Source organism: Variovorax beijingensis (assembly GCF_003951285.1).
Classification (GTDB): domain Bacteria; phylum Pseudomonadota; class Gammaproteobacteria; order Burkholderiales; family Burkholderiaceae_C; genus Variovorax; species Variovorax beijingensis.
On the sequence record NZ_RXFQ01000022.1, the window covers coordinates 55,480 to 107,851 of the forward strand.

52 protein-coding genes, 12 tRNA genes and 1 pseudogene (1 of these 65 cut by a window edge) are annotated in these 52,372 nt (G+C 67.8%); 33 read left to right on the forward strand and 32 right to left on the reverse strand.

The window, feature by feature from the left end; genetic code table 11:
- The 14 genes from EJO66_RS27830 to EJO66_RS27890 form a co-directional block, all read left to right on the forward strand.
- A protein-coding gene (locus EJO66_RS27830; protein WP_125966697.1) for a hypothetical protein crosses the window boundary here: on the forward strand, positions 1-183 show its 3' portion. The gene continues 162 nt to the left of window position 1, outside the view; 183 of the gene's 345 nt are visible here — the last part of the coding sequence; its start codon lies off the left edge, out of view; it ends in the stop codon at positions 181-183.
- A 238-nt stretch (positions 184-421) separates the two neighbouring features.
- Positions 422-498, forward strand: a tRNA-Gly gene (locus EJO66_RS27835).
- Between the two features lie 149 nt (positions 499-647).
- Positions 648-732: transfer RNA gene (locus EJO66_RS27840), tRNA-Leu, on the forward strand.
- A 79-nt stretch (positions 733-811) separates the two neighbouring features.
- Positions 812-888: transfer RNA gene (locus tag EJO66_RS27845), tRNA-Glu, on the forward strand.
- 78 nt (positions 889-966) lie between these two features.
- Positions 967-1,042: transfer RNA gene (locus EJO66_RS27850), tRNA-Pro, on the forward strand.
- A gap of 92 nt (positions 1,043-1,134) precedes the next feature.
- A tRNA-Ser gene (locus EJO66_RS27855) sits at positions 1,135-1,220 on the forward strand.
- Positions 1,221-1,243: 23 nt separating this feature from the next.
- Positions 1,244-1,319, forward strand: a tRNA-Asp gene (locus EJO66_RS27860).
- An 8-nt stretch (positions 1,320-1,327) separates the two neighbouring features.
- Positions 1,328-1,389 (forward strand) — tRNA-OTHER (locus EJO66_RS27865).
- A 56-nt stretch (positions 1,390-1,445) separates the two neighbouring features.
- Positions 1,446-1,522, forward strand: a tRNA-Arg gene (locus tag EJO66_RS27870).
- A gap of 7 nt (positions 1,523-1,529) precedes the next feature.
- Positions 1,530-1,614 (forward strand) — tRNA-Tyr (locus tag EJO66_RS32690).
- Positions 1,615-1,676: 62 nt separating this feature from the next.
- Positions 1,677-1,753: transfer RNA gene (locus EJO66_RS27875), tRNA-Asn, on the forward strand.
- Positions 1,754-1,762: 9 nt separating this feature from the next.
- A tRNA-Ile gene (locus tag EJO66_RS27880) sits at positions 1,763-1,837 on the forward strand.
- 8 nt (positions 1,838-1,845) lie between these two features.
- Positions 1,846-1,919, forward strand: a tRNA-His gene (locus tag EJO66_RS27885).
- A 130-nt stretch (positions 1,920-2,049) separates the two neighbouring features.
- Positions 2,050-2,613: an HNH endonuclease gene (locus EJO66_RS27890; protein ID WP_124961551.1), complete on the forward strand. Its 564-nt coding sequence runs from the start codon at positions 2,050-2,052 to the stop codon at positions 2,611-2,613.
- Positions 2,614-2,808: 195 nt separating this feature from the next.
- Here the strand turns inward: EJO66_RS27890 and EJO66_RS27895 are convergent, their stop codons facing one another.
- The 8 genes from EJO66_RS27895 to EJO66_RS27930 all read right to left on the reverse strand — a co-directional run bounded on the left by EJO66_RS27895 (position 2,809) and on the right by EJO66_RS27930 (position 9,639).
- Positions 2,809-3,240, reverse strand: coding sequence for a type II toxin-antitoxin system RelE/ParE family toxin (locus EJO66_RS27895; protein ID WP_125966698.1), 432 nt, complete (start codon positions 3,238-3,240; stop codon positions 2,809-2,811).
- A gap of 1 nt (position 3,241) precedes the next feature.
- Positions 3,242-3,553: a type II toxin-antitoxin system Phd/YefM family antitoxin gene (locus tag EJO66_RS27900; RefSeq protein ID WP_124961601.1), complete on the reverse strand. Its 312-nt coding sequence runs from the start codon at positions 3,551-3,553 to the stop codon at positions 3,242-3,244.
- 169 nt (positions 3,554-3,722) lie between these two features.
- The gene (paoC, locus tag EJO66_RS27905) at positions 3,723-5,933 is read right to left on the reverse strand and encodes an aldehyde oxidoreductase molybdenum-binding subunit PaoC (protein ID WP_125966699.1); all 2,211 of its coding nucleotides are present in this window, start codon (positions 5,931-5,933) and stop codon (positions 3,723-3,725) included.
- Positions 5,934-5,938: 5 nt separating this feature from the next.
- Positions 5,939-6,889 carry an FAD binding domain-containing protein gene (locus tag EJO66_RS27910; RefSeq protein ID WP_125966700.1) on the reverse strand — a complete coding sequence of 317 codons (951 nt, stop codon included), beginning with the start codon at positions 6,887-6,889 and terminating at the stop codon, positions 5,939-5,941.
- Complete coding sequence (gene paoA, locus EJO66_RS27915) at positions 6,886-7,527, reverse strand: aldehyde dehydrogenase iron-sulfur subunit PaoA (RefSeq protein WP_124961555.1); 642 nt, start codon at positions 7,525-7,527, stop codon at positions 6,886-6,888. Before paoA ends, EJO66_RS27910 begins: the two co-directional genes overlap by 4 nt.
- 229 nt (positions 7,528-7,756) lie before the next feature.
- A complete protein-coding gene (locus EJO66_RS27920) occupies positions 7,757-8,722 on the reverse strand; it encodes an AraC family transcriptional regulator (protein ID WP_124961556.1) in 966 nt (321 codons plus the stop codon).
- Between the two features lie 156 nt (positions 8,723-8,878).
- Positions 8,879-9,265, reverse strand: a complete 387-nt coding sequence (locus EJO66_RS27925) for an MAPEG family protein (protein WP_124961557.1) — start codon at positions 9,263-9,265, stop codon at positions 8,879-8,881.
- A complete protein-coding gene (locus tag EJO66_RS27930; RefSeq protein ID WP_124961558.1) occupies positions 9,262-9,639 on the reverse strand; it encodes a DoxX family protein in 378 nt (125 codons plus the stop codon). Before EJO66_RS27930 ends, EJO66_RS27925 begins: the two co-directional genes overlap by 4 nt.
- A 95-nt stretch (positions 9,640-9,734) precedes the next feature.
- Between EJO66_RS27930 and EJO66_RS27935 the strand changes: the two genes are divergently transcribed.
- Complete coding sequence (locus EJO66_RS27935; protein WP_125966701.1) at positions 9,735-10,115, forward strand: winged helix-turn-helix transcriptional regulator; 381 nt, start codon at positions 9,735-9,737, stop codon at positions 10,113-10,115.
- A gap of 33 nt (positions 10,116-10,148) precedes the next feature.
- Here EJO66_RS27935 and EJO66_RS27940 read toward each other — a convergent pair whose 3' ends face one another.
- Genes EJO66_RS27940 through EJO66_RS27990 form a run of 11 tightly spaced genes read right to left on the reverse strand, consistent with a single transcriptional unit; the run spans position 10,149 to position 21,318 of the window.
- Entirely contained in the window at positions 10,149-11,138 is a 990-nt protein-coding gene (locus tag EJO66_RS27940; RefSeq protein ID WP_125966702.1) for a Bug family tripartite tricarboxylate transporter substrate binding protein, read from the reverse strand.
- Positions 11,135-12,397 (reverse strand): SDR family NAD(P)-dependent oxidoreductase, encoded by a 1,263-nt coding sequence (locus EJO66_RS27945; RefSeq protein ID WP_125966703.1) that lies wholly within the window; start codon positions 12,395-12,397, stop codon positions 11,135-11,137. Before EJO66_RS27945 ends, EJO66_RS27940 begins: the two co-directional genes overlap by 4 nt.
- Entirely contained in the window at positions 12,397-12,942 is a 546-nt protein-coding gene (locus EJO66_RS27950) for a nuclear transport factor 2 family protein (protein WP_124961562.1), read from the reverse strand. Before EJO66_RS27950 ends, EJO66_RS27945 begins: the two co-directional genes overlap by 1 nt.
- A complete protein-coding gene (locus EJO66_RS27955) occupies positions 12,939-13,319 on the reverse strand; it encodes a VOC family protein (RefSeq protein WP_125966704.1) in 381 nt (126 codons plus the stop codon). The genes EJO66_RS27950 and EJO66_RS27955 overlap by 4 nt, the downstream gene beginning before the upstream one ends.
- A complete protein-coding gene (locus EJO66_RS27960) occupies positions 13,316-14,074 on the reverse strand; it encodes an SDR family NAD(P)-dependent oxidoreductase (RefSeq protein WP_124961564.1) in 759 nt (252 codons plus the stop codon). Before EJO66_RS27960 ends, EJO66_RS27955 begins: the two co-directional genes overlap by 4 nt.
- Positions 14,071-16,203: an acetate--CoA ligase family protein gene (locus EJO66_RS27965; protein WP_125966705.1), complete on the reverse strand. Its 2,133-nt coding sequence runs from the start codon at positions 16,201-16,203 to the stop codon at positions 14,071-14,073. Before EJO66_RS27965 ends, EJO66_RS27960 begins: the two co-directional genes overlap by 4 nt.
- Before the next feature lies 1 nt (position 16,204).
- Positions 16,205-16,966 (reverse strand): enoyl-CoA hydratase/isomerase family protein, encoded by a 762-nt coding sequence (locus tag EJO66_RS27970; protein ID WP_125966706.1) that lies wholly within the window; start codon positions 16,964-16,966, stop codon positions 16,205-16,207.
- Positions 16,963-18,075, reverse strand: coding sequence for an acyl-CoA dehydrogenase family protein (locus EJO66_RS27975; RefSeq protein ID WP_125966707.1), 1,113 nt, complete (start codon positions 18,073-18,075; stop codon positions 16,963-16,965). The genes EJO66_RS27970 and EJO66_RS27975 overlap by 4 nt, the downstream gene beginning before the upstream one ends.
- A 3-nt stretch (positions 18,076-18,078) precedes the next feature.
- The gene (locus tag EJO66_RS27980) at positions 18,079-19,239 is read right to left on the reverse strand and encodes an acyl-CoA dehydrogenase family protein (RefSeq protein ID WP_125966708.1); all 1,161 of its coding nucleotides are present in this window, start codon (positions 19,237-19,239) and stop codon (positions 18,079-18,081) included.
- A gap of 30 nt (positions 19,240-19,269) precedes the next feature.
- Entirely contained in the window at positions 19,270-20,205 is a 936-nt protein-coding gene (locus EJO66_RS27985; protein WP_125966709.1) for a flavin reductase, read from the reverse strand.
- Positions 20,206-20,226: 21 nt separating this feature from the next.
- Positions 20,227-21,318 carry an LLM class flavin-dependent oxidoreductase gene (locus tag EJO66_RS27990; RefSeq protein ID WP_125966710.1) on the reverse strand — a complete coding sequence of 364 codons (1,092 nt, stop codon included), beginning with the start codon at positions 21,316-21,318 and terminating at the stop codon, positions 20,227-20,229.
- Positions 21,319-21,420: 102 nt separating this feature from the next.
- Here EJO66_RS27990 and EJO66_RS27995 point away from each other — a divergent pair, with 102 nt between their 5' ends.
- Entirely contained in the window at positions 21,421-22,329 is a 909-nt protein-coding gene (locus EJO66_RS27995; protein WP_125966711.1) for a LysR family transcriptional regulator, read from the forward strand.
- A gap of 182 nt (positions 22,330-22,511) precedes the next feature.
- On the opposite strand, the gene EJO66_RS28000 is transcribed toward EJO66_RS27995, so the two are convergent.
- On the reverse strand, positions 22,512-23,645 hold the full coding sequence (locus EJO66_RS28000) for an ATP-binding protein (RefSeq protein WP_124961572.1): 1,134 nt from the start codon (positions 23,643-23,645) through the stop codon (positions 22,512-22,514).
- Between the two features lie 260 nt (positions 23,646-23,905).
- Here EJO66_RS28000 and EJO66_RS28005 point away from each other — a divergent pair, with 260 nt between their 5' ends.
- Complete coding sequence (locus EJO66_RS28005) at positions 23,906-24,067, forward strand: DUF2281 domain-containing protein (RefSeq protein ID WP_223262449.1); 162 nt, start codon at positions 23,906-23,908, stop codon at positions 24,065-24,067.
- 210 nt (positions 24,068-24,277) lie between these two features.
- Here EJO66_RS28005 and EJO66_RS28010 read toward each other — a convergent pair whose 3' ends face one another.
- Positions 24,278-25,159, reverse strand: coding sequence for an SMP-30/gluconolactonase/LRE family protein (locus EJO66_RS28010; protein WP_124961573.1), 882 nt, complete (start codon positions 25,157-25,159; stop codon positions 24,278-24,280).
- 138 nt (positions 25,160-25,297) lie between these two features.
- Between EJO66_RS28010 and EJO66_RS28015 the strand changes: the two genes are divergently transcribed.
- From EJO66_RS28015 to EJO66_RS28025, 3 genes are all read left to right on the forward strand, one after another.
- A complete protein-coding gene (locus EJO66_RS28015; protein WP_125966712.1) occupies positions 25,298-26,257 on the forward strand; it encodes a Bug family tripartite tricarboxylate transporter substrate binding protein in 960 nt (319 codons plus the stop codon).
- 95 nt (positions 26,258-26,352) lie between these two features.
- On the forward strand, positions 26,353-26,622 hold the full coding sequence (locus tag EJO66_RS28020; protein WP_124961575.1) for a ribbon-helix-helix domain-containing protein: 270 nt from the start codon (positions 26,353-26,355) through the stop codon (positions 26,620-26,622).
- Positions 26,619-26,915, forward strand: a complete 297-nt coding sequence (locus EJO66_RS28025) for a type II toxin-antitoxin system RelE/ParE family toxin (RefSeq protein ID WP_125966713.1) — start codon at positions 26,619-26,621, stop codon at positions 26,913-26,915. Before EJO66_RS28020 ends, EJO66_RS28025 begins: the two co-directional genes overlap by 4 nt.
- A gap of 78 nt (positions 26,916-26,993) precedes the next feature.
- On the opposite strand, the gene EJO66_RS28030 is transcribed toward EJO66_RS28025, so the two are convergent.
- The 6 genes from EJO66_RS28030 to EJO66_RS28055 form a co-directional block, all read right to left on the reverse strand.
- Positions 26,994-28,205 (reverse strand): CaiB/BaiF CoA transferase family protein, encoded by a 1,212-nt coding sequence (locus EJO66_RS28030; RefSeq protein ID WP_124961577.1) that lies wholly within the window; start codon positions 28,203-28,205, stop codon positions 26,994-26,996.
- Positions 28,206-28,303: 98 nt separating this feature from the next.
- Entirely contained in the window at positions 28,304-29,599 is a 1,296-nt protein-coding gene (locus EJO66_RS28035) for an aspartate carbamoyltransferase (RefSeq protein ID WP_124961578.1), read from the reverse strand.
- 76 nt (positions 29,600-29,675) lie between these two features.
- Positions 29,676-31,289 carry a GMC family oxidoreductase gene (locus tag EJO66_RS28040; RefSeq protein WP_124961579.1) on the reverse strand — a complete coding sequence of 538 codons (1,614 nt, stop codon included), beginning with the start codon at positions 31,287-31,289 and terminating at the stop codon, positions 29,676-29,678.
- The gene (locus EJO66_RS28045) at positions 31,286-32,287 is read right to left on the reverse strand and encodes an ABC transporter substrate-binding protein (RefSeq protein ID WP_124961580.1); all 1,002 of its coding nucleotides are present in this window, start codon (positions 32,285-32,287) and stop codon (positions 31,286-31,288) included. The genes EJO66_RS28040 and EJO66_RS28045 overlap by 4 nt, the downstream gene beginning before the upstream one ends.
- A gap of 48 nt (positions 32,288-32,335) precedes the next feature.
- Positions 32,336-33,151, reverse strand: coding sequence for an ABC transporter ATP-binding protein (locus EJO66_RS28050; RefSeq protein ID WP_124961581.1), 816 nt, complete (start codon positions 33,149-33,151; stop codon positions 32,336-32,338).
- Positions 33,152-33,168: 17 nt separating this feature from the next.
- Positions 33,169-33,939 carry an ABC transporter permease gene (locus tag EJO66_RS28055; RefSeq protein WP_124961582.1) on the reverse strand — a complete coding sequence of 257 codons (771 nt, stop codon included), beginning with the start codon at positions 33,937-33,939 and terminating at the stop codon, positions 33,169-33,171.
- A gap of 93 nt (positions 33,940-34,032) precedes the next feature.
- On the opposite strand from EJO66_RS28055, the gene EJO66_RS28060 reads away from it, so the two are divergent.
- Together EJO66_RS28060 and EJO66_RS28065 are read left to right on the forward strand one after the other, a co-directional pair.
- Positions 34,033-34,758, forward strand: a complete 726-nt coding sequence (locus EJO66_RS28060) for a GntR family transcriptional regulator (RefSeq protein ID WP_124961583.1) — start codon at positions 34,033-34,035, stop codon at positions 34,756-34,758.
- The gene (locus EJO66_RS28065) at positions 34,755-35,900 is read left to right on the forward strand and encodes a mandelate racemase/muconate lactonizing enzyme family protein (protein ID WP_124961584.1); all 1,146 of its coding nucleotides are present in this window, start codon (positions 34,755-34,757) and stop codon (positions 35,898-35,900) included. Before EJO66_RS28060 ends, EJO66_RS28065 begins: the two co-directional genes overlap by 4 nt.
- Before the next feature lies 1 nt (position 35,901).
- Here EJO66_RS28065 and EJO66_RS28070 read toward each other — a convergent pair whose 3' ends face one another.
- Positions 35,902-36,237 carry a cupin domain-containing protein gene (locus tag EJO66_RS28070; protein ID WP_124961585.1) on the reverse strand — a complete coding sequence of 112 codons (336 nt, stop codon included), beginning with the start codon at positions 36,235-36,237 and terminating at the stop codon, positions 35,902-35,904.
- Positions 36,238-36,404: 167 nt separating this feature from the next.
- Here EJO66_RS28070 and EJO66_RS28075 point away from each other — a divergent pair, with 167 nt between their 5' ends.
- Positions 36,405-36,668, forward strand: a complete 264-nt coding sequence (locus EJO66_RS28075; protein WP_124961586.1) for a type II toxin-antitoxin system Phd/YefM family antitoxin — start codon at positions 36,405-36,407, stop codon at positions 36,666-36,668.
- A gap of 4 nt (positions 36,669-36,672) precedes the next feature.
- Positions 36,673-36,999, forward strand: coding sequence for a CcdB family protein (locus tag EJO66_RS28080; RefSeq protein WP_124961587.1), 327 nt, complete (start codon positions 36,673-36,675; stop codon positions 36,997-36,999).
- Between the two features lie 68 nt (positions 37,000-37,067).
- Here EJO66_RS28080 and EJO66_RS28085 read toward each other — a convergent pair whose 3' ends face one another.
- Positions 37,068-39,212: a glycoside hydrolase family 3 N-terminal domain-containing protein gene (locus tag EJO66_RS28085; protein WP_124961588.1), complete on the reverse strand. Its 2,145-nt coding sequence runs from the start codon at positions 39,210-39,212 to the stop codon at positions 37,068-37,070.
- 134 nt (positions 39,213-39,346) lie between these two features.
- On the opposite strand from EJO66_RS28085, the gene EJO66_RS28090 reads away from it, so the two are divergent.
- Genes EJO66_RS28090 through EJO66_RS28105 form a run of 4 tightly spaced genes read left to right on the forward strand, consistent with a single transcriptional unit; the run spans position 39,347 to position 46,078 of the window.
- Positions 39,347-40,642, forward strand: coding sequence for a glucoamylase family protein (locus EJO66_RS28090; RefSeq protein WP_124961589.1), 1,296 nt, complete (start codon positions 39,347-39,349; stop codon positions 40,640-40,642).
- A gap of 8 nt (positions 40,643-40,650) precedes the next feature.
- Positions 40,651-42,039 (forward strand): glycoside hydrolase family 15 protein, encoded by a 1,389-nt coding sequence (locus EJO66_RS28095; RefSeq protein ID WP_223262450.1) that lies wholly within the window; start codon positions 40,651-40,653, stop codon positions 42,037-42,039.
- On the forward strand, positions 42,036-43,796 hold the full coding sequence (locus tag EJO66_RS28100; protein ID WP_124961591.1) for an ABC transporter ATP-binding protein/permease: 1,761 nt from the start codon (positions 42,036-42,038) through the stop codon (positions 43,794-43,796). Before EJO66_RS28095 ends, EJO66_RS28100 begins: the two co-directional genes overlap by 4 nt.
- Entirely contained in the window at positions 43,793-46,078 is a 2,286-nt protein-coding gene (locus EJO66_RS28105) for a CocE/NonD family hydrolase (RefSeq protein ID WP_125966714.1), read from the forward strand. Before EJO66_RS28100 ends, EJO66_RS28105 begins: the two co-directional genes overlap by 4 nt.
- Before the next feature lie 4 nt (positions 46,079-46,082).
- Here EJO66_RS28105 and EJO66_RS28110 read toward each other — a convergent pair whose 3' ends face one another.
- The gene (locus EJO66_RS28110; RefSeq protein ID WP_125966720.1) at positions 46,083-47,720 is read right to left on the reverse strand and encodes an alpha-amylase family glycosyl hydrolase; all 1,638 of its coding nucleotides are present in this window, start codon (positions 47,718-47,720) and stop codon (positions 46,083-46,085) included.
- A gap of 10 nt (positions 47,721-47,730) precedes the next feature.
- On the reverse strand, positions 47,731-48,036 hold the full coding sequence (locus EJO66_RS28115) for a LysR substrate-binding domain-containing protein (RefSeq protein ID WP_124961594.1): 306 nt from the start codon (positions 48,034-48,036) through the stop codon (positions 47,731-47,733).
- 37 nt (positions 48,037-48,073) lie between these two features.
- On the opposite strand from EJO66_RS28115, the pseudogene EJO66_RS28120 reads away from it, so the two are divergent.
- Positions 48,074-48,493: pseudogene (locus tag EJO66_RS28120) on the forward strand (transketolase C-terminal domain-containing protein); the annotation flags it as partial.
- Positions 48,494-48,587: 94 nt separating this feature from the next.
- Here the strand turns inward: EJO66_RS28120 and EJO66_RS28125 are convergent.
- Positions 48,588-49,472 carry an AraC family transcriptional regulator gene (locus EJO66_RS28125; RefSeq protein WP_124961596.1) on the reverse strand — a complete coding sequence of 295 codons (885 nt, stop codon included), beginning with the start codon at positions 49,470-49,472 and terminating at the stop codon, positions 48,588-48,590.
- A 136-nt stretch (positions 49,473-49,608) separates the two neighbouring features.
- Here EJO66_RS28125 and EJO66_RS28130 point away from each other — a divergent pair, with 136 nt between their 5' ends.
- The 4 genes from EJO66_RS28130 (at position 49,609) to EJO66_RS28145 (ending at position 52,357) form a co-directional block, all read left to right on the forward strand.
- Positions 49,609-50,361: an SDR family NAD(P)-dependent oxidoreductase gene (locus tag EJO66_RS28130; RefSeq protein WP_124961597.1), complete on the forward strand. Its 753-nt coding sequence runs from the start codon at positions 49,609-49,611 to the stop codon at positions 50,359-50,361.
- A gap of 15 nt (positions 50,362-50,376) precedes the next feature.
- Positions 50,377-50,778 (forward strand): VOC family protein, encoded by a 402-nt coding sequence (locus EJO66_RS28135; RefSeq protein ID WP_124961598.1) that lies wholly within the window; start codon positions 50,377-50,379, stop codon positions 50,776-50,778.
- A complete protein-coding gene (locus EJO66_RS28140) occupies positions 50,775-51,788 on the forward strand; it encodes a saccharopine dehydrogenase NADP-binding domain-containing protein (RefSeq protein WP_124961599.1) in 1,014 nt (337 codons plus the stop codon). Before EJO66_RS28135 ends, EJO66_RS28140 begins: the two co-directional genes overlap by 4 nt.
- An 86-nt stretch (positions 51,789-51,874) precedes the next feature.
- A complete protein-coding gene (locus tag EJO66_RS28145; protein ID WP_124961600.1) occupies positions 51,875-52,357 on the forward strand; it encodes a nuclear transport factor 2 family protein in 483 nt (160 codons plus the stop codon).
- Positions 52,358-52,372 lie beyond the last annotated feature (15 nt).

Here is a 52,372-nt window from a genome sequence, read left to right on the forward strand (position 1 = left end):
ACCTCGCTGAACAATCGACCCGCATCGGGCCGGACGTTCGTGCGCGTCTCGTTCTGTGGTGGCCGCAGCCTGACGTCATCCAAGCTGCATTCGCAGCTGAACTCCCTTCCCGCGATTCCGGCCAGCTTGTGGCTCGGACAGCACTACGAGGATCAGCCGCACCCGGGTGGAGGTGGCGCGTAAGCGCACACCTTCCAAGCTCTCTCACCAGAGGCCCGGATTCCCAAGTGGATTCCGGGCCTTTTTGTTTTCCCCGTGCGGATCGAACCGCACACAACCGCGAATGGCACCTGGTGCCAGCCGCCGCAGCAGTGATCGCGCTGCCGTGAACTCACCCGCCGAGTGGCGCCGGTGGGTGATCCTTAAAAATTTGCCGCGAGCCGCGCCCCTCACTGGTGGGGCCAGCGACTCGCAAAAACTTGCAGCCGTAGCTCAGTCAGGTAGAGCGCAACGTCGCCAACGTTGAGGCCGAGGGATCGAAGCCCTCCTGCTGCTCCATTTCGGGTGTGCCTTTGCAGCACCTCCAGAGGCCAACCGCGTCGGCGGCCTGGAGGGATGTGCACGGCCTGGACCCAACCATGTGCAGCGATGTCGACGTGGGCGCGCAAGCGCTCGAATCGCGTGAAGACACAACCGAAATGGAAACACCCCCGATGGCGGAATTGGTAGACGCACCGGACTCAGAATCCGGCGACGAAAGTCATGCAAGTTCGAGGCTTGCTTGGGGGACCACAGTAGCGGCGCTCGCCTTGTAAGCGAGAGGTCGTCCGTTCGATCCGGACTGCGGGCTCCATTCGCAGATTCAATTCATGTCGTATTCGTCTAGTGGTTCAGGACACAAGGTTTTCATCCTTGTAGACGCGGGTTCGAATCCCGCATACGACTCCACCACTTTCGCGCGGTAGGGAAGCGTGGCTGTTCCCGCGAGCTTCATCCGCTCGAGATCGCAAGTTCAATCATCAATTTCGGGGCGTGGCGCAGCTGGCAGCGCGGTTGCTTTGGGAGCATCAGGTCGCAGATTCGATTTCTGCCGCCCCGACCACACAAGAGCGAGACAGGGCGATGCAGATCGTTCTCTCGTGGAAACCGGACGCAAGAATTGGGCGTCGCCGGAACTCGTAACCGGACACCATTGGAGCATTGGCCGAGAGGTCCAAGGCAGCGGCATGCTAAGCCGTGGCCGCGCAAGCGGCCCGTTCGTTCGAATCGAACATGCTCCGCCGGTTTCTTCATCACATACAGTGATCCGTTAACTCAGCGGCCAGAGTGCCTCCCTGTCCAGGAGGAAGCCAAGGGTTCAACTCCCTTACGGATCGCCACCCACCACGCCGAGATAGCTCAGACGGTAAAGCGCGAGCGTCGCAGATTCGATTTCTGCTCTCGGCACCATCATCACGAGCGTTCGACTCGCTCCGCATCCGCCAATTTCATCGACCCATTTCCCTCCCGCGTTAGCTCAACGGATCAGAGCACTGGCCTACGAAGCCGGGGGTTGCACGTTCGAATCGTGTGCGCGGGGCCAAACACCTGGAGTGCGAGCAGCATGGGTGACTGCACTGGACTGTAAATCCGGCGTCCTTGACATACGGGGTTCGAAGCCCTGGCACTCCACCATCGTCACATGCGGGCCTGGTCGAGCGGTCAGGCTGCGGCCTTCCACGGTCTTTATCTTTTTTTCCTCGGTAGCTCAGTTGGTAGATGCACCGCACTGTTAATGCGGATGTCCCTGGTTCGAGCCCAGGTCGAGGAGCCACATGCCTTCAGCCGCATAGCTCAGTGGCAGAGCACCGTCTTGATAAGGCGGGGGCCGATGGATCGTTCCCATCTGCGGCTACCAGTTCAATGGTGCGCGTAGCTCAATGGCAGAGCCGCTGGTTGTGGTCCAGCTGACGACGGTTCGATCCCGTTCGTGCACCCCATCTCCTCACAAACTACCACCAGACCTCAGGGCCACACACCTCGCGGGTATAGCTCAGAGACAGAGCAACCAGCTGGTCCAAGACACAGGAGATTCCAACAAGCACTCGGCCATGAAAGGAGGCCGTCACCATGAAACTCCAAGTACTTCAGCTGGATATCCAGGGCACGCCTCAGGCATGGATTTCGCTCGAGCAAGCAGCATCGCACTACGCCACTGGCGCCGTCGTCTGGGAAGACGGCGCGGGCCCATTGGCCACGATGCGTGGCGGCTTCAACGTGGCGCGCGGCGTGGAGTCCCGCCTCGAGATTTCGCCCATCATCGCTCTCAGAGGCTGTGCAAAGGTCAACTTGTTCGACCACACGCCCGCCTTCAACCGGCGCAAGCTCTTTGTCCGAGATCGCTTCATCTGCGCTTACTGCGCCCAGCGATTCCGAGAGCAGGATCTGACATGCGAGCACATCCTTCCTGAGAGCCGCGGAGGTACCTGGGACTGGATGAATCTGGTGGCCGCTTGCCGCATGTGCAACTCCGAGAAAGCGGACCGGACGCCGGAGGAAGCCGGCATGAAGCTGGTCTATCTTCCGTATGTTCCCAGCAGGTGGGAGGACTTCCTTCTGGAGGGACGGAATGTGCGAGCCGACGTGCACGAGTGGCTGGCGAGTCGGCTTCCGACAGGCTCCAGGCTCAACTGAAGGACGAAGGGGTGCTCCCGCAAGGGAGCGCCCCTTTTTTGTTGGAGGGTCAGCCAGCAGATCGCGGGCGCCGCATCCAAGCCGTCCTGCAGCGCGTTGTGATCACCATCCAGCAACTGCGCCCGGAGCAGCCTCAGCGGCAGGCCCGCCGGGAGCTACACGAGCTCCCGACATGTGCAGCGTCATCCTTGGCGATCAGATGCCGGCTGAACTGCCAGGCCCATCGAAGCCGAGCTGCTTGTGGTGCTTGATCGCCAACAACTGAACAACGCCCCCATCACCCGGATCGCCATCGGACACAAGGTACAGGACCAGGTATTCGTCCATCACGTATTCGCGCACCTCGGCATCGGGGCGCAAGGCGGACAGCCGCAGGCCAATGCGCTCGAGAAGCCGCTTCGCCTCGACGGATTCGACGGCGCGTTTCAGGAAATGCCGGCCCATGCGAGGGTGTCGCTGCAGATTCGGAACCACGACATCGCTCAGCGCATCGAGCAGGCGCTCATAGCCTTGCGCGAAATCGTTGTCGAGCCAGAATGCTTCGATACTTTCGAGGCTCGACGCGAAGTTGCGCGCGTACTGCACGCGCGCCAGTGACGCCCCCTCTTCTTCTTCGCGGCCAGCCATTTCAGCCGGCAGTGCCGCCGGAACGCGCCTTGCGCTTCAGTTTCAGCTCCGCCAGGCCTTCCAGCGCGTCGACCGTATGGCCGGCCTGCACATCCGCCAATCCACGTTCGACCTCGTCCAGCAACAGCAGGTGGATGCGTGCACGCTCCAGCCGGTGATAGTGGTCCAGCCGTTTGGCATCGATCACGGCCACGGCCGGTTCGCCGTTCTTGGTGATGATTTTTTCCGCGCCGTTCTGCACTTCCAGCACGAGTTCCGAAAGGTGGGTGCGCGCTGTTGAAAACGGAACAATGTCGCGAACCGAAATAGACATGCGAATCTCCGAGAGCTGAAAAGTGCTCATTATTCTGCTCATTTTAGAGCGCTCTCAGCACTTGCCGCCCATGCAAAGCCAATGCAGCATCTTCTCGGCCTCAGGAAAGCCACCTGATCTGTTGAATATCGGCCATTCGCGATCGATGGCACGCCTGCCCTGCTTCGCCTCACACCACCGGCGGCAACCGATCCAGCAGCTTGTCGAGCGTGATCGGATAGCTGCGCACCCGAACGCCCGTGGCGTTGTAGACCGCGTTGGCCACCGCGGCGGCAACGCCGCACATGCCGAGCTCCCCCACGCCCTTGGCCTTCATCGGCGACGAGATCGGGTCGGTCTCGTCCAGAAAGATCACGTCCTGGTGGGGAATGTCGGCATGCACCGGCACCTCGTAGCCCGCCAGGTCGTGGTTGACGAAGAAGCCATGCCGCTTGTCGAGCGCCAGTTCCTCCATCAGCGCCCCGCCGACGCCCATCGTCATGGCGCCGATCACCTGGCTGCGCGCCGACTTGGGATTCAGGATGCGCCCCGCCGCGCACACCGCGAGCATGCGCCGCACGCGGATCTCGCCGGTGGCGGCATCGACGCCGACCTCCACGAAATGCGCGCCGAAAGTGGACTGCTGGTACTTCTTGTCGAGGTCGCCGTACTCGATGCCGTCCTCGGCCATCAAGCCCCCCGCACCGGCCGCTTCGGCGAGCGGCACCGCACGCTCGCCGGCGCGCACCATGCCGTCGGCAAATTCCACGTCGACCGCGCCGAAGCCCAGCTTGCTCGCCACGGCCTCGCGCAGCTTCATGCACGCCGCATAGACGCCCGAAGTCGAGTTGTTGGCGCCCCACTGTCCGCCCGATCCGGCCGACACGGGATAGGCCGAGTCGCCCAGGCGCACGAGCACCCGGTCCAGCGGCACGCCCATCGTCTCGGCCGCGGTCTGCGCAATGATGGTGTAAGAGCCGGTGCCGATGTCGGTCATGTCGGTTTCCACCGTGACCATGCCCCGGTTGTCCAGCCGCACGCGCGCGGCCGACTTCATCAGGAGGTTGTTGCGGAACGCCGCGGCCACGCCCATTCCCACGAGCCAGTGTCCGTCGCGCTGCTGTCCCGGTGCCGCGTTGCGCCTGCTCCAGCCGAAGCGCTCGGCGCCCGTGCGCAGGCATTCGATCAGCCTGCGCTGGGAGTACGGACGCTCCGGTTTCTCCGGATCGACCTGCGTGTCGTTCCGCACGCGGAATTCGACCGGGTCGAGCGCAAGCTTCTCCGCCATCTCGTCCATGGCGATCTCCAGCGCCATCATGCCCGGCGCCTCGCCGGGGGCGCGCATGGCGTTGCCCTCGGGCAGGTCCAGCACGGCCAGCCGCGTGGTCGTCAGGCGGTTGGCACCGGCGTACAGCAGCCGGGTCTGGTTGACCGCGGTTTCCGGCTGTCCGCCCGGCAGGTCGCCGGACCAGCCTTCGTGCGCGATGGCGGTGATCTTGCCGTCCCTCGCGGCGCCGATGCGGATGCGCTGGATGGTCGCGGGCCGGTGCGTGGTGTTGTTCATCATCAAGGGCCGCTGCAGGGCCACCTTCACGGGCCGCTTGGCCGCCCGCGCGCCCAGCGCGGCAAGCATCGCGTCGGCGCGCACGAACAGCTTGCCGCCGAAGCCGCCGCCGATGAAGGGCGAAACGAGCCGCACGTTCGCCTTCGGGATGCCGAGCGTCTTGGCGACATCGCCGACGCCCCAGGCAATCATCTGGTTCGAGGTCCAGATGGTGAGCTTGCCGCCCTGCCACTGCGCGATGGAGGCGTGCGGCTCCATCATCGCGTGCGATTCGTCGGGCGTGGTGTAGGTGGCGTCGAGCTGCACGGCGGCCGCGGCGAACGCGCCCGCGAAGTCGCCCGTCTTCGTCTGCGGCTCGCCCGCAAAAGGATTGGGTGCGGGCATCTGCGCCGCATCCTTTTCGGCGGCCAGGTCGAACCGGCCCGGCGCACGCGTGTACGCGATGCGCACCAGCTGCGCCGCGGCGCGCGCCTGCTCGAAGGTGTTGGCCACGACGAGCGCCACGGCCTGGTGGTAGTGGTCGATCTCGGGGCCGCCCAGGAGCCTGGCCGTATTGAAGTCGCCCTTGCCGAGCTTGCCGGCATTGCGCGCGGTGACGATGGCCAGCACGCCCGGCGCGGCGCGCGCGGCGGCCAGGTCCATCGAGGCGATGCGGCCTTTCGCGATGCCGGCGCCCACCACCCAGCCGTAGGCGGCGTCGGGCACCTCGGTGTGGCGTTCGTAGGCGTAGCGTGCGGTGCCGGTGGTCTTCATCGGGCCGTCGATGCGGTCGGTCGGCTTGCCGATGATCTTGAGCTGGTCGATCGGATTGGTCGTGGCGGGCGTGTCGAATTTCATGCTGCTCAGCTCCTTGCTTGCGCCAGTGCCGCGGCCAGCGCGCGCTCGGCCAACGGCAGCTTGAATGCGTTCTCGTGCGTCGGCTGCGCGCCGGCCAGCAGCCGCGCAGTCACCGCCTTGGCGCCCTGGGGCATCGCGGCCTCCACGGCCTCCACGCGCCACGGCTTGTGCGCCACGCCGCCCAATGCAACGCGGCCCGAGCCGTCGCGCTGCACGACCGCCGCCACGGACACCAGCGCGAAGGCGTAGGAGGCGCGGTCGCGCACCTTGCGGTAGATCTGCGTGCCGCCGATCGGCTTGGGAAGCGTGACGCCGGTGATCAGCTCGTCGCGCTCCAGCGCCGTCTCGATGTGCGGCGTGTTGCCGGGCAGGCGGTGGAAGTCGGCAATCGGGATCACGCGCGTGCGGCCGTCGGGGCGCACCGTCTCCACCGCTGCGTCGAGCACGCGCATCGCCACGGCCATGTCGCTCGGATGGGTCGCGATGCAGGCCTGGCTTGTGCCGACCACCGCATGCTGGCGCGTGATCCCGCCGATGGCGCTGCAGCCGCTGCCGGGCTGGCGCTTGTTGCAGGGCTGGTCGGTGTCGTAGAAGTAGGGGCAGCGCGTGCGCTGCAGCAGGTTGCCCGCCGTCGTGGCCTTGTTGCGCAACTGGCCGGAGGCGCCGGCCAGCAGCGCGCGCGACAGCACGCCATAGTCGCGGCGCACGCGCTCGTCGGCGGCCAGGTCGGTGTTGCGCACCAGCGCGCCGATGCGCAAGCCGCCCTCGGGCGTCGGCTCGATCCTGTCCAGCGCCAGGCCGTTCACGTCGACCAGGTGCGTGGGCGCCTCGATCTGCAGCTTCATCAGGTCCAGCAGGTTGGTGCCGCCCGCAATGAACTTGGCGCCGGGGCTGCGCGCGACCGCCGCTGCGGCCTGCGCGGGCGACTGCGCTTTCTCGTAGGTGAAAGGCTTCATGTGCGGCTCCCGGCCACTTCGGTGATGGCATCGACGATGTTGGAGTAGGCGCCGCAGCGGCAGATGTTGCCGCTCATGCGCTCGCGCAGTTCCTCGGCCGACAGCAGCGGACGCGCGGTGAGATCCGCGCTCACGTGGCTCGGCACCCCGCGCTTGATCTCGTCGAGCACGGCGACCGCCGAGCAGATCTGGCCCGGCGTGCAGTAGCCGCACTGGTAGCCGTCGTGCCTGACGAAGGCGGCCTGCAGCGGATGCATGTTCTGCGGCGTGCCCAGGCCCTCGATGGTGGTGACCTGCCCGCCGTCATGCATGACGGCGAGCGTCAGGCAGGAATTGATCCGCCGGCCGTCGGCAATGACCGTGCAGGCGCCGCACTGGCCATGGTCGCAACCCTTCTTGGTGCCGCTCAGGTGCAGGTGCTCGCGCAGCGCATCGAGCAAGGTGGTGCGCGTATCGAGCTCGAGCGAATGAACCTGCCCGTTGACGGTCAGCGACAGCTTCGCGCGGGGTCCTGCCGCTGCAGCTGCTTTGGGGGCGGCGGCCTCGGCAGGCGCCGAAGACGAAACCGCCGCAGCGGTGGCGGCGCCGGCGATGAGCGCGTCGCGCCGCGAGATCAAGGGAATCGTGGGACTGTCCATGTCGGCTCCTGTTGTTCGAAGTTCGGGGGCATCGATCGGCCATCGTTTCCTTTCTGATATCACGCGCCATCGGCGGTCGCAATAGGAGAACGGATGCCATGCACCTGCGAACAGTTTCATCGTGTCTTCGGCTCCTCATTCTTCCGGCCCCGCGTGGGGATTGATAGGGCATTCCGCTGGTTTTCTTGCCCGATCCGCTGAAGCCGCAACCTCGTGAGAACGGAAGTTCCTATGCCGGGCTCGCCAGCGCGTGCCTGGGCGCATCGGTGCCCCTGGCGGCCCCTCGCAGCACCTCGATGTCCCGCTTGGGCGGCGCACCGAACAGCCGGCTGTACTCGCGGCTGAACTGCGAAGGACTTTCATAGCCGACCCTGAACGCCGCACCCGCTGCATCGAAGTGCTCGCTCAGCATCAAGCGTTTCGCTTCGTTCAACCGCAGCCATTTCTGGTACTGCAGCGGGCTCATCGCGGTGAGCTGGCGAAAGTGGTGGTGGAAGGTGGGCGCACTCATCTGTACGCGCGCTGCGAGTTCCTCGATGCGAAGCGGCAAGGCGTAGTTCAGCTTCAGCCAGTCGATGGCTCTCGCGATCCGGTAGCCCTGCCCGTCCACCGAGGCGATCTGCCGCAGCCTCGCGGCCTGGTCGCTCATCAGCAGCCGGTAGTGGATCTCGCGCTGGATCAGCGGTGCGAGTACGGGAATGGCATGGGGCTCGTCCAGCAGTTCGAGCAGGCGCGCGAACGGCGCCAGGATGGCAGGGGTGGCCGCACCGATGCCCACCCCCACGCCGACCGGGCGATCGCGCGGCGGCGGCAGGCTGCCCTGCGCGATCAGCTCGGCCAGTATGCGCACGTCCAGCTTCAGGACCAGGCCCAGGCAGGGCTGCCCGGGGCTTGCCACCTTCACCTCCGAATTGGCGGGCACGTTCAGCGAGGTGACGAGGAACCGCGAGGTGTCGTAGGGATAGGCCTCGCCGCCCACCCACATCTGCTTGGCGCCCTGGGCAACGAGCACGATGCTCGGCTCGACCATGCAGACGACGGGCGGGGCGGGGCATTCGCGCCTGAAGAAGGCCAGGCCCGCGATCGGTGTTTCGAAGTCGCCCGCGCCCGGCGTGCGCACGCCGATGATCTGCGCCATCGCCTCCTGCGGCGGCCCGCACTGAACAGCCGTGTCCTGGTGTCTGATGGATGCCATGCTGCCTGGAGCCTCCGCGGAAGACTCTAACGCGCCAGCCAAGCCTTCATCTCCAAAAGAGGGACAAAGCCATAGGATCAGGCAAGAAATCCAGCGAAATACGCAACCGGTTGCCTGTTCATCCGTCGAATCCCCCCCTGAGCGACATGTCGTCCGTCAAGAGACGGCTTTCACCATCAGCCGAACTGACGCCGAGACCAGGGCCAGGTAGGTGAGGATCATCCCCAGGCCCCGCAGCGCCGCGACATCGCGCAGCATGCCGATCGCATGCAGCAACCGTCCAAAGCCAAGCACGCCGCCGATCGCCACGACCATCCAGGCCGGGGCCGCTTGCGCTTCCAGCAGCCCCAGGGCGAAGAGCGCCAAGGGCACGTATTCCACGAAGTTGCCCTGCGCCCTGATACGCCGGCGCAAGAGCTCGTCGGCGCCCTCTCCCACCAGGACGCCGACCTTGATGCGACGCAGCGTGACGGGAACGGAGAGAGCGACCAGCGCGACAGCAAAGGCCGCCGTCCACAGTGAAGTGATGGGGAGGAAGGTCATGGGGCGTAGGGCGAGGGAATGCCGCGCGCGATGTTCTGTGTCGCGAACGAGACGACCAGCAGCACCAGGCCCAGCGCCGCGGGCAGCGCATCGGCGGGCTTGCGCACGCCCAGGTGCGCCGATGCCGACAGCAGCAGGTGATAGAACATGCCGGCGTAGGCCAGGTCGCTCAGCGCCACGCTGGCGCGCGACAGGATGGCGGCCACCGCCAGCACCTTCGCGCCAGTGAGGATCGGCACGAGATAGCCTGGATAGCCAAGACCGGCGAGCGCCTGGCGGACCCAGGCCGTCCTGGCAATGTAGGTGGCGGCAGAAGCCAGGTAGAGCAGCGACAGCAGCGCCGTGCCGATCCAGTATGCGTAAGTTCCAGTCATGAGGTTTTCCTGTGCGAGCGTGATTGCATCGGCTTGCAGCAAGGATGTCGCCTAACATCGAGATCCACAAGTAGGATGAAAAAACGGCTCTTAGTATGGAAAAGCAGACCAATGGCACCGGCAAGCCCGACATGCACGAGGAAATGCGCCGCGCATTCGCCCTCCTCTCGGGCAAATGGAAACTCGAGATCATGTGGCTGCTCAACCAGCGGATCTACCGCTTCGGAGAGCTGCGAAAGGCCATTCCCGGCATCACCCAGCACATGCTGACGGCGCAGCTGCGCGAGCTCGAGAAGGATGGCCTGGTGTCGCGCACCGTGTTCGCGGAAGTGCCGCCCCGCGTCGAATACGAGATGACGGACAAGGCGCGCGCGCTCGGGCCGACGATGCAGGCGTTGGCCGCGTGGTGGCAAGCCTATGGAGACGGCGTGCCGAAGCGGGCGGCCTTGCGCGGGCGCAAGGCCGCAACCAGGTAGTTCAAGCGCCGCGGCAGGCGATGCCGCCAACGCTCAGTCGCGCTGCAGCTTCGCGACCTTGGCGAGAGACTGCCAGGCTGCGAGGTCGCGGCGCACCGTGGCCGCGAACTGGTCGGCGTCCTTGATCGGCGGGCGCGGCATGTTCTGCACGGCGAACTTCTGGATGATCTCGTCGGCCGAGAGGATGCGGTTGATCTCCTGGTTCAGGCGCACGACCACCTCACGCGGCGTACCGGCCGGCGCGAAGACGCCATACCAGCCGTCCGCGTCGAAGCGGTAGCCCTGCTCGGTCAGCGTGGGCACATCGGGCAGCGCCGGCCCGCGCGCCGAGCCCGTGCAGCCCAAGGCCCGCAGCTTGCCGCTTCGGATATGGGGCACCGGCGACGCGATGTCGACGAAGCCCACGCCGATGCTGTTGCCGAGCAAGTCGCTCAGCAGCGGCGAGACGCCCTTGTAGGGCACGTGCACCATGTCCATGCCGTACTGCGCCTTGAGGCTTTCCATCACCAGGTGGCCTGTCGATCCGCTGCCCCAGGAGCCATAGGCCAGCTTGCCGGGGTTGGCCTGGGCATGGCGCACCAGATCCGCCAGCGTCTTGATGGCCGTGGCCGGGTTCGCCACCAGCAGGATGCCTGCGGCGCCGACCTGCGCAATGGGCAGCAGGTCCTTCTGGGCGTCGTAGGGCATCTTCGGCTGGATGACCGGGTTGATGGCAATGGCCGAGGACGGCGACAGCAGGAGGGTGTAGCCATCGTGCGGCGCCTTGGCGACCGCGTCGTTGCCGATCAGGCCGTTGGCGCCCGGCTTGTTGTCCACGACCACCGGCTGCTTGAGGGCCTGCTGCAGCGGCACGGCCAGCAGGCGCGCGAAGATGTCCGAACCCGCGCCTGCGGGCCCCGACACGACCATTCGGATGGGGCGTGCCGGCCAGGTGCCGGCTTCGCTGGCCCGCAGCGGCGCTTGCAGGGCGAGCAGGCCTGCGCCGGCCAGCAGGCTGCGACGGGAAATGACGTCCTCGATCATGCTTGGGTCTCCTTGTTTTTTGTCCAGGGTTCGGCCGCACCGCCGGGCCGCAGCACCTGCCCGGTCAGGAACTGCGCGCGTGGGCCGGCCAGGTAGCCGAGCAGGGGCAGGCAGGCATTGGGCGCCAGGTCGGGCGGCAGTTCCAGCGCGTTGATGCGCAATCCGCGCGCACCCCATTCGGCAGCCAGCGTGGCCACCAGCATGCGGGCCGCATCGGCGTCGCCGGCCAGCTCCCAGGGGAGTTCCGGTGCGGGCCGGGGCAGCAGCAGCGTGAGGCTGGCCAGCGCCGCATGGCTCGACCGGAAGCAGCGAGCCGCGTGGAGCACGGCATCGAGCTGCGCGCCGGGCTGCGCATTCATTGCGCGGCCGTCGATGGCGGCCGGGTAGCCCTGTCTGCCGGGGCGGGCCGCATGCGAAAGCGCCCACGCTTCCAGTGCGGTCCGCCAGGCCGGCTCGCGCACCGATTCCCAATGCGTTCGAAGCGGCGCCTCGAACGGCAGGGGCGCATGCTCGGATGGCGGCAACGGCTGGCTGCCTCCGCAGACGGAGGAGCCGCCATCCAGCACCAGCAGTTGCCCGGTGAGCACGCGCGCACCCGGGCTGGCCAGGAAGCACAGCGCCTCGGCCATGTCCTCGGGCTCGGCCATCCGGCCCATGGGGATCTTCGACACCGCCTGCGCCGGGTTCAGCCGGCCGCCATCGATCAGGCGCTGCACGAGTTCGGTTCGCACGAAGCCCGGTGCCAGTGTGGTCACCGTCCAGTCGGGCCGGGCTTGCGCCAGCGCCCGGCCCTGGGCAATCAGTCCGGCCTTGCTGGGGCTGTAGAGCCCGCGCCACGGAATGGCCCGCAGGCCCGCGCCGGAAGCCAGGTTGACGATGCGCGCACCTGGCTGCAGCAGCGGCGCACAGGCCTGCACCATGCGGGCCGGAGCCGCCAGGTTGAGTGCCAGAAGGCGCGCGGCCGTGCCGTCGTCGTGGCCGGACGTGGCCTCGGCGCCGCCGGCCGACAGACCCGCGTTGTTGATCAGCGCATCGAGCGGCGGTATCTCCTGCCCCAGGCGCTCGATCCGGGTGGCATCCGTCAGGTCGGCCACCAGGCTCAGCGGCCGCTCGGCCTCGGCGGGCCAGAGGGCTTCGAGGCGCCGCAGCGCACCCGCATCCGCATCGACCAGGACGCAACACCATCCCGCGCGCGCAAGGCCGAGCGCCGTGGCGCGACCGATGCCGCCGCCGGCGCCGGTGACCAGGGCGGTCGCCATCACGAGCCCCGCACTTCGCGCAGCAGCGCATACACGGCGTCGTGCGGCGCCGCGCCGCCGACCGGCTGTCGCGCGCCGAACAGGGCGGCATCGCCCTGCGTCAGCTCGGGCCGCGTGCGCTCCTCGATCCAGTCATAGATCACCGTGCGCGCGGCCACGCGCCATTCGCCGCCACGGCGCTCGAAGCGGTCCGCGTAGCGGCCGCACAGGAAGGTCTCGCGATCGGGCTGCGCGGCCGTGGCCTGCAGCGCGAAGAAGCTGCTTTCCACTGCGGCAGCATCGCCGTGCAGCTCGATCAGCACGTTGCTGATCTGGTGGACGCGGCGGCCGCCCTGCCGCAGCTTTTCGAGCGCCTGAGCGATGAAGCCGGCAGCGCTGCCGTTCCAGGCGCCGTGGCAGTCCGTGGCGTCCTCCCAGTAGGCCGAACGCAAGGCCTGCTCGTCGCAGCGGTCGATGCCGCGGCAATAGCGCAGCAGGCAGTCGCGGATCGCCTCGCGGTCCAGCAGCTCCTGCAGGGTTGCCGGCCCTTGCGCAGCGGCACTCATGCGGCCGCGGGCGCGGCGCGCCGGAACAGCTGCACCAAATTGCCCTCGGGATCGCGCAGCGACAGCACGGCGCCGTGGCCGCTCATGTCGCGCAGGCCCAGCACCTGCCCGCCGGCCGCGCCGATGCGTTCCGCCGCGCCCTCGAAGTCGTCCACCTCCAGCACCATCACCAATCCGCTGGTGGCGGGCGCCGCCTCCTCGGGGCAGGCCAGCGCCACGTTGGTGCCGCCCACGCCGTACTGGATCCAGCGGTCGCCATCGCGGAACTTCATCGGCAGGCCCAGCGCGCCTTCGTAGAAGGCATGCAGGCTGGCCGGCTGCTTCGCCACGACGAACACGTTCTGCACCCGCCTGGGCGGTGGAAGCGCGCCGCTCACAGCGATGTCTCCGAAGCGCCGCCGTCCAGCCGCAGCACATCCGCGTTGAAGAAGCGCGAAGCGTCGCCGGCCAGGAAGCAGATGGCGTCGGCGATGTCTTCGACCGTGCCCAGCCGCCCGAGCGGCGTGCGGCCGATGCGCCGCGCATCGAGCTCCGCATTGCGGTGCTTGGCGGTGCCTTCGGTGGGCACCGCGCCGGGCGCGACCGCGTTCACGCGGATGTTGCGCGCGCCCAGGTCGGCGGCCGATGCGCGCGTGATGCCCAGCACGCCGGCCTTGATGCCGCTGTAGACCACCGAGCGCATCGGCGACTTGAAGGCCGCGATGGAGGCCACGTTGACGATCGAGCCGCCGCGCTCCGGATCCATCGCCTCGGCCGCGGCCTGGATGCCCCAGATCACCGACTTGAAGCCGATCTCCACCATGCGGTCCATGACCTCCGGCGTGATCTCGGCCAGCGGCTGGTAGCGCACCCAGGCGGCGTTGTTGACCATCACATCCAGCCGGCCCGCATCGCGCGCGAACTGCGCCACGGCCTCGCGCATGCCGTCGCGCGTGGACACGTCGCAGGGCAGCCCGATGGCCTGGCCGCCGAGCGCGCGGATCTCGGCCACGGCCTCTTCCACGAATTCAGGCTTCAGGTCGTTGATGCCGACGGTGGCGCCCAGGCGGGCCATGGCGCGTGCGGTGGCGCGGCCGATGCCGTGGCCCGCGCCGCTGATGAAGGCCGTGCGGCCTGACAGGGACATGTTCATTGCTTGCCTTTCATGGCGTGTTCCTCGGGCACCAGCAGCGCATCGAGCGCATGCGCGCCGCGGCCCTGTTCCAGCACCACCAGGGGGTTGATGTCGATCTCGCAGACGCTGTCCGCATGCCGCACCGCGAAGCGCGACAGCGCCGCGATGGCCTTCGCGGCCGCCTGCACGTCGGCCTTGGGGCGGCCGCGCGCGCCGTCGAGCAGCGGGAAGGCCTTGAGCGACTGCAGCATCGCCGTGGCCTGGGCCTCGTCGACGGGCGCGGGCTGCAGCGCCACGTCCTTGAAGACCTCGGCAAAGATGCCGCCCAGGCCAACCATCACCATCGGGCCGAACACCGGGTCCTTCCTGGCGCCCAGGATGAGCTCGACGCCGCCCTGCACCATCTGCGCGACCAGCACGCCGGCGATGCGGGCGCCGGGCGCCTTCAGCGCCACGCGCGCCAGCAGCTGCTCGTATTCCTCGCGCAGCTGCGCTTCGGAGCGCACGCCGACGAACACGCCGCCGACCTCGGTCTTGTGCGCGATATCGGGCGAAACGATCTTGAGCACCAGCGGAAAACCCATCGCGCGCGCGGCGGCGAGCGCCTCGCCGAGGCTGTGCGCGATCGCCTCCCGCGGCACGGGCAGCCCCGCCTCGGCCAGCACCGCCTTGGCACTGGCCTCGGTGGCGAAGGCCTCGGCGGCCAGCGGCACGCGTGCGATGGCCGGCGCAGCAGCCCGTGCGGGATCGCGCGCGCCGAAGCGCAGCAGCGCAGCCAGCGTCGCGCAGGCCGCATCGATGCCCTCGACCACCGGAAAGCCCATCGCGTTGAGCCGCGTGCGCACGTCGTCGGGGGCCCGCGCGCACAGCAGGATCAGGCGCGCGGGATGATCCTTGCGCACCTGCGCCAGCGCCTCCAGGAACACGCCGCGCAGACGGGGCACGTGGAAGGCGTTGGCCGACTGCAGGATCAGCGCGTCGCAGCTGTCGTCGCGCGCCACGGCGCCGAGCATCTGGGCCAGCACCTCGGGCCGGCTCGACACCTGCGCCGTCATGTCCACCGGATTGGACGGCGCGGCGAAGGGCACCACGGAGAGGATGCGCTCCTGCGTCTGCGCCGCGAGCCTGGGCAGCGCCAGGCCCTGCGCGCTGGCCGCATCGGCCAGCAGCACGCCGAAGCCGCCGGAGGCCGTGAGCACGGCCACGCGGCGGCCGCCGGGCACGCGCGCCGGGCCGACCACCGACAGCGCATGGCCGACCTCGAGCAGCAGCTCGATGCTGGGCACGCGCAGCGCGCCGCCCTGGCGCAGCACGACATCGAACACGGCGTCCGAGCCGGCCAGCGCGCCGGTGTGCGAGGCCGCGGCCGCGCTGCCCGCCTCGGAGACGCCGACCTTGAGCACCACCAGCGGCTTGCCGGCCTCGCGCGCCATCGCCATGGCCTGCATGAGCTTCGCACCGTCGCGGCAGGTTTCCATGCAGCACAGGATCACCGAGGTGCCGGGATCGGCCGCCAGCGAGGCGATCGCGTCGGCAATGTCCACGTCGCATTCGTTGCCCGTGGTCAGCATGCGGCTCACGCCCAGGCCGCGCTCGCCGGCCAGGCGCAGGGTGAAGCTGCCGAGGTTGCCGCTTTGCGAGACGATGCCCACCGAGCCCGCCGCGGGAAAGGACGATTCCAGCGCCACCGAGAAGGTGGCGATGCTCTTGTCGGGCACGCCGATCGCGCCCAGGCAATTGGGGCCGACGATGCGCATGCCGGTGGCCCGCGCCACCTCGCCGATGCGCGCCTGCAGGCGGCTGCCCTCCTCGCCCATCTCGGAGAAGCCGGCGGACAGGATCACCGCGGCCTTCACGCCGCGCCGCGCGCAGTCCTGCACCGCGTCGAGCACACCCGCGGGCGGCACCGCGATCACCGCGAGCTCGGGCACCTCGGGCAGTTCCGCCAGGCTCGCATAAGCCCGCAGCGACTGCACCAGGCCCGCCTTGCGGTTGATCGGATAGATGCCGCCCGCATAGCCGTACTTCTGCAGGAACTGCAGCGGCCGGCCGCCGATCTTGGTGACGTCATCCGAGGCACCGAAGATGGCGATCGAGCGCGGCTTGAACAGCGCGTCGAGGCCATGGCCCACTTGCATTGCAGGCATCTCAACGCCCCTTGTAGACGGGCTTGCGCTTTTCGAGGAAGGCCTTGCGGGCTTCCTGCGCATCCTCGGTCTTGGCCAGCGCCATGGTGATGTTCTGCTCGAAGCGGTAGCCGTCGCGCTGCGGCATCAGGTCCATCATGTTGGCCGCCTGCTTCGCATAGGCAATGGCCAGCGGCGCCTTCGAGGCGATCTCCTGCGCGATCTCCATGGCCAGCGACATCAGCTGCCCGGCGGGCACCACCTCGTCGAGCACGCCGCGGCGGTACAGCTCGGCGGCGGGCACCTTCATGCCGGTGAAGAACATGCGGCGCGTGAACGAGCGGCCGAACATGGTGCGCAGCATCGAGACGCCGCCGGCCAGGCCGACGTTGATCTCGGGCATGGCGAAGGTGGCGTCCTCGCTCGCCAGGAAGATGTCGCACGCGGCCATGAGCCCGAAGCCGGCGCCCAGCGCAGGGCCATTGACGGCCGCGATCACGGGCTTGCTGCACTCGCGGATCGCATTGCCCGTTTCGCGCGTCCAGCGGTTGTGGTCGAGGAAGTCGCCCGCCTTCTGGGCATCGGGCCGGTCCTTGAGGTCCGCGCCGGAGCAGAAGAACTTGCCCGTGCCCGTGAGGATCGCGACGCGCACGTCGGCGCGCTCGGAGACCTCGTCGAAGATTTCGATCAGGCGGCGGCGCGTGGCGCGGTCCAGCGCATTGACCGGCGGCTTGTCGAGCCGGACGACGGCGATGTATTCGGAGACTTCCAGTTCGATGCTCATCGCACACTCCCGGTCTGGTTGGAAAAGGAAACTTGCACTGCCGGCACGTGGGGCGCCAGCAGCCGCGCGGCGTGCAGCAGCCGGTCGCCGTAGCGGAACTCGGAGGCAATGAGGCGCTGCGCCGTGCGGGTGGCCAGCACCTCCTCGCTCACGCCCATGCCGCCGTGCATCTGGATGGCCGATTCGGCGCAGGCGCGCGCCGATTCGGCCAGCGACACCTTGGCCAGGCGCAGCGTGCGGCGCAGGTCGGCCGCGTTCTGCTCGTAGGCATGGAAGCAGTGGATCACCAGGCCCTTGGCGCCCAGGTACTTCACGTACATGTCGGCCACGCGATGGCGCAGCACCTGGAAGCTCGCGAGCGCCACGCCGAACTGGCGCCGCTCCCGCAGGTGGAGCACGGTCTGGCGGACCAGCGTGGCCAGCGCCGCCACGGTGTCGGCGGCGGTCAGCAGCAAGGCGGCGTCGGTCGCCTTGGCGCGCGCCTCGCGCACGGCAGCGCCGCGCGCGATGCAGGCGCCCTCGGGCACCGCGAGCCGCTCCAGCGCGAAGTCGGCGCCCAGGCGGCCTTCCATCGTCCGGTAGCGGGCCTTCGGCTTGCCGATGCGCTCTGCGTCGACCAGGAAGAGGGCTTCGTCGCCGTCTTCCAGCTGCGCCGGCACGAGGTAGTGCGTGGCGGGCAAGGTCAGGTCGACGCCCTGCACCACGCCGCTCAGCGCGTAGCCGATGTCCAGGTGCCGGGCCGTGATGGCAGGGTCCTCGGGCGTGGCGGACAGCGCGGTCATCGGCGCGATCCGCGCGCTGCCCTCGGCCACCGCCTCCAGCCAGCGATGGGCCGTGTCGGCGCCGGCCGCCTGCAGCAGCAGCGGCACCACGGCGCAGGTCTCGACCACCGGCAGCTGCACGCCATGCGTGGCCAGCCCCTCGACGATGGAAGCGAGGTCATGGAGGCTGCCGCCGACGCCGCCGGCCTCCTCGGGCACGAGGGTCGCGGTCCAGCCCAGCTCGCGCACGGGATCGCCCTGGATCTGTTGCGCGGCATGGTCCTCGGCATAGCGGCTGGCCGCATCCAGCAGCATGCCGGGAAACAGCGACGGGAAAGAGGTGGACATGGCTCAGGCTCCCAGCAGTTCGTTGGCGACCACGTTGCGCTGCACCTCGGAGGTGCCGCCGGCGATGGTGCGGGCGCGCGTGAACATGTAGTTCTGGATCCAGGTGGCGTCGGGCACGTCCGCCCCGGCCTCGGCGAGGAAGCGGTGGGCCGCGTCGGGGCCGACCGCGTCCAGGGCGATGGTCGTCAGGCGCTGCGCCACGTCGGCGCAGGTCATCTTGATGACCGAAGGCTGCACGCCCAGCGGGCGCTGGTGGATCAGGTCGTCGGTGGCCTCGGCCATCATCACGCGGGCGCCCTTCACATCGGCCTCGCACAACAGCAGCTTGTGGTGCAGGCCGCTGAAGTCGCGCCGGCCCGCGGCCGCGCGCGCCGCTTCCTCGACCAGGCGCGTGACCTGCCGGCGCATGAGCTCCAGCCGCGCCACGTTGGCCGGCGGCAGGCGCTCGCGTTCGAGCAGGAACTTGGCGCAGGTCCAGCCCTTGCCGACCTCGCCGAGCAGGTTGTCGGCGCGCACGCGCACCTCGTCGAAGAAGACCTCGTTCAGGTGATGCCAGCCGTCGATGGTCTTGATCGGGCGCACGGTGATGCCCGGCGTGTCCATGGGCACCAGCAGCAGCGAGATGCCCTCCTGCTTCTTCGCTTCCCTGGAGGTGCGCACCAGCATGTAGATCATGCTGGCCTCGTGGGCATGCGAGGTCCAGATCTTCTGGCCGTTGACGACCCACGCGCCGCCCTCGAGCCGCGCGCTGGTGGACAGCGAGGCCAGGTCGGAACCCGAGCCGGGCTCCGAATAGCCCTGGCACCACCAGTCGGAGCCGTCGAGGATGCGCGGCAGGAAGCGGGCCTTCTGCTCCGGCGTTCCGAAGCGGATGATCACCGGGCCGATGTGGCCCAGGCCGTGGTGGTAGAGCGGCGGGCAGTCGTTCTCGGCCATCACCTCCTCGAAGATGAGGCGCTGGCGGATGTCCCACCCGGTGCCGCCCGCTTCGCGCGGCCAGCTCGGCGCGCCCCAGCCGCGGGCGTTCAGGATCTGCTGCCAGGCCTGGTATTCGCGCTTGGTGATCTTCTGGCCGGCCGCGACGACGGCGCGGATCTCGGGCGGGCAGGCTTCGCGCGCGAACGCTTCGAGTTCGCGCCGGAAGCCGGCGTAGTCGATGGACATCTTGTCTCCTGTTGGAAATTGGAAAAGGGCTCAGCCCTTGCGCAGCTGCGTGATCAGTTCGTCCAGCGCGGCAGCGGCGCCGTCGGGGTCGCGCCGGCGCAGTTCGTGCGCGACCTTGCGGCGCAGCGGAAAGAGGTCCGGGCGCGGACGCACCGAGAGGACGTGCGTCATGCGCTCGCGCAGCACGCTGGTCATGGTCTGCGCCATCAGCGTCAGCGCCTCGTTGTGGCCGGCGGCCGCGATCGAAGAGAAGAAGGCGCTCGCGGAGGCGATGCGTTCCTTCAGCGGTGCGTCGTCCGGATGCGCCTCGATGGCATCGGCGGCCTCGCGCACCGCGTCCAGCTCGGCCTCGGTGGCGCGTTCGCTCGCCAGGCGCAGCAAGGTGCCGTAGAGCGTGCGGTAGGCCTCGTCGATGTCGGCGTCTCCGAGCCGTCCCTCCACGACCAGCTTGCGCAGCGACTCGGCCAGCATCATGTAGGCGCCCTTGTAGAACACCAGCGCCTGGTCGGGCACGCCGGCGCTCAGGTGCCGGACCTCGCCGATGAAGATGGTGTGGTCGCCGGCCTCGTGGGCGGCATGGGCGCGGCATTCGAAGCTGGCCAGGCAGTCGTCGATCAGCGGCATGCCCAGCCGGCCGGCGCGCCAGGCCACGCCGTCGAACTTGTGCTCGATCCTGCTGGAGGCGAAGCGGCCCGACAGCGCGTCCTGCTGCTGCGAGAGGATGTTGATGACGAAGCCCTCCGCGGCCTGGAAGGTCGGCAGCAGGCGGCTGGCATTGCGCAGGCTGAACAGCACGAGCGGCGGATCGAGCGACACCGAGCTGAACGAATTGCAGGTCAGGCCGGCAGGCTGGCCGTCCGGCGTGCAGGTGGTGATGACGGCCACGCCGGTCGGAAAGCATCCGAGCAGCTGGCGCAGTTGCGCGGGCTCGATGGCGCAGCGGATGTCTTCGGCGGCTTCGGACATGGCGTCTCCTCGCGCTCGGCCTCAGGCCGCGGCAAGCTCGGGCCGGGCCGCGGGCCGGTGCGGCGGGTCGTTGGCGATCTCCTGCTGCACCGCCGGGATGATGACCTTGCCCCAGGTCTCGAGCTGGCGCAGCATCGCCTTGTGGTCGAAGTCGCCCATCTGCGTCTGGAAGCAGTAGTGCACCGGCTTGAGCGTGCGGATCTCGTTGACCACGCGCTCGATCACCGTGTCGACGCTGCCCACGGGCAGCAGTGCGCGCATCTCGTCCAGGCTCGGTTCGCCCTCGACGATGCCTTCCTCGACCTGGTAGTCGTCGGCGATCTGCGCGGTGCGGCGCTTCAGGCTCACGGCGATGCGGCGCTGGTAGCGCGCGCACTCCAGGTAGCGCTCCACCTCGTCCTTGTCGTTGCTGGCATAGGCCGCGCGCAGCAGGCCGACCTGCACGCCGGCCGGGTCCTTGCCCTCGGCCGCGGCCACCTGGTCGATCAGCGCGCGGGTGCCGGCCAGCTTCTCCAGCCCGCCGTCGCCGCCCGAGACGAACACATGGTGGCCGGACTTCACGGCGCGCGACAGGAAGGCCGGGTCGACGCTGGTGATCCACATCGGCGGCGTGGGGCGCTGCACCGCGCGCTGGCTGATGGCGCTCATGGGCTGGCGGTAGTACTCGCCCTCGTAGCTGAACTTGGGCTGCGTGAGGCCGGCCTCGAGCATGTCGAGCATCTCGAAGGTGCGGCCCTTGGCGGATTCCAGCGACACGCCGAAGCGCTCGAACTCGAAGTGCTGGTAGCCCGAGCCGATGCCCAGGTTCAGCCGGCCGTCGGACAGCTGGTCGACCATCGCCACGTCCGCGATCAGGCGCGCCGGCGTGTACAGCGGCGCGACCACGATGCCGGTGCCCAGCCGGATGTTGCGGGTGACCGCGGCGCAGTGCGCGATCATGGTCAGCGGCGAGGAGCACATGCCGTAGTTGCTGAAGTGGTGCTCGGCGTACCATGCGGCACCAAAACCCAGTTCGTCCGCCAGGCGAGTCTGCTCGACGGCGTCGCGCAGGATCTGGTGGGAGGTTTTGTGCTTGTTCCGCTGCTGCATCAGAATGAAGATTCCGAAATCCATCGCTGTGACTCCTGGTTGGCTGGTTTTGATCGAGGTCCATCGTAGGAACTCGGGGTCCCTGCGGATCACCGGCGAACGCACACCTTCTTTGCGTCTTTCGAAATGAAGGCCCTCGATTCGCTGCGCATCTTCGTGGCCACCCAGAAGAAGGGCAGCCTCTCGGCCGCGGCCCGCAGCCTCAGCCTGTCGCCGGCCACCATCTCGCGGCGCATCAGCGCGCTGGAGGAAGAACTGGGCGTGCAGCTGGTGGACCGCACCAGCCGCAACCTCAAGGTGACCGAGGCCGGCCAGGCCTTCCTGGAGCGGGCCGAGGCGGTGCTGGAACTCATGAGCGAGGCCGAGCAGGTGGTGCACAACGCGCGCCAGCGCCCCGAGGGCCGGCTGCGCGTGCATTCGCGCACCCACATCGGCCTGCGGGTGCTGGCGCCGCTGCTGCCGCGCTTCGCGGAGCTCTACCCGGACATCCGCGTCGAGCTCGAGCTCTCCGAGCATCCGGTCAACCTGGTCGAGCACGACTTCGACGTCGACATCCGCACCGGCGAATCCACCGATTCGGGCTTCGTCATCAAGCGGCTGCTGTCGAGCGACGAGGTGCTGGTGGCCAGCCCGGCCTTCGTGAAGACCTACTCGCGCATCCGGCATCCGAGCGACCTGCCCCAGGTGCGCTGCCTCACCTACCGGCGCGAGCGCGAGGTCATCACCTGGAAGTACATCGACGAGGCGGGCGAGCAGCAGGAGCTGGTGATCCAGGGCGTGCTGAGCGCCAACAACGGCGAGCTGCTGCGGCTGGCCGCGATCGGCGGCATGGGCGTGGCGCTGCTGTCGGAAGCCACCGTGCGCGGCGACCTGCAGGACGGCACGCTGGTGCGGCTTTTGCCCGACTACCGCTTCGCGGTGCGCGCTTTTTCCAACGGCGTCTTCGCCGTGTTCCGGCAAAGCCGCGTGCTGCCGCTGAAGGTGCGTGCCTTCGTCGACTACGTGGCCGATGCGCTTCGAAGCGAGAAGCGCTAAGTCTCAGGTCCCTGGCCGCGGCGCACCGGGCGATCGCATTGCTGCGCCCCCCGTTTGCTTCTGCATCCACCCTGCAGGTCTTCCCATGGCCCCCCCCATGATTGAAGGTGTTGCGACGACCGGTCGAGTACATCTTGCGAGCCGCGATCGGAATGGCAGCTCGAGCTGCCGTCGCGCTCGGGCTAGGGATTGGCGGGCGCCAACGTTCTGACCCAGCGCTCGAACGCCGCGCTTTCGAACGTATGCACACCGCCTGGCGCCTTCGAGATGATGGTCTTGGACTTCAAGTTGTTGAGCGAATACTGCACGTCGGACGGCGCGAGCGAAGGAACGCCGAGAGCCTTGGCAAGCTTCGCAAGCGCCGCCTTTCCGAATGGTTTGGCATGCGGGTCGTTGACGAAGAGCAAAAGCAGCTGGCGCTGCATCGCATCGAGCGACGCCCAGGTTCCCTCGTGGTTTTCCTCCTTGTCCTGCTCTGCCTTTTCGGTTGCCACTGCGCGCTCGAAGGTGAGCGATGGGTCCATGAGCATGGCCACGACCACCGAGAGGAATGGCTCGGGCTGCTGGTGGAATTCTTGGAAGGCCGTCCACCCTGCGGCGACGTCCAGGGTCCGTCCGCTGGCGACCTGGAATTTCCTTGCGACGAATTCGACCAGTTCTCTGCCAAGCAGCGGGAACTCTTGAACAGCAGCGCCCACGGAGAAGAGTGGCGCGGTGCTGTTGGAGAAGACATTGGCGAGCTGCGTGCGCGATGAGCCGGTGAATACGACTCGCAGCTTGTCGCTGTTCTTGGTGATGGCGGTGCGCAATGCCATTGCCATCAGCTCATTCTCCTTGTTCCGTGCAAGTTCCTGAGCTTCATCGACCAAGAGCAGAAGCTTCTTCTTGGAAACAAGCCTGACAACGAGTTCTTCGATACGCAGGGCGAGTTCAGTGGCTTCCTTTTTCGCGTCGCCCAGCTCAACCTCGATGGCGCCCTTCAACTCACCCGCGCCGCCGGATGCCTTGACCTTCTTGACCGGCTCATGCAGCTTGTGGAGCGCCCTTTGTGCCAACGTCCTCGGCATGAGCGCTTCCTCCAGTCCCCGAACAATCGCGATGCCGGGGTTCAACCTCGTCTGCCAAAGGTCCACGTACGCGACGGTGAAGCCGGCAGCATCGGCTGCTGGCGTGAGGTCTTTGCGCAGGAACACCGTCTTCCCAGTGCGCCGGGGCGCGAAAATGGTCGTGCTCACAACCGGCCCGGCTTGCAGCAGGGCCAGATAGCGCTTTGCGAGTTCCGGTCGGGGACAGTGCCAAATCTGGTTCAGCTCCATACGAAAAATTATAGTCCATCTTCATAATTATTGAAATCTGGTTTAATTTTTCGTAGTACTCGCGCTGCCTTCGTTCATAGGACGGGACGTGTCCGATGCCGCACGCCGCCAACGTTCGCCCCGGCTGATGGGGCTTGTCTCAGACATCCATGCGCTGTCTCGGACATTCATGGCAAAGAACAGCAGGCTTTGAGCAAGCTGAACCAAGCCGTGGTGCCACCGAAAATTTGGCCGTTGCATGTCCGACAGAGGAAACACACATGACGGCCATCGAGACTCGCCTGATCGCGCGCCTGAAGCAACTGCCGGCCAACCGCGTGGCCGAAGTGATGGACTTCGTCGAGTTCCTGGTCGCACGCGAGGAGCGCGCGGCGGCCGCTGCGCGCCTGGCTGAAGCGATGACCAAGCTCGCGATGCACTGAACCTGGCCCCGCTGTCGGAGGACGAGATCGACGAAGAGGTGCAGGCCGCCCGACAGGCACGCCGCCAAAGCGCCTGAGGACCGGGCGCCGTGCGCTTCGTCTTCGACACCCCACCGCTCGTCGCGGCCATCATCTCCGCCGGCCTGCCGCGCCAACTGCTGGACGTGAACGTCGTCGAGAGATCCTGCTTGTAACTTCCAGCTCAGCGCGCTAGCAGCCTCCGAAGCGGTTGGGCAGGCGCCCGGGCGCGGGCAGCCCCTCGATCCGGAACAGCCCGCCGTCGTGTGTCCTGTGCCCCTCGAGGCGCGCGCTGCGGGAAATGCTGGTCAGGTAGATGCAGTCCAGGCGCGCCCCGCCGAAGCAGATGCTCGTCGGATAGCTCGCGGGCAGATCGATCAGGCGTTCCAGCCTGCCGTCGGGTGCAAGGCGCGCGAGCCTGGCGGCGCGGGTCAGCACGGTCCAGACGAAGCCCTCTGCATCGACCGTCGCGCCATCGGGGCCCGAATCGAATTCATGCGTCCGCGCGAACACGCGCTTGTGGCGCAGCGGTCCTTCGGGGTCGTAGTCGTAGGCCCAGATGGTGCGCTCCAGGCTGTCGGCCAGGTACAGCACGCGGCCGTCCGGGCTGAAGCAGGGGCCGTTGGCAAAGCCGATGTCGTCGGCCAGCTGTTCCACGCGCCGGTCGGTGCGCAACCGGTAGAGACCCCCGATGACCGCCTCGCCGGGCTGGCGGTCGACGTGCATGGTGCCGGCCAGAAAATTGCCGGCCGCGTCGCACTTGCCGTCATTGAAGCGCACCTTCGGGTGGTCCACGGGGATGCGGGCCAGCGGCTCCAGTGTGCGCGTGGCGAAGTCGTAGCGCGCGAAGCTGTTGCGCAGCGCCACCACCACGGCCGCGCCGCGGCAGGGCGCGATCGAGCCCACGGGCGCCGGCAGCTGATGCCGCTCGGGCTGCCCGGCTCCGGCCTGCAGCCGCCACAGCATGCCGCCCAGCGCGTCGATCCAGCTCAGCGCCTGCGCATCGGCATCCCAGCAAGGGCTCTCGCCCAGCTGGTCCCGGGTCGTTCCGATTCTGGTGATCTCCACGGTCATCGGCGAAGTGTGCGGGACTGGCTTGCGCCCTGCCGGCGCTTCCCGCAAAGCTGCTTTTCATTTCGTGCAGCGCCGCGCCAAGGGCGGCCACCTAGACTGGCTCCAGAGCCCGATTCCGGGCCGGAACAGGAGACAAGAATGAGCTATCGCAAACTCGTGATCGGGCTGGCGCTGGGTGCCTGCGCACTCGTCGCGCCCGCATTCGCCCAGCAGGTCACGCGCATCGTCGTGCCCTTTGCCGCCGGCGGCGGCACCGACCAGTACTGCCGCATCCTGGCCCAGGAACTCAACAAGCAGGGCCTGAACGTCATCATCGAGAACAAGCCCGGCGCCAGCGGCATCCTCGCCGCCGACTACGTCGCGCGCGCCAAGCCCGACGGGCAGACGGTGCTCGTGTCCTCGCTGGGCACGCTCGCGAACAACAGCGTGCTCTACGACAAGCTGCCCTACGACCCCGCGAAGGACTTTGCCGCCGTCACGCAGATCGCCTACCAGCCGGCCATCGTCGTCGGGCGCGCCGACCTGCCCTACAAGAGCATCAAGGAAATGGTGGCCTATGCCAAACAGAACCCCGGCAAGATCAACCGCGGCTCGCCGGGCGCGGCCATCCTGACCAACCTCGCGCCCATCGCCTTCGAGAAGGAACAGGGCTTCAGCACGCTGCACATTCCCTTCAACGGCGACGCCCCAGCCGTGCAGGCCCTGCTGAGCCAGCAGATCGACATCCATGGCACCTCCATCACGGGATCGCTGCCCCACGTGAAATCGGGCAAGCTGCGCGTGCTGGGCGTGATGGATTCGAAGCGCCTGCCGCAGGTGCCCGAGGCGCCCACCTTCAAGGAGCAGGGCTACGACATGGAAGCCACGCTCTGGTATTCGCTCTCGGTGCCCGCCGGCACGCCGCGGCCCGTGATCGAGCGCCTGAACAAGGCCGTCAACCAGGTGATCGCCGACCCCGACTTCGTGGCGCGCGCCCGCGCCATCGGCATGGAGCCGCGCGGGGGCACGCCCGAGGACCTCGACAGGTTCATCAAGGCCGAGGCGGACCGCTGGCTTCCCGTGCTGCGGGACCTGAACCTGCCGAAGCAGTCGCATTAAAGGGTGCTGTCCAAGACAGCCTTCGCGAGGCCTCCCAACGTGATCGCTCGGTTTTTGGCAGGATTCAATCCTACTGCTCTGACCGAAAGCCCACCATGCGAACGACGCAGCAACTGAGCATCACCCTGCCCAACGAAATGGCCGATGCGGTGAAAGCCAAGGTGCTCGCTGGCGAGTACGCCTCCGAAAGCAAAGTCATCCGCGCTGGCTTGCGGGCGTTCCTGGCGCGTGATCGTGCCGTCGAAAGCTGGCTGCACCGGCAGGTCGGCCCAGCCTACGATGCATTGAAAGCCAATCCATCCCGCGCCGTCACTGCTGACCAGGTGCGTGCCCGCTTGGCCGCTGAGCACGCCAAGGCGCGATGAGTTATCGCGTCGTGTTCTCTCCCGAGGCCGAGGCCGAGGAACAGCCTGCGGCCTTGTACAGCTGCATCGCTGCCGCAGCTTCCCCCGAGATTGCTGCGCGGTACACCGAGGCCATCGTGGCTTACTGCGAGGGCCTGCGTGCCTTCCCCCACCGTGGCATCAGGCGCGACGACGTGCGGCCCGGCCTGCGCATCGTGGACGCCGAGCAGGTGTCCATCATCGGCGTGTTCTATGGCGGCCAGGACTGCGAAACTGTCCCGGAAGAGGACTGCGGGGACGACCTGGAGCATTGAGCGCCTTGAAGCTGCAGCAGACACGGGCACCATCCCCGCCGCTGCCCTGCAGAAACCGAAAGAGGCCATGGATGCCCTTCATTGGATGACGCTCCTGCGCGCCAGCGATCCGAACCGGCCCTCCCCCATGTCCAGCAGTTCGCGCAGCACCTCGCCCGTGTGCTCCCCCAGGTGCGGCGGAGGATGGCGCACGTCCGAGCGCACACCGTCGATGACATAGGGCGGCGCATGGACGGCCTGCGCGCCGGCCTCCGCGTCCTCGAACCGGTGCCAGACGCCGGCCTGCGCCGTCCGGTCGGACTGCAGCGCCTCGTACAGGCCCAGCACCTCGCCGCACGGAATGCCGGCCTTGTTCATGCGCGCGAGCAGATCGGCGCGCGGGAACTGCGCGATGCGGCCGAGCAGGACGGGCAGCAGCTCGTGCCGGTGCTTCGCGCGCTCGGTGTTGGTGGCGAACTTCGGATCGGCCGGCAGCTCGGGGCAGAGGATCACCTCGTCGCAGAACTTCCTGAACTGGCCGTTGTTGCCGACGGCAATCACCAGCGGGCCGTCCGCGGCCTCGAACACGCCGTAGGGCACGATGGACGGATGCGAGTTGCCGAACTTCGCGGGATCGCCCTTGTGGAGCCAGGCGGTCAGCCCGTAGTAGGACGTGATCATCATGCCGCTGTCGTAGAGCGACATCTGGATGTGGCGGCCCTCGCCGGTGCGCGTGCGCTCGTACAGCACGGCGAGGATCGCCTGGGCCGAGTACATGCCGGTGAACATGTCGACCGCGGCAATGCCGAACTTCAGCGGCCCCTGGCCCTCCTCGCCGTTCATGGCCATGAGGCCGGTCTCGCCCTGGATCACCAGGTCGTAGCCCGGCCGCGCCTTCTCCGGGCCCAGCACCGAGTAGCCCGAGATCGAGCAGTAGATGATCTTCGGGTTGAGCTTGCGCAAGTCCTCGTAGCCCAGGCCCATCTTCTGTGCGCCGCCGTACTTGAAGTTCTGGATCACCACGTCGCACTGCGCCGCGAGCTCGCGCACGAGCGCCTGGCCGTCCTCGTCCTGCAGGTCCACGCAGATGGAGCGCTTGTTGCGGTTGCAGCTGTTGAAGTAGGAGGTGTTGTGGCGGCCGATGCGCACGCCCCAGTCGCGCGTGTCGTCGCCGCGCTCGGGATGCTCGACCTTGATGACGTCGGCGCCCAGGTCGGCCAGCGCCATGCCGCACAGCGGGCCGGCCATCACGCGCGACAGGTCGAGCACGCGCACGCCGGCCAGGGGTTGCATGGAAAGGTGGTTCTTCATTCGGGGTCCTCGGGGCGCCCGCCCGGACGCCAGAACACCCAGTCTAGGAGCGCACCCCTGCCGCCATGCATCGGCGCATGAAAAGGTGCTTTGTAGTTTCAGTCGAGCCCGTCGAAGTCCGCGTCGTCGGGACCGATGTGCGCGGGCGAGCGCCAGCTCGCATCGCGCATCGAGCGCGCGACCTGCTGCTCCACGCCCATCAGCACCGCGAAGATCGCCATGCGCACCGGGATGCCGTTGTCGGTCTGCCGGAAGATCGCCAGCCGCGGATCGTGGTTGAGGTCCACGCTCAGGTCGTTCGCGCCGGGGCGTCCGTCGCGCGGCAGGGGGTGCATCAGGATGGTGTCGGGCTTGCAGGCCGCATCCACCAGGGCCTTGCACACCTGGAACTCGGGCGTGTAGCCCTCCAGCGTTTCTCCGTTCGCGAACCGCTCCTTCTGCACGCGCGTGGCGTAGACCACGTCGGCGCCGCGCAGCCCCTGCGCCAGCGAGGAGGTCTGCTCGACGACATGGCCGTTGCGCGCGACCAGCTCGACCAGGTAGGCCGGCATCTCCAGCGAGGGCGGCGCAATCAGCGTGAACTTCAGCCCGCGGTAGAGCGCCAGCAGGCGGATCAGCGAATGCACCGTGCGGCCGTACTTGAGGTCGCCGACCATCGCCACGTGCGTGCCGTCGACCAGCTTGCCCATGCGCGAGAACTCGCGCTGGATGGTGTACAGGTCGAGGATGGCCTGGCTCGGGTGCTCGCCGGGACCGTCGCCGGCGTTGATGACCGGGATGTTGGTGGCGCGCGCGAACTCGGCCACCGAGCCCTGCTCGGGATGGCGCACCACCAGCGCGTCGACATAGCCGCTCATCACGCGGCTGGTGTCGTAGATCGACTCGCCCTTGGCCATCGACGAGAAGGTGAAACCCGTGGTGTCGCACACGGTGCCGCCGAGCCGGCAGAAGGCGGCGCCGAAGCTCACGCGCGTGCGCGTGCTGGCCTCGAAGAACAGGCTGCCGAGCACCGCGCCTTCCAGGATGCGCGTGACCTTCTGCCGGCGCGCGATCGGCTGCATCACGTCGGCCACGTGGAACAGGTCCTCGAGGCTGCCGCGGTCGAACTGCGCGACCGACAGCAGCTGCGGCTTGCCTTCGGCCGCAATGCGCTGGGCGAGCGGGCGCTGCCCTGCGCCCACCGGGCCGGCGCCGGTGTCGAGCGCCTCGCGCTGAAGAATCTCGGCAACGAACTTGCCGACCATCTCCGGCATCGCGCGCGACTCGCTCGAATCGGACGGCAGCAGCCAGGTGTCGAGCGCACGGCGGCGCACGCCCAGCCGCTCCGAGAACGCATCGCGCGTGAGATTGAGGCGGCGCATCGCGTCGCGCAGGAGGTCTTGCTGTTGGCTCATGCGTTGAATATACGCTATGCGCACAAAACCTTGAAGAAAAATACTCAATGCGTATATTTTGACCGAGCCATGCCGATCACTTGCCCTCCAGCACCAGCGCCGCCCCCTTCTCCGCGATCATGATCGACGCGGCATTGGTGTTGGTCGACACCATGGCCGGCATCACGGCGGCGTCGATCACGCGCAGCCGCTCGATGCCGCGCACGCGCAGCTGCGGGTCCACCACCGAGAGCGCGTCGCCGCCCATGCGGCAGGTGCCCGCGGGATGGAACACGGTGCCGCCCTTGTGGCGCGCGAAGGCCTCGAGCGCGGCGTCGTCGGCCGCATCGCGCCCGGGTAGGTATTCCTCGTCCGTGACCAGGTCGCGGAAGGCCGGCTGGCGGTAGATCTCGCGCAGCATCCTGAGGCCCGCCACCAGCACCTTGGCATCGTGCGGATCGCTCAGGTAGTTGGAGACGATGCGCGGCGGCGCCAGCGGATCGGCCGAGCGGATCTGCACCGTACCGCGCGACAGCGGCCGGCACTGGGTGGCCGAGGCCGAGAAGCCCGAGAAGCGGTGCAGCGGATCGCCGGGCTTGTCGACCGACAGCGGCATCACGTTGAACAGCACGTCGGGGCGGCCGCCCTCGGCATGCGGGCTGCAGACCATGCCGCCGACCTGTCCCGCGCCCACCGTGAGCGGGCCCCGCTGGCGGAACAGCCACTGCGCGCCCATGGCGGCCAGGGCGAGCGGATTGCGCACCTGGTCGTTCAGCGACATGCGCTTCTTCAGCTTGACGATCACCCGCGCCTGGTAGTGGTCCTGCAGGTTCTCGCCGACCTGCGGCGCATCGGCATGCACGGCGATGCCGTGGCCGCGCAGCAGGCCGGCCGCGCCCACGCCCGACAGCTGCAGCAGCTGCGGCGACTGCAGCGCGCCGGCGGCCAGCAGCACCTCGGCGTCCGCGCGCGCGCTGCGCAGCTCGCCGTCCCGCAGCCATTCCACGCCGACCGCACGGCCCTGCTCGATCAGCACCCGCGTCACGTGCACGCCGGTCAGCACCGTGAGGTTCGCGCGGTTGCGCACCGGGGCCAGGAAGGCCGTGGCCGCATCGCAGCGCCAGTGGCCGCGCAGCGTCAGCTGGTAGGCGCCCAGGCCCTCGGTGCGCGCGCCGTTGAAGTCCGGGTTGCGGCCGTGGCCGGCCTGCACGCCCGCCTCGATCCACGCGGCGCAGTAGGGATGTTCGTTGCGCAGGTCCGAGACGCACAGCTCGCCCGAGCCGCCGTGGTATTCGCTCTCGCCGCCCTGGTAGCGCTCGGACTTCTTGAAGTACGGCAGCACCTCGCGAAAGCTCCAGCCCCCGGCGCCCGCCACGGCGGCCCAGTCGTCGAAGTCGGCATGCTGGCCGCGGATGTACAGGAGCCCGTTGATGGCGCTGGAGCCGCCCAGCACCTTGCCGCGCGGCCAGACGATGGCGCGGTTGCCCGTGGCCTCCTGCGGCTCCACGGCAAACTGCCACGAATAGCGCGGGTCGTAGATGGTGCGGAAGTAGCCGATCGGCATGCGCAGCCAGAAGGCGCCGCCCTCGCCGCCCGCCTCGAGCACCAGCACGCGGCAGCGCGCATCGGCGCTCAGGCGGTTGGCCAGCACGCAGCCGGCCGAACCGGCGCCGACGATGATGTAGTCGTAGCCGCCGGCGCCCGCCGTCATGCCTTGACGGTCTCCAGGAACGGCTTGGCGTCGAAGTACTGCTCGGCCTTCAGTGCGCCCTGGATGTTGGCGTTGGCAACGAAGAAGTCCGTCACCTGCTGCAGCCACTTGGCGACCGTGCCGTCCTGGTAGCGCGTGCGCCATTCGGCGTTGGTGTAGTACTTGGAGGCCTTGAACTGCTCCTTGAAGTCGGCCAGCGGCACCTCCTTGTACTGGGTCTTCTGCAGCATCTCGGCCGCCGCGTCGGGCTTGCCGGTGACCACGTCGTTGACCTCGGCCCATGCGGCGATCAGCCTGGTGATGACCGCGCGGTTCTTGTCGTAGTAGTCGTTGCGCGCGGCCCAGCCGCCCATGATGGCGGCCTCGGGGAAGAAGGCCGAGGCGTCGATCAGCTTGCGCGCGCCCGGCAGCTTCTGGCGGATCACCGAATCGAAGGGCACCCACAGCGCCACCGCCGGCACCGCGCCGGAGATGAAGGACGTGACGGCCTCGGTCATGCGCTGGTTGACCAGCTTCACGTCCTTGGCCGGGTCCAGGTTGCCCGAGCGCAGCGCGCGATCGAGGAACACGTGCGCCGTGGTGCCCGTGGTGGTGGAGATCTGCTTGCCCTTGAGGTCGGCCACCGTCTTGATGCCGGCGTCCTCGCGCACCCACAGCTGGGCCGTCGCGTACTCGATGTTGTTCATCAGGAACACCTTGCCCTGGCCGCGCGCCGGAAAGTTGGACACCACGGCACCGGTGGACAGCATGTCCAGGCTGCCGCCGATCATGGCCTGGAACAGCTCCAGGCCGGTGGTGAACTGGATCATCTCCAGTTCGAGCCCCTGCTTCGCAAAGGCGCCGCTCTCCTGCCCGAGCCAGATGTGGCCGTCCACGGCCGGGGTGTGCAGGTAGCCCACCTTGACCTTGGTCCGCGCCTGGGCGAAGGCGTGCATGCCGCCGGCCAGCGCGGCCGCGCCGGCGGTGGCCTGGATCAGTTGTCTGCGTCGAAGGGCCATGGTGTGTCTCCTGTGGCGGGGTGGTGAAAGCGGCGGAAAGCGAAAGGTCTAGTCCGACATGCGCACGGCTTGCTTCGCCTGCGCGGCGTATTCCTGCATGACGAGGTCGCGGATGTGGGCGCGCAGCTCGGCGAAGCGCGGCGCCTCGTGCAGGTTCTCCGCGCGCGGGTAGCCGAAGGGAATGTCGATCACGGTGCGGATGCGCGCCGGCCGCGCGGTGACCACGACGATGCGCGACGACAGGTAGATCGCCTCCTCCACCGAGTGCGTGATCAGCATCACGGTCTTGCCGTCGCTTTGCAGGACCTGCAGCAGCAGGTCCTGCATGGCCGAGCGGGTCTGCGCGTCGAGCGCGCCGAAGGGCTCGTCCATCAGCAGGAACTCGGGCCGCACCGCGTAGGCCCGCGCGATCGCCAGCCGCTGGCGCATGCCGCCCGACAGGTGCTTGGGAAAATGCCCGGCGAAGTCCGACAGCCCCATCAGCTGCATGTAGCGCTGCACGATCTCCTCGCGCTCGCCGGCGGGCACGCGGCTCGCGGAGAGCTTCAGGCCGAACTCGATGTTCTGCCGCACCGTGAGCCACGGGAACACGCCGTACTCCTGGAAGATCACGCCGCGGTCGGGCCCGGGCGCGGCCACCGGCTTGCCATCGAGCAGCACCTGCCCGCTGGTGGGTTGGACGAAGCCGCCGACGATGTTCATCATCGTCGTCTTGCCGCAGCCCGACGGGCCGATGATCGAGACGAACTCGCCGTTGCGGATGTCGAACGACACGTCGTCGAGCACGCGCATGGGGCCCTGCTCGGTCGGAAAATCCACCGACACGTGGTCGAAGCTGATGCGGACGGGTTGCTGTGGCGTCATGGCGAAGCGGCCCTCCTTCAGGCAATGCGGTCCTGCCAGGCCACCAGCCGGCGCGTGGCCAGGCGCAGCAGCAGGTCCATGACCAGTGCGATCACGCCGATGCAGATGATGCCGACGTAGATGATGTCGAGCTGGAAGAACGACGAGGCGTTCTGGATCAGCGCCCCCAGGCCCTGCTGCGCCGCGATCAGCTCGGACGCAACCAGCGTGGCCCACGCCACGCCGAGCGCCACGCGCACCGCCGTGAGGATGTGCGGGATGGTGAGCGGCACGATCACCTTGGCGAAGATCTCCACGTCGCTGGCGCCCAGCGTGCGCGCCACCTTGATGTAGATCGGGCTGATCTGCGCGATGCCCTCGTACATCACGATCACGCCCGCGAAGAACGACGCATAGAAAAGGATCGCGGTCTTGGCCGCTTCGCCGATGCCGAAGTACACGATCACCAGCGGGATCAGCGCAATCGGCGGCAGCGCGCGGAAGAAGTTGATGACCGGATCCATGAAGCTGCGCAGGCCGCGGTACCAGCCGAGGCAGAAGCCCACCGGCACCGCCAGCGACACGCCCAGCGCGACGCCGATGAAGACACGCTGCGTCGACATGTAGATGTCTTCCCAGAGCCTGCCGCGCGACAGCTCGATGAACTTGGCCAGCACCATGTGCGGCGCCGGCACCAGCGCGGGATTGACCAGGCCGCTCGCGCGGATGGCGTACCAGAGCGCCAGGATCAACAGCCACGGCGCCACCATCAGCAGCGCGCGCGTCAGCGGGGAAGAGGAGCTTCTCATCGGCGGTTTGTCTCTCGTTGGCGGACTGGAGTCCGTAGGCTTTTGCCTCTATCAATCTGTCATACTATAGACCATACGTTTGATCGATAAAACATGTCTTCCAAGTTTCTCGACAGTCCGATGCCGCGCTACCACCAGCTGGCGGACCTGCTGCGCCAGCGCATCGCGCGCGGCATCTGGCCGCGCGAGCACCGGCTGCCCTCGCTCGAGGAGCTGACGGCGGAGTTCGGCGTGGCGCGCGTCACGGTGCGCCAGGCGATCGACCTGCTCGCGCGCGAGGGCCTGGTGTCGCCGCAGCAGGGCCGCGGGACCTTTGTCACCGGCCTGCCCAACCGCGACCGCTTCATCAGCGTGGTCACCAGCCTGGATGAGCTGGCGCGCGTCTACGAGGACACGCAGCCGAAGATCATGAACATCGACGAGGCCGCGACCTCCCCGCCGCTGGCGCCGGGCGAAGGCCAGCCGGCGCCGCGCTACGCCTTCATGCGCCGCGTGCACTTTCGCGACGGCCGCGCCTACTGCGTCATCAACATCTACCTGGACGAGCGCATCTTCCGCAAGGCACCCGAGAAGTTCCGCACCAAGACCGTGATCCCGCTGCTGATCGCGATGAAGAGCGTGAAGATCGCCCAGGCGCACCAGGTGCTGACCATCGGCACGGCCGACATGGAGGTGGCCGGGCTGCTGGAGCTGCCGATGAATGCGCCCGTGGCCGAGGTGCGCCGCATCTTCAAGGACGCGGAGGACACCGTGATCTACCTGGCCGACGTCAGCTACCGCGGCGATGCCATCCGCGTCGAAATGAACCTCAAACCATGAAGCCGCTGCCCCTCTCGCCCGTGCACGCCGCGCGCATCGAGGCCTTCGTGTTCCGCTGCCCGATCGCCACGCCCGTGCGCACCTCGTTCGGCACCATGCACGACCGGCCGGCCGTCTTCGTGCGGGTGGAAGACCACGACGGCGCCACCGGCTGGGGCGAGATCTGGTGCAACTTTCCTTCCTGCGGCGCGGAGCACCGCGCGAAGCTCGTCGACACCGTGATGGCGCCGCTGCTGGCGAGCCGCGCCTTCGACGGCCCCGCCGAAGCCTCCGACTGGCTGACGCAGCGCACCGCCGTGCTCGCGATCCAGTCGGGCGAGCCGGGCCCGATGGCGCAGGTGATCGCGGGCATCGACCTGGCGCTGTGGGACCTGTGCGCGCGCCGCGCCGGCCAGCCGCTGTGGCGCTACCTGGGCGGCGCGCAGGGCGGCGTGGGCGTCTATGCCAGCGGCATCAATCCCGACCGTCCGCAGGACCTGGCCGCGGCGCGGCTGGCCGAAGGCTACCGCGCGTTCAAGCTCAAGATCGGCTTCGGCCGCGAACGCGATCTTGCGAACCTGGCAGCCATGCGCGAGGTGCTGGGCCCCGACCTGCCGCTCATGACCGACGCCAACCAGGCCTGGAGCCTCGACGAGGCCCGCAGCATGGCGCCGCAGCTGGAAGCCTTCAACCTCGGATGGCTCGAGGAGCCGCTGCGCGCCGACCGGCCATGGCATGAGTGGCAGCAGCTGTCGCAGGCCACGGGCATTCCGCTCGCGGCCGGAGAGAACATCGCAGGCCCGGCGGCCTTCGATGCCGCCATTGCGCAAGGCGTGCTCTCCGTGCTGCAGCCCGACAGCGCCAAGTGGGGCGGCATCTCGGGCTGCTGGCCCGTGATCGCGCGCGCCCAGGCCGCAGGCCTGCGCTACTGTCCGCACTATCTGGGCGGCGGCATCGGCCTGCTGCATTCGGCCCACCTGCTGGCCGCGGCCGGCGGCAGCGGCATCCTCGAGATCGACGCCAACCCCAACCCGCTGCGCACCGCGCTTGCGCCGGCGCTGTCGCGCGTGATGGAAGGACGCTGCAGCCTGGGCGAGCAGCCGGGCATCGGCGTGGAGCCCGACCTCGGCGCGGTGGCGCAGCTGGCCGCGGCGGGCTGCTGACTCAGTCGGTGCGGCTGGCCGGCAGCACGACGGTCATCAGCAGCCTGGCATCTTCCAGCGCGTGCAGGCCGTGCGGCACGCCGCCCGCCAGGTACATGACCTGGTCGGCCTCGAGCACCCTCGCCTCGCCGCCCAGTTGCACCTCGACCCTGCCGCGCAGGCACTGCAAGCTCATCGAGGTCGAGACGGCATGCGAGGGCACCTGCTTGCCGGCCGGCAGCACCAGCCACATGAGCTCGATGTCGCGGGCCTTCAGCAGCGCGCAGGTTTCCGTCGCCTGACCGTCGAGCGCGCCGAGGTTCACGACCTGGCCGGAGGATGCGTGCGTGAGTGCCATGCGGGCAGTGTGGCAAGGCGCGCGGGCGCTGTCCAGAGGGCGGTCCTCCGGCGCAGCGCCTGTCGATTTCGCCGTGGAGACTGGTTTCTGGCTGGCGAACCGGAGGACTGGACATCGGCGTCCGGCGCGTTAAACTGTCCATGTTAGCTACTTTGCAGGATCAGGCAATGATCACCGTCACCTCCGTCGAGGCGCAAAACAAGTTTGGGCAGTTGCTGGACACAGCGCAACGCGAGCCAGTCATCATCACGCGTCACGGGCGGCCCGCGGCCTACATGATCTCGCCTCAAGAGATGAAGGAGTTTCAGGAGGCGCGTGCACGCAGCGGCCAAGGCAAATCTGCGCGCGACTGGGCCACGGCAAGCGCACAGGCCTGGAATGAGTTCGACACCAAGTTCGGTTCGTTCGCTGACGAGCACTCAACGCTCTGAACCAGTGGCGCAATTCGACGTTCATCGCAACAAAGGGAGTCAGAAGGAAAGCATCCCCTTTGTGGTGGTCATCCAGTCTGCACGATTCGATGCCTATCGCCGCAGGGTGGTTGTTCCCTTGGTCTTGCGCCAGCACGCCCCTGGCTCATCGGTTTCCGGCTCCCGGATGAATCCCATCTTCCGCACAGGTGGTGTCGAAGTCGTCCTCAATCCTTTGCAGGTGGTATCTGTGGCGACCGATCAACTCGGTGCCGTGGTCGACTCTCTTGCGGAGCATGGGCAACAGATCATTGATGCGATGGACGAGCTGATGACCAGAGCCTGGGGATAAAAGGACAATGGACCTTCGAGGAACTTCGGTCACAGGCGACCGACATCGTCGACGGCATCCGCAGGGTTTCAGCACAACTCGATGGTCTGGCGCAGCAAGCCTGATGGCTCGGCACTCGGCCCGACGAGGATCTCGACTTCGCCCGGCTCGAACAAGGGCTGGAAGTCCGGCCCGAGATTGCGCAACTCGGCCGCCGGTAACTCCAGCTTCACCGAGCCGGCAACGCCTGGCATCAATCGCAGCTTCGCGTAGCCCTTGAGCTCCAGCAGCGGCCGGGTGACGCGGCTCAGCTTGTGGCGAACGAACAGGAAGACCGTCTCTTCGGCCTCGCGCGCGCCCACGTTGCGCAGGCTGACGCTGATCGCAAGCAGGTCCTGCTCGCGCACGCGCCGCGGCTCGACCTGGAGTTCGCCGTAGTCGAACCGGCCGTAGGTCAGGCCGTGGCCGAAGTCGTACAGCGGCGTGTTGGCCACGTCCAGGTACTTGCTCGTGAAGTGGTCGGCGGGATTCATCGGCCGGCCGGTGGGACGCTGGCCGAAGTGGATCGGCACCTGCCCGAGAGCGCGCGGCCAGCTCATCGGCGTCCGGCCGCTGGGCGATACCCGGCCCGTGACCACGTCGGCAATCGCATGGCCAGCCTCGACGCCGAGGAACCACGCGGCCAGCAGCGCATCCGCGTTTTCAGCCAGCCAGGGCACGACGAGCGGCCGGCCCGAGAACAGGATAGCGACCACGGGGATGCCGAGCGCGCGTGCACGTGCCGTCACCGCTTCGGCCAGGGCCTGCTGCCGGCCCGGAAGCGCGGGCGTGGCGCGGCTCGCCGCCTCGCCGCTCATCGTGGCACGCTCGCCCAGGCACAGCACGACCGCGTCGGCGCCGTCGCACATCGCGATGGCCGCTTCGATGCCGCTGTCGTCGCCGCCCTCGATGGCGACGCCGGGCGCATGCCGTATGTCGGCCTGCGGCAGCGCAGCGCGCAAGCCGGCAAGCACGCTGACGGCCGGCTCGTGCTCGCCGGCACCCCACCACGGGCCTTTCATCTCGGTGCTTGCATCGGCCAGCGGGCCGATGACACACAGCGCCTTCGCTGCAGCAGGCAAGGGCAGCGTGTCCCGCTCGTTCTTCAGCAGGACGATGGCCCTGCGCGCGGCGTCGCGCGCCAGCGTGTGCCGCTCGGCAACGACCGCCGCGGGTTCCGGCGCCGCGCCGCGGCGGTAGGGGTCGTCGAACAGGCCGAGCTGCTCCTTGAGCCGCAGCACGCGGCGCACGCTCGCGTCGATCTCTTCGATCGTCACCCGTCCCTGCGCGAGCGCGATCGGCAGACCCTTGCGATAGGCGTCGGCCATCATGTCGATGTCGACGCCGGCCTTCAGCGCCAGTACCGCGGCATCGACGAGATCGGCCGCAACGCCGTGCTTGATCAGTTCCGCGATCGCGTTGTAGTCGCTGACGATGACGCCGTCCCAGCCCATCTCGCCGCGCAGCCAGCCACGAAGCAAGGGGATGTGCGCCGTCATCGGCACGCCGTTGAGATCGGTGAAGGCCGGCATCAGCGTTGCGACGCCGGCGCGCACCGCTGCGGCAAAGCCCGGCAGATGCACCTCGCGCAAGCTGCGCTCGGAGATGTCCACCGCGGCGTACTCCCGCCCCGCGGTGACTGCGCCGTACGCGACGAAATGCTTCGCGCAGGCGGCCAGCGATTCGGCCGACGACAGATCGGCGCCCTGGAATCCGCGCACCTTGGCCTGCGCGATACGTGCGTTCAGCCAAGGGTCTTCGCCGGGCCCTTCCGCGGTGCGGCCCCAGCGCGGATCGCGCGATACGTCGAGCATCGGCGCGAAGGTCATCGCCAGGCCGTCGGCGGCGCCTTCGCGCGCGGCCTCCCGCGCCGTGCGCTCCCAGAGCTCTTCGTCGAAGCTGCCGGCCTCCGCCAGCGGAATCGGAAAGAGCGTGCGATGGCCGTGGATGATGTCCAGGCCGATCAAAAGCGGAATGCGAAGCCGCGACTTCTCGACCGCCAGCCGCTGCATCTCGTGCGTGGGGCCGGCGCCGACCATGTTCAGCAGATTGCCGACGGTGCCGTCGATGATCGACTGCGTGGAGTCCCCCGCGAGCACCGGTCCGGTGACCGTGTAGCTGGAGGCAGTCATCGTCAGTTGACCCAGCTTTTCGGCCAGCGTCATCCGGGCCATGAGAGTGTCGATGCGGCTCATCAGGGATTTCGAATAGGACCCAAGGGCCTTAATGATGGCATGCTGCGGGCAGAGAGCCCCCGGCCGCGTGGCGCCGCCGACGATTCGGTGAAACCAAACGTGACGCCCGGGACCACCAACGAAAGGAGCCATGCGTGTTGAAGGATGACAGGAACCCGAAGGCATTGGCAGCCCTGCCCGATGGAGCCTTGATCGATGCCGTGCAGCGGCAGACCTTTCGCTATTTCTGGGACGGTGCGGATGCCGCCAGCGGCCTGGCGCTCGACCGCCGCACGCTCGTCGGCGCCACGGGCGAAGACCTGGCCGACGAGAGGGCCGCGATCGGCGGCACGGGCTTCGGCATCATGGCCCTGATCGTCGCGGTGGAGCGCGGCTGGGTCACGCGGGACGCGGCGCTCGAGCGCCTGGGGCGCATGCGGGACGCCCTCTTTCGCGCCAGGCGCTACCACGGCGCCTTCCCGCACTTCATGGACGCAGCGAGCGGCGCGACGATCCCGATGAGCCCCAAGGACGACGCGGGCGACCTGGTCGAGACCTCGTTCCTCTGCATGGGCCTGCTCTGTGCGCGCCAGTATTTCAGCGAGGACACGGCCGTGGCGCGCCGGTTGCGCGCCGACATCGACACCCTGTGGCACGAGGTCGAATGGAACTGGTTCACCCAGGGCGGGCGCGACGTGCTGTATTGGCACTGGAGCCCGAACCACGGCTGGGCGATGAACCATGAGGTGCGCGGCTGGAACGAGTGCCTCATCACCTACGTGCTCGCCGCGGCCGCGCCGCGCCATGCGATCGATCCGCGGGTGTACCACCGCGGCTTCGCGGCGGGGAACGGCTTCGTCAACGGCCAGTCGTACTACGGCATCGAGATTCCGCTGGGCATGCCCTACGGCGGCCCGCTGTTCTTCACGCACTATTCGTTTTGCGGCCTCGATCCGCACGGCCTGAAGGACCGCTACGCCGACTACTGGGATCTCAACACGCGCCATCTGCGGATCAACCGCGCCCACTGCGTTGCCAATCCCCGGGGCTTTCCGGGCTACGGCGAATCGTGCTGGGGCCTGACCGCGAGCGACGACCCCGACGGTTATCTCGCGCACGATCCGAGCAACGACAACGGCACCATCTCGCCGACGGCCGCACTGGCCAGCCTGCCCTACGCGCCCGCCGAGGTGATGCAGGTGCTGCGGCACTTCCTCACCGTGCATGGCGAACGGCTCTGGAGAGACTACGGCTTCGTCGATGCGTTCTGCGAGCAGCGAGACTGGTTTGCAAACACCTTCCTTGCCATCGACCAGGGCCCGATCGTCGTGATGATGGAGAACCATCGGACGGGCCTTCTGTGGAAACTGTTCATGAGCGTGCCCGAAGTGCAGGCCGGGCTGCGCGCCCTGGACTTCAGCAGCCCGCATCTCGGGGCGTCGGCGGCGTGAGCTTCAGCGTGACGAGCCAGCAAGACCCGGCATTCGAGCCCTGGCTCGAAACACAGCTGCGCCATTCGGCGAGCGCGATGCTGTCCAGCATCTCGCCGGTGTCGATCGTCAAGCACCGGCCGGGCTTCGGCCAGACCGTACGGCCGATCGCCGGCGCCATCGTTGCCTCGCCCGTGCTCGCCGACTACAACCCGGACCCGGACTACTTCTTTCATTGGTTCCGCGATTCCGCCGTGGTCGTCGATGCACTGCGCCTGCTCTACGCCGAAGGACGCGTCGGCGACGAAGCGCTGCAGCACCTGCGCGACTTCGTCCGCTTCAGCCTGGACTTGAACCGCCTCGACGGCCGCGCGGCTGCCGCGGTGGAGGACCGCCGCGCGTGCGTGGCCCCCGAGCTCCTGCAGTACCTGCGCGAGGACCATGACCTTGCCAAGGCCTTCGGCGACCTGGTGGCCGCCGAGACGCGGGTGAACCCCGACGGCACGCTCGATGTCTGCCGATGGAATCGCCCGCAGCATGACGGCGCGCCGCTGCGCGCGCTGGCGCTGCTGCGCTGGGCGGCCGGCGGGCACCTCGACGCGCCGCTGCTGGCGGAAGCCGCCGAGCTGATCCGCTTCGATCTCGACTTCACGCTGCGCCGCTGGCGCGAGCCGTCCTACGACATCTGGGAGGAGGAGCTCGGCCACCACTACTACACACTGCGCGTCGCGGCGGCGGCGCTGGCCGAGGGCGCGGCATGGCTGGAGGGCCTGGGCGACACGGCGCAGGCGCAGCGCTGCCGGGAAGAGTCGCGCGCGGTGCTGCGCCTGCTCGACGGCTACTGGGTGGATGAACGAGACGAGCGCCCAGATGACCGCGACGCGGCGCGCGGCTACTACCGCTCGCGCGCGCTGGTGGACGGCCGGCCCGGTCCGAAGGCGCTCGACATTGCGGTGGTCCTGTCGGCGATCCACAGCCTTGGAACCGGGGCCGCGCATGGACCGGCCGATCCGCGCATGCAGGCCACGCTGGCGCGCCTGGACGCGCTGTTCGATGCGGCCTATCCCATCAACCACGGCCGCGCCGCAGGCCGCGGCGCGGCAATGGGCCGGTATGCCGGCGACGTGTACTACTCGGGCGGCGCGTACTACTTCTCGACGCTCGGTGCCGCCGAGTTCTGTTTTCGCGCCGCGGCGATGGGCGGCGATGCGCGCCACTGGTTCGATCGCGGCGACGCCTATCTCGCCACCGTGCGCGCGTACACGCCGGCTGGCGGCGATCTGTCGGAACAGTTCGACCAGCGCAGCGGCGCGCAGACCTCGGCCAAGCAACTGGCCTGGAGCCACGCCGCGTTCATTTCGTGTGTCTCGGCGCGCCGCATCGCGGCCGCCGCTTGCGAGGCGCCGCGGTGGCGATGAGCGCGCGGCCGGAGCACCGCGCCGAGCCGGCGGCAAGGGCCGGCTTCTTCCGTCAGGTCAGCGAGCTGCTCGGCGCCTTGCGCGCATCCCCCGTCGCGAAAACGCTTGTCGCGCTGATGGGTGCGATCGTCGTGGTCGTCGCGCTCACGGCTTATGGGCAGATCGAGCTCAACAGCTGGAACAAGCCGTTCTACGATGCGATCTCGCGTCGCGACCTGGGTGAATTCGTCGTGCAGGTCGGCGTCTTCGCGATCATTGCGGGCGCGCTGCTGGTCCTGAACGTGGCGCAGCGGTGGCTCGGCGAAACCTTGCAGCTGAAGCTGCGCGAGGCCGTGGTCAACGACCTCGTGGGGCTGTGGCTGCAGCCGCGCCGGGCGTTCTGGCTCCAGGCCAGCGGCCCGATGGGGGCCCACCCCGACCAGCGCATGCACGACGACACGCTGAAGCTGTGCGATCTGTCGGTCACCCTTGGCGTGGGCCTGCTGCAGGCAGCGATGCTGTTCGGCAGCTTTGCGAGCGTGCTGTGGGTCCTCTCCAAGGACTTCAGCCTCTTCTTCGGCGGCAAGGACCATGTGCTGCCGGGCTTCATGTTGTGGGCGGCCATTGCCTATGCGATCGCCGGCTCGCTGGTCACCTACTGGGTCGGCAACGGCCTGATCTCGCGCAACGCCGAGCGCTACGCGCGCGAAGGCGAATTGCGCTTCTCGCTGACGCGCATCAACGAGCATCTCGACGGCATCTCCCTGGCGGGTGGCGAGGCCGACGAGAAGCGCCGCGTCGCCATGCATTTCGGCGATGTCTTGCGCGCCACGTCGCGCGTGGTGCTCGGGCTGACCAACCTGACCTGGGTCACCGCGGGCTTCGGCTGGATCACCATCATCGCGCCGACGCTGGTGGCCGCGCCCCTGTACTTCTCGGGGAAGGTGTCGTTCGGTGGCCTGATGATGGCCGCCGCGGCCTTCACGCAGGCGCAGTCGTCGCTGCGCTGGTTCGTCGACAACTTCAGCATCATTGCCGACTGGCGCGCCACGCTGCTGCGCGTTGCCGACCTGCGCCGGATGCTGGCGTCCGATCTGGAGGCACAGGCAGGCGGCAGCCGCATCGCCTACGAGGAGGGCGAAGCCGGGGCGCTCGCGATCGAAGCACTCGAGGTCCGCTCCTGGACCGGCCACGATCGGCTGGACACCCCGGGTCTCGTCGTGCACCGCGGTCAGCGCGTCCTGATCCTCGGCACGCCGGGCACCGAGAAGACCTTGCTGTTCCGGGCGCTCGCAGGCCTTTGGCCCTGGGGCTCCGGCACCGTGCGCCGGCCTGCCGGAGAGACGATCCACTACATGCCGCGCGGCACGCCCTACATTCCGCGCGGCACGCTGGCCGAGGTGCTGTCGTATGCGATGGCGCCGTCGAGCTACCCGAGGGAAGCCATGGTGGCCGCACTGGCGAGCGTGGGCCTCCTGCGCCTGGAACCATTGCTGAACAAGACGGGCCGCTGGGAGAGGGAACTCAGCATGGACGAGCAGTTGCGGCTGGGCTTTGCCCGCGTGGTGCTGCAGGCGCCGCGCTGGCTGGTGATGGACGAAGCCTTCGGCGCGTTCGACGACGAGACGCTCGAACTCATCATCGACCTGCTGGGCAAGCTCGAGCACACGGGCATTGTCCACATCGGCTCGGCCGGAGAAGCACGTGACCGGCTGTTCACGCAGGTGGTGCACCTGGTCAAGGCGCCGAACACCGTGCGCGAGGAGCAGCGGGCATGAGACACCTCGGGCCCACTGTCGGTCGTGCGCGCCGCGCCCTCATGCGGCTGATGCTTGCGCTGCCCGCGTGGAGCTGGGCGGCGGATTTCGGCTTCCGGCCACCGCGCGATCCTGAGGATGCCGCCGCCGCGGACCTGATGCGGGATCTGGCCCAGCGCATCCTGCCGGTGTACCAGGACGCAGACACCGATGTCTTCCTGGCCAACCTGGCCGCCCTGCAGATCGTCAGCGGCGCCTACCGTGCAGCCTCCGACAGCAGCCGGGCCCTGCGCACCCGCCGCCAGGGCAAGCCGTTCGACGAGCTGGTGCAGCGCGCGATCCTCGACGGCATCTATGCGCGTGCGCGCGCACTCGAAGCGAACGAGCGCCTCGGCTTCGCCGAAGCGTACGGACGCGCGTTCCGGGAGCTGGTGTCGCCGCTCGACAATGCGCAAGCCCAGGCCATCATGGCGCGGCTCGAAATCCCGGCGGCGGTATACGCAGAGCCGCTGCGCCGAACTTTCGATCTCTGGCGCGCGAAGGGCAGCCTCCCGCAGGCCGACGCCCTGGCGCTGGTGCGGACCTGGCATTCGTACGAGTCGCGCCGCAGCTTCGGTGCGCTGCTGCCCGAACTGTTCGCGGCGGAAAACCGCAACCGCTACGTGACGGAGGCCGGCCTCAGGATTCCCGTGCGCGGGGGTGTCATTCATGCGCGCCTGGTTCGGCCCGGCCGCGCCAATGACGCACTGGGCGCCCTGCCGGCGCTGCTGCGCTTCACGCTCGATCCGGCCGAGGACGACGCCCAGCGCAGCGCCGCCAAGGGCTATGTCGGCGTCACGGCGTACGTGCGCGGACGCACGCCCGACGGCAAGGGCGCCGTGTGGCCGTTCGTTCGCGACGGAGAAGACGCCGCCGCCGTCATCGACTGGATTGCCCGGCAGGCGTGGAGCGACGGCCGCGTCTGCATGATCGGCGACGGCTACTCCGGCTACGCCGCCTGGGCCGCCGCCCGCAGGAGACCGGAGGCACTCAAGGCCATCGCCACGATCGCGCCAATGGCGCCGGGCATCGACTTTCCGATGGCCGGACAGATCTTCCGCAATGCCATGGTTCGCTGGGCGCAGGAGCACGCGGATGGCGAGCCCCTGCGGGCCGGCGCAGACGCCGACCCGGACACGATATGGCAGGCACTCGACGCGCGCTGGTATCGCGGCAATCGTCCCTACTGGGACGTGGACCGCGTCCTGCTGGGCAGGCGCAGCAGGCTGATCCGGACCTGGCTGGCGCACCCGAGCCATGATCGCTACTGGCAGAAATTCCTGCCTTCGGCGGCGCAGTTTGCGCGCATCGACATCCCGGTGCTCAGCTTCGCCGGCTACTACGGCGCGGACGCCGGTGCGCTCTACTTCCACGACGAGCATCGCCGCAACCGGCCGCAGGCCGACACGACGCTGCTGCTCGGCCCCTACGACGCGGCCTCGATCCGGCGCGGCACGGCGGCAACGCTGCGCGGCTACACGCTGGACCCCGTCGCACGCGTCGACCTGCCCGAGCTGCGCCTGCAATGGCTCGACCACATCCTGAAGGGCGCGAACAAGCCTTCCCTGCTGACGGATCGAATCAACTACCAGGTGATGGGCGCGGACCAGTGGCGCCATGTGCCGGCGCTGGAAGCGCCGCAGCGCACCCGGCTGCGCTTCTACCTCGACACCCGCGAGCGCAACGACCCGCACCGCCTGTTGCCGTCTCCGTCCGAAGGCGGTGGCAACGCGCGGCTCTCGGTCGATCTGGCCGACCGGCGTGACGTGCGCATTCCATGGCCGGACGCGCTGCGCTTGACGCAGCTGCCGGCGCGCAACAGCATCAGTTTTGTCAGTGATCCGCTCCCGCAGGACACCGAGATCTTCGGCAGCCTGCACGGCGTGTTCGACATCACGCCCTCGCGGCAGGACGTGGACTTCAGCATCTCGCTGTACGAGCAGACGGAAAGCGGCGAGTACCAGCTGCTGTTCGATCCCTACGACTTCCGCGCCAGCTACGCAGGCCATCGCGTGCGCCGCAGGCTTCTTCGGGCCGGCGAGCGCCAGCTGCTTGCGTTCACCGCCGAACGCGCGACGGCCTGCAGGCTTGCGGCGGGCAGCCGCATCGTGCTGCTGGTCGGCCTCAACAGGCGCCCCGACCGGCAGATCAACTACGGCAGCGGCAAGGACGTGAATTCGGAGACCATCGCCGATGCAAGATGGCCTGTGCGCGTGCGCTGGCACGCGCGCAGCTACGTCGAGATCCAGACCGGCAAGCCTTGATTGCTCATCGTGTCGCCGGCCCCTTGTCGTCCACGGCGCCGAGAACGACGCCTTCGCATGGCGCCAGCACCAGGGACCCCTCGATGGACTCGGCGCGCGCAGGATCGGTCGATGCCAGCACGATCGGCTGGCGCGGCATCAACGCCGGCGAGATCGGCGCTGGGGTGGCGCCAAAGTTCAGGAGCACCACCAGCCGCTGTGCTTCGAAGCTGCGCGCATAGGCGAGCACCTCGTCCTCGGCATCGAGCGCTTCATAGTTGCCTCGATTCAGCGCAGGCTGCGCGCGGCGCAACGCGATGAGGCGCCGGTAGAGCGCCAGCATCGAGCCTGCGTCCTGCGATTGCGCTTCCACGTTGCGCGTGGGCCAGTCGGCTGCCAGGCGCAGCCACGGCGTGCCGGTCGTGAAGCCCGCATGCGCTGCGGCGCTCCACTGCATGGGTGTTCGCTCCGGGTCGCGCCCCAGGCCCATGCCGGGCTTGTTCTTTTCGAACGGGTCCTGCACTTCATCGGCGGGAATGGGAACGTCCGTCATGCCGATCTCGTCGCCGTAGTAGAGCGTCGGCGTGCCGCGCAGCGTGAGCAGCAGCATGGCCGCGAGCCGCGCCATCCGTGGCCCGACGCGGCTCGCGATGCGGGATCTGTCGTGGTTGCCCAGTACCCAGTTCGGCTGGGCGCCGGCAGGCAAGGCGGCTTCGTAGTCGCGCACAAGGCGGTCGATGCGCGCCGCCTGCCACTCGGTCGCGATCAGCTGGAAGTTGAAGGGCAGCTGCACGCCTTCGAGCATGCCTTCGGTGTTGAGTCCGTAGTAGGCGACCAGGCGCGCGAGCGGCAGGTAGAGCTCGCCGATCAGCACGCGCGACGAGCGTGCGTCGCTGAACTCGTCGACCACGCGGCGCATCTCGGCCACGATCGGCTGCACCTCCGGCAGATCGGTGTTGTAGAGCATCAGCCAGCGAAAGAAGGGGTCCTGGCCTTCGATGAAATCCGGGTTCGGCGGGTTGTCGCGGAACTGCGCGTCCTTGATGATCTGGGAGAGCACGTCGACGCGGAATCCGTCGACGCCGCGCCGAAGCCAGAAGCGCAGCACCTCGTACATGGCGGCCCGCACCTCGGGGTTGCGCCAGTTGAGGTCGGGCTGCTCCTTCAGGAACGAATGGCCGTAGTACTGGCCGGTGGCCGGATCGAAGGCCCAGGCCGGGCCGCCGAAATTGCCGAGCCAGTTGTTGGGCGGCCCGCCGCCCGGCGCCGGGTCCCGCCAGATGTACCAGTCGCGCCGCGGATCGCTGCGTGCGCTGCGGCTCTGCACGAACCACGGATGACGGTCCGAGGTGTGGTTGGGCACGAAGTCCAGGATGATCTTGAGCTCTCTCGCATGCGCCTCCTGCACCAGCGCATCGAAGCCGTCCAGCGTGCCGAAGCGCGGATCGATGCCGCAAAAATCGGAGATGTCGTAGCCGAAGTCGGCCATCGGCGAGGGATAGATCGGCGAGATCCAGACCGCATCGACGCCGAGCGAGACCAGATGATCCAGCCGGGCGCGGATTCCACCCAGGTCTCCGATGCCGTCGCCGTTGCTGTCCTGGAACGAACGCGGATAGACCTGATAGACGATTCCGCACTTCCACCAGTCGTCGGCTGACATCTTGATTTCCTCATGGTCGGTTTCGAGCGGATCCATTGTCTTCAGAAAGCCTTGCAGATCGCAAACTGGAACCCGAAGGATCGGCCAACACCGCGCGTTGGGGACAGGCGGCATGCTCGCGAATCCACTCGATGAAGTTCGCGACTTCATCGCGTTGCAAGTGGCGCTGCGGACATACCAGGAAGTGGGCTTCCACCTTGACACACCACCGCTCGTCGAACACTTTCTTCAACCGCCCGTGATGAAGGTGCCCGGCGGCAATCGACGAGCTGTCCAGGGCGACGCCAAGACCCTGGACCGCGGCGTCGAGCGCCATGGATGTCCTGTCGAACCGATACGCAAACTGGCCCGGCGAGTACGACTACAAGTTCGAGCTCGGCAAGGCCAAGCTGCTGCGGGATGGCAAGGATGTGCTGGTGATCGCGAGCGGCTTCATGACCATGCGCGCGCTCGAGGTCGCCGATCAGCTGCGTGCCGACAATGTCGATGTTGCGGTGCTGCACGTACCGACGATCAAGCCGCTCGACGATGCGACTATCCTCGCGCAGGTCAAGCGCCTGGACCGCGTGGTCGTGGTGGCAGAGAACCACTCGGTCATCGGGGGCCTTGGCGAGGCGACGGCAAGCTTGCTGCTTCGCGCGGGCGTCGCGCCGACGTTCCGCCAGATCGCGTTGCCCGATGCGTTCCTGGATGCCGGCGCGCTTCCGACCTTGCATGACCGCTACGGCATCTCGACGGATGCCATGGCCCGGCGCATTCGCTCCTGGCTTTGATGTTGCGGCGTGGCCGGCTGAGACTCGCCCAGGCAGGGTGATCTGCCCCCGGCGCTTTGGCGTCAGTCTCCCCAAGCACTGGAGAGAGTAGAAATCATCCGCGAAGACCAGTCTGCAAGCGCGATGAATCCCGCCCGGGCGGCAGCCCGAATTCCCGGGCGTACTCGCGGCTGAACTGCGTCGCACTTTCGTAGCCGACCGCGAATGCGGCGGATGTAACGCTGCTGCCTTTCGAAATCAGCAGAGTTCGCGCCTGCAGCAGTCGGACCCTCTTCTGGTACTGCAGCGGGCTCAGAGATGTCACGGCCTTGAAATGCCGATGGAATGCCGAGGTGCTCATCGCAGCCTTGTGGGCCAGGAGTTCCATGCGCAATGGTTCTGCAAAGTCGCGGCGAATCAGCTCGATCGCCAGATTGACCCGTGACATGGCGGAATCCGGTGTAGCGATGTCGCGCAGCATGCGCCCGTGAGGCCCCTGGAGCACTCGGTAGAGGATCTCGCGTTCATAGGCTGGCGCCAGCGCAGCAATCTCCGCTGGCCTCTCCATGAGCCGAAGCATGCGCACCCACGCGTCCATCAGTTCGCTGGTGATCGCAGCGACCGAGAACCCGGCAGGTCGCGCTTCGCTGTCGGTAGATTCAGGCAAGTCGGAAAGCAGGGTCGAGATCACTGCAGAGTCCAGCAGGAGCGCGATCGCCAAGTACGGCTCTCCAGACGCAGATGGGTTGACGACACCCGCCGCAGGCAGCCTGACCGACATGACGAAGTAAGTAGCCGGATCGTAGTGCAATGTCGTGTCGCCGATCGTCATCGACTTGCTGCCCCTCAGGATCAGATTGACCATCGGCTCGTAGACGGCATTCAACTCGTGCTCCGGGATCTTGCCCTGGACCATCGCAACACGGGGAATGCCCGTTTCGGTCAACCGATTCTCTGCCCGGGATGCCAGCGCGCGCAATTCTTCGAGTTGAGTTTTCATGCGGTCGATCAGACCGGATTTTCGCGTGACCCGCAAGACGAAAAGCAGGATCAGGCAGGTTAGAGGTCGGAAAAGGCAGGCCCGGATGCACTCCACGCCCTAAGGTCGATACATCGCGAACTCAACGGAGAAACACATGGGCATCGTCATCATCACCGGCGCCAGCCGAGGCATCGGCGCAAGCACCGCAGTCCAAGCCGCCCGGCACGGCATGGGCGTCATCCTCACCTACAACAGCAATCCCTCGGGCGCCGAAAAGATCGTGCGCGCCATCGAGGCCGAAGGCGGCAAGGCCGTGGCCATCGGACTGGACGTGAGCAAGGTCAGTACCTTTGCGGCCTTTCGCGCCAATGTCGCCAAAGCGCTCAGCACGACATGGGACCGCGACCGGTTCGATGGTCTGGTCAACAACGCCGGCTACGGCCTGTTCAATCCGATCGAGACAGTCACCGAAGCAGAGTTCGACGGATTGCTGAACGTCCATCTCAAGGGCCCGTTCTTCCTGACGCAGGCGCTTCTGCCATTGATGGCCGACGGCGCCAGCATCGTGAACATGGCGAGTGCGACCAGCCGCCTGGCCACCCCGGGCGTGGCGCCGTACGCGTCGTTCAAGGGCGGGCTCGAAGTGCTGACCCGCTACATGGCCAAAGAATTCGCCCCGCGTCGCATCCGTGCGAACTCGGTTGCGCCGGGCCCGATCCGCACCGACATGACCAGCGAGGCGCTGGACCAGAATCCGGAATGGATGGCGATGCTCGCCGGGCAGACCGCGCTCGGCCGGATCGGCGAGCCCGAGGATGTCAGCCGTGTCGTGGTCAACCTGCTGTCCACCGACAGCGGCTGGATCAACGCGCAGAACATCGAAGTGGCCGGCGGCTACAACATCTGAGCAAAGGACGCCGCCATGCTCGACCACGTATTTCTGTCCGTGCGGGACGTCGCCCGTTCCGTCGCGTTCTACACAGCCGCCTTGTCGCCGCTGGGCATCGTCAATCGTCTGGACTACGACGGCAGGCAAGGACCACCCGGTCATCCCGATCTCAAGGGGTTCGGCGCCGACGGCCGGATGTTCTTCTGGCTGCGCGAAGGTACGTCCCACGGGAGCTCGGCGCACATCGGCTTCATGGCATCCAGCAAGGAGGCCGTCGATGCGGCGTACGCGGCCGCGATGGCCGCCGGAGCGACGGACCGCGGCGCCCCGGCGGCCCGCCTGCACTACGACCCCCGCTACTACGCAGCCAATGTGCTGGACCTCGACGGCTACAGCCTCGAATTCGTCTACAAGAGCTGGCAGCACGACGCATGACGAACACGCTCATGATCTACGGCGCCGCGGGCTACACCGGCCGCATGGCGGTGGCGCAGGCGAAGGCGCTCGGCCTCGAGACGATCCTCGCCGGACGCGACGAACAGGCTCTTGCCAAACTCGCCTCGGAGTCGGACTTGCCTTGCCGCGTCTTCCCACTCGACGACGCCGCAACCGTGGCTGCTCGGCTGGCGGGCGTGAATGTGCTCCTCAATTGCGCCGGCCCCTTCATGCGCACTGCAGAGCCGCTGATGCGAGGCGCGATTCGATCTGGCGCCCATTACCTCGACATCGCCGCCGAGATGGACAGCTACCGGTTGGCCGAGACACTCCATGAAGAGGCCGTTCTCGCAGCGGTGATGCTCATGCCCGGTGGCGGGGGCAGCGTGGCGATGCTGGGCTGTCTGGCGGAACACGCCATGAAGCGTGTGGTGAGGCCGGGCAAGGTGAGCATCGCGCTGCATGTATCGGGCAGCATGTCGCGCGGCTCAGCGACCAGCGCCGCGCAGAACCTCACCCTCCAGTGCCTGGCGCGGGTCGACGGCGCGCTGGTGCCGCGCGATCCGCAGGACGTCCGGCAATTCGACTTCGGCAAGGGAATGGTCGATTGCTTCCCGGTGACCTTGCCCGACCTGGTGACGATCTGGCGCGCCAGTGGCACACCGAACATCGAGACTTTCGTGCACGTGTCCGGCGCTGCGTTCCCCACTGGCGACCGTTCCACCCTGCCTGACGGTCCCAGCATCGAAGAGCGCGACGCCAACCGCTACCAGGCATCGGTGGTCGTTACCGGTGACGACGGCGAGTCCGTGCGTTCGCTGCTCGACACCGTGAACGGGTACTCGTTCACGCCCATGGCTGCGGCTGAGGCGGCACGGCGCATGCTGCTCGGCGACGTACGACCGGGTTTCCAAGTGCCGGCGAGGCACTTCGGGGCGGGCTTTGCGGAGACCATCGCCGACACGCGCATCACGGACGTTCAACATGAAGACCCCGAACGAGGCCGCTGACACGACCAGGCTTCGCCGTACAGGAGGCGATCTGAGAAGACTTACTCGGTTCAATGCTGGAAAACACAATCTCTAAGGAGTTCGACATGAACAATCACAGCACCCAACAACAATGCACCGCGGGCGAGGTCGCAGACAAGATTGCCGTGGCGGAAACGCTCTATCGATTCGCGGCCGGCATCGATCTGCGCGACAAAGAACTGTTGACAGCGGCGTTGGCGCTCGACTCCGTCTCCGACTTCAGGCTCGCGGCGGCAAAAGCAGGGTTCGACTATCCGGTTCTCACGGGCCGGGAGAGCATCGTCAGCGCGCTGCTGGCAGCGCTTGACCAACTAGACACCACGCACTCGGTCAGCAACCCGCGAGTGACGATCGACGGGGATACGGCAAAGTTGGAGGCAATGGTTGAAGCACAGCATGTGCCACGCAAGGACCACTCGCGCCACTATCTCATGAAGAACCGCTACGACGTCGAACTGGTGCGGCACCAGGGAACCTGGGTCATCCAACGTTCAACCGTGGACAACGTGTGGCGCACGGGCGATGTGACGGTGATGTCCGGCGTATAGCACCTGCGACGTCCG

Coding starts and splice junctions, on each gene's coding strand:
- EJO66_RS28075 (WP_124961586.1), top strand. CDS start 36,405: ATGATCACCGTCACCTCCGTCGAGGCGCAAAACAAGTTTGGGCAGTTG.
- EJO66_RS27950 (WP_124961562.1), bottom strand. CDS start 12,942: ATGAGTGCCGCTGCGCAAGGGCCGGCAACCCTGCAGGAGCTGCTGGAC.
- EJO66_RS27960 (WP_124961564.1), bottom strand. CDS start 14,074: ATGAACATGTCCCTGTCAGGCCGCACGGCCTTCATCAGCGGCGCGGGC.
- EJO66_RS28000 (WP_124961572.1), bottom strand. CDS start 23,645: ATGGAGCTGAACCAGATTTGGCACTGTCCCCGACCGGAACTCGCAAAG.
- EJO66_RS28145 (WP_124961600.1), top strand. CDS start 51,875: ATGAACAATCACAGCACCCAACAACAATGCACCGCGGGCGAGGTCGCA.
- EJO66_RS28105 (WP_125966714.1), top strand. CDS start 43,793: ATGAGACACCTCGGGCCCACTGTCGGTCGTGCGCGCCGCGCCCTCATG.
- EJO66_RS27895 (WP_125966698.1), bottom strand. CDS start 3,240: ATGGCTGGCCGCGAAGAAGAAGAGGGGGCGTCACTGGCGCGCGTGCAG.
- paoA (WP_124961555.1), bottom strand. CDS start 7,527: ATGGACAGTCCCACGATTCCCTTGATCTCGCGGCGCGACGCGCTCATC.
- EJO66_RS27890 (WP_124961551.1), top strand. CDS start 2,050: ATGAAACTCCAAGTACTTCAGCTGGATATCCAGGGCACGCCTCAGGCA.
- EJO66_RS28110 (WP_125966720.1), bottom strand. CDS start 47,720: ATGTCAGCCGACGACTGGTGGAAGTGCGGAATCGTCTATCAGGTCTAT.
- EJO66_RS27920 (WP_124961556.1), bottom strand. CDS start 8,722: ATGGCATCCATCAGACACCAGGACACGGCTGTTCAGTGCGGGCCGCCG.
- EJO66_RS28040 (WP_124961579.1), bottom strand. CDS start 31,289: ATGACGGCGGGCGCCGGCGGCTACGACTACATCATCGTCGGCGCCGGT.
- EJO66_RS28135 (WP_124961598.1), top strand. CDS start 50,377: ATGCTCGACCACGTATTTCTGTCCGTGCGGGACGTCGCCCGTTCCGTC.
- EJO66_RS27930 (WP_124961558.1), bottom strand. CDS start 9,639: ATGACTGGAACTTACGCATACTGGATCGGCACGGCGCTGCTGTCGCTG.
- EJO66_RS28045 (WP_124961580.1), bottom strand. CDS start 32,287: ATGGCCCTTCGACGCAGACAACTGATCCAGGCCACCGCCGGCGCGGCC.
- EJO66_RS28130 (WP_124961597.1), top strand. CDS start 49,609: ATGGGCATCGTCATCATCACCGGCGCCAGCCGAGGCATCGGCGCAAGC.
- paoC (WP_125966699.1), bottom strand. CDS start 5,933: ATGAAATTCGACACGCCCGCCACGACCAATCCGATCGACCAGCTCAAG.
- EJO66_RS27935 (WP_125966701.1), top strand. CDS start 9,735: ATGGAAAAGCAGACCAATGGCACCGGCAAGCCCGACATGCACGAGGAA.
- EJO66_RS28125 (WP_124961596.1), bottom strand. CDS start 49,472: ATGAAAACTCAACTCGAAGAATTGCGCGCGCTGGCATCCCGGGCAGAG.
- EJO66_RS27900 (WP_124961601.1), bottom strand. CDS start 3,553: ATGTCTATTTCGGTTCGCGACATTGTTCCGTTTTCAACAGCGCGCACC.
- EJO66_RS28005 (WP_223262449.1), top strand. CDS start 23,906: ATGACGGCCATCGAGACTCGCCTGATCGCGCGCCTGAAGCAACTGCCG.
- EJO66_RS28140 (WP_124961599.1), top strand. CDS start 50,775: ATGACGAACACGCTCATGATCTACGGCGCCGCGGGCTACACCGGCCGC.
- EJO66_RS27990 (WP_125966710.1), bottom strand. CDS start 21,318: ATGGATTTCGGAATCTTCATTCTGATGCAGCAGCGGAACAAGCACAAA.
- EJO66_RS28055 (WP_124961582.1), bottom strand. CDS start 33,939: ATGAGAAGCTCCTCTTCCCCGCTGACGCGCGCGCTGCTGATGGTGGCG.
- EJO66_RS27940 (WP_125966702.1), bottom strand. CDS start 11,138: ATGATCGAGGACGTCATTTCCCGTCGCAGCCTGCTGGCCGGCGCAGGC.
- EJO66_RS28060 (WP_124961583.1), top strand. CDS start 34,033: ATGTCTTCCAAGTTTCTCGACAGTCCGATGCCGCGCTACCACCAGCTG.
- EJO66_RS28050 (WP_124961581.1), bottom strand. CDS start 33,151: ATGACGCCACAGCAACCCGTCCGCATCAGCTTCGACCACGTGTCGGTG.
- EJO66_RS27995 (WP_125966711.1), top strand. CDS start 21,421: ATGAAGGCCCTCGATTCGCTGCGCATCTTCGTGGCCACCCAGAAGAAG.
- EJO66_RS27925 (WP_124961557.1), bottom strand. CDS start 9,265: ATGACCTTCCTCCCCATCACTTCACTGTGGACGGCGGCCTTTGCTGTC.
- EJO66_RS27980 (WP_125966708.1), bottom strand. CDS start 19,239: ATGTCCATCGACTACGCCGGCTTCCGGCGCGAACTCGAAGCGTTCGCG.
- EJO66_RS28070 (WP_124961585.1), bottom strand. CDS start 36,237: ATGGCACTCACGCACGCATCCTCCGGCCAGGTCGTGAACCTCGGCGCG.
- EJO66_RS27945 (WP_125966703.1), bottom strand. CDS start 12,397: ATGGCGACCGCCCTGGTCACCGGCGCCGGCGGCGGCATCGGTCGCGCC.
- EJO66_RS28010 (WP_124961573.1), bottom strand. CDS start 25,159: ATGACCGTGGAGATCACCAGAATCGGAACGACCCGGGACCAGCTGGGC.
- EJO66_RS28020 (WP_124961575.1), top strand. CDS start 26,353: ATGCGAACGACGCAGCAACTGAGCATCACCCTGCCCAACGAAATGGCC.
- EJO66_RS27970 (WP_125966706.1), bottom strand. CDS start 16,966: ATGAGCATCGAACTGGAAGTCTCCGAATACATCGCCGTCGTCCGGCTC.
- EJO66_RS28025 (WP_125966713.1), top strand. CDS start 26,619: ATGAGTTATCGCGTCGTGTTCTCTCCCGAGGCCGAGGCCGAGGAACAG.
- EJO66_RS28085 (WP_124961588.1), bottom strand. CDS start 39,212: ATGAGCCGCATCGACACTCTCATGGCCCGGATGACGCTGGCCGAAAAG.
- EJO66_RS27985 (WP_125966709.1), bottom strand. CDS start 20,205: ATGTCCGAAGCCGCCGAAGACATCCGCTGCGCCATCGAGCCCGCGCAA.
- EJO66_RS28065 (WP_124961584.1), top strand. CDS start 34,755: ATGAAGCCGCTGCCCCTCTCGCCCGTGCACGCCGCGCGCATCGAGGCC.
- EJO66_RS28035 (WP_124961578.1), bottom strand. CDS start 29,599: ATGAGCCAACAGCAAGACCTCCTGCGCGACGCGATGCGCCGCCTCAAT.
- EJO66_RS28100 (WP_124961591.1), top strand. CDS start 42,036: ATGAGCGCGCGGCCGGAGCACCGCGCCGAGCCGGCGGCAAGGGCCGGC.
- EJO66_RS27910 (WP_125966700.1), bottom strand. CDS start 6,889: ATGAAGCCTTTCACCTACGAGAAAGCGCAGTCGCCCGCGCAGGCCGCA.
- EJO66_RS28115 (WP_124961594.1), bottom strand. CDS start 48,036: ATGGCGCTCGACGCCGCGGTCCAGGGTCTTGGCGTCGCCCTGGACAGC.
- EJO66_RS28015 (WP_125966712.1), top strand. CDS start 25,298: ATGAGCTATCGCAAACTCGTGATCGGGCTGGCGCTGGGTGCCTGCGCA.
- EJO66_RS28030 (WP_124961577.1), bottom strand. CDS start 28,205: ATGAAGAACCACCTTTCCATGCAACCCCTGGCCGGCGTGCGCGTGCTC.
- EJO66_RS27965 (WP_125966705.1), bottom strand. CDS start 16,203: ATGCCTGCAATGCAAGTGGGCCATGGCCTCGACGCGCTGTTCAAGCCG.
- EJO66_RS27975 (WP_125966707.1), bottom strand. CDS start 18,075: ATGTCCACCTCTTTCCCGTCGCTGTTTCCCGGCATGCTGCTGGATGCG.